Genomic DNA, 56420 nt, shown 5'->3' on the forward strand with positions numbered 1-56420 from the left:
ATGTTGTCCTGGATCGACGCGGCCAGGATGACGCCCTGGCTGCGGCGTTCCTCAGGAACGAGGGCGACACCCGCCTCCAGCGCTCGACCGACACCCGGCGAGTGCGGCAGCGTTGTCCCGCCCACGACGATCTCACCACCGGTGTGCTTCTGCGCCCCCGACAGGATGCGCAACAGCTCGCTGCGCCCCGAACCGGCAAGACCGCCGATACCGAGCACTTCACCCTTGTGCGCGACCAGCGAGACGTCCTTGACGCGTCGCCCATCCAGATGGCGGACCTCGATCGCGACCTCATCGGTGGCTGTACCCCGCTCCGGGAAGAGCTCGCTCGCGTTACGGCCCACCATGAGGGAGATCACCTCGTCGATGTGGGAGTCGGCGACGTCCTTGGTCACGATATGGGTGCCATTGCGCATGATCGTGAGGCGATCGCACAGCTGGAACACCTCTTCGAGGCGGTGCGACACGTAGACGATCGCGACACCGCGATCCCGCAGCGCACGGAGCACCGCGAACAGCTCGACGATCTCGGTGTCGGTGAGCGACGCGGTCGGTTCATCCAGGATGAGGACCTTCGCGTCGGTCGCGAGTGCGCGCGCAAAGGCGACCATCGTCTGCTGCACCGGTGACAGGTCGCCGGCCAACGCGTTCAGCGGGATCTTGCGCTGGTTGATGCTCTCCAGCTGCGCCTTCGCGCGCTTGCGCATCTGACCCCACTGCACGATGCCGCCCCGGCTGGGGGTCTGCTCCCCGAGGAGGATGTTCTCGGCGACGCTGATCGTCGGGATGATCGACAGCTCCTGGTAGAGCGCCACTACTCCAGCGGCGTTCGCGACGCGCACGTTGGCGAACTCGACCTTTTCACCGGACCGGTAGATGGTTCCGCTGTCGGGTGAGTAGACGCCGGTCAGGATCTTGATGAGCGTCGACTTGCCCGCGCCGTTCTCACCGAGAAGCGCGTGGATTTCGCCGGGCAACACCGAGAACTGTGCGCGCTCGAGCGCGTGCACGCCGTCGAACCGCTTGATGATGTCGCGGGCGGCCAACGCCGGCACGTCGACGGGGCGCACCTCGGGGCGCTCCTCCAGAAGGGTCATGCGGACTCCTCGATGCGGTTGCAGCGGATGACGACCTTCGGGTGCTCACCGCTGACGTGCACGGCGAAGGCCTCGGACGCGTCATCCAGATCGAAGACCGCTGCCGTGAGCTCGTCGACATCCAGATGCGGCAGGATCTGCAGCGCCCTCGGGAAAGCGTAGGGCGAGACGAACACGCCCGTGAGCGTCAGCTCCTTCAGGTACAGGTAGTCGGACAGGTTCAGCGGCATCTCGAAGTCCGCGGGATACATCGCGCCGTAGACGACGGTGCCCCCCTTGGCGGCGATGTCGAGGATGCCCTTGACCGCACGGGTGGAGCCGGAGGCATCGATGACGACGTCGTAGCCTCGACCCTCCGTGATCTCATCCGTGCGCGCGAACTGGTCCTCGGCCACCGGATCGATGACGAACTCCGCGCCGTGACGCGCCGCCATCTCGCGGCGCGCGGCGATCGGCTCGATCATCGTGAGCGACGTCGCACCGTACATCCGCATGACCTGCAGCGCGAGCTGCCCGATCGGTCCGCCGCCGACGATCGCGACGCGATCACCGACGCGCACACGCGTCTTGTCGGCGATACGCACGGCCACCGACGTCGGCTCGAGGAGGCATCCCTTCAGGAGCGAGACGGAGTCGGGCAGCTTGAAGACCTGAGACTCGTGCCAGGTGATCGTCTCGGCCATGCCGGGACGGTTGTACTCCTGGATGTGCTCGCAGAACTGCTGCTTGCCCTCTTGGCAAGGGCGGCAGGTGCCGCAGAACCGAAGGAAGTTGCCCGCAACGCGGTCGCCGACCTTCAGCCCGTTCCGGTGTGCCCGCTCGCCGAGCGCTTCAACGACTCCCGACAGCTCGTGCCCGAGTCCGATCGGAACGTCCGTGCCGAAGTAGCCCTCTGCCAGATGCGGGTCCGAGCCGCAGATGGCGGCATAGGCGACCCGCACCCGGACGTCTTCCGGACCGAGCGGCTGCTCGGGGAAGTCCACCACCTCGACGCGGCCGCGCGTGCTCTCGTCGGGGTCGCGCAGACTCCCGATGCGAGTGACGGCTACGGTCTTCATGTGTCTCTCCGATAAGTCATGACCAGTAGGGGGGAACGCGATGGCTCAGCGAGCTGCGAGCGCGCGGCGCAGAGCCGACACGGTCGCCGAGAGACCGTAACCGTGCTTGTCACGCAGCTGCTCGTCTTCGCCGAAGCCGGCATAGACCTGCGGGATCCCGAGACGCTCGAACGAGGTGAGATGAATCCCGCGGTCGGCGATCACATCCGCGATGCGCGACGCGAGACCGCCGTACGCGAGGTGATCCTCGAGGACGACGAACCGGCCGCCGGTCTCTTCGGCACACTGCGCGATGAGCTCCTCGTCGATCGGCTTGAGCGTGAACATGTCCACGACGCGCACGGAGGCGCCTTCGCGCTCGAGCTCGTCCGCCGCATCCAGCGCCTGGGCCACCGTGGTGCCGTGGGTGAACAGCGTGACATCCGTGCCCTGACGGGCGACGATGCCCTTGCCGATCCGCACGTCGTGTTCGCCGGGCTCGTAGAGCACCTTGTCCTTCTTGCCGACGGCGAGGCGGATGTAGAGCGGTCCCTGCATCGTCATGGACTGACGGAGAATCTCGCCGACCATCAGCGGGTCGCCGATCGAGGTGACCGTCATGTTGGTCAGCGCGCACATGAGCGCGAGGTCCTCGACCGCGTAGTGAGTGGAGCCGCCGTTACCGACAAGTCCACCGTGCGTCCCGATGATCTTCACGGGGAGGTTGGGGTAGCAGACATCCGTCCGGATCTGCTCCAGCGCCCGCATGCTGAGGAACGGGAGCATGCCCGAGACGACCGGGATGTTGCCGTCATAGGCGAGTCCGGCGGCGATACCGACGCTTGCCTGCTCTGCGAGTCCCACATCGAGGAATCGCTCGGGGAACTTGTCGCGGAACTCCACGAGGGTCGCACCGATGTCCGGCGTGATCACCCAAAGGTTCTCGTGGGTGTCGCCGAGTTCGGCGAGGGTGGATCCGATGACGGACCGCGCCCCGAGGAACTCACCGAATGTGAAGGTGACAGGCATCAGGCGTTCTCCTTCTTGCGTGAGGATTCGAGCGCTGCCAGTGCGCGCTCGAGGTCTGCGGCGCCGAGCGAGCCGGCATGCCAGGCGAGGTTGCGCTCCATGAAGTCGACGCCCTTGCCCTTGATCGTGTCGGCGATGATCACCGTCGGACGGTTGCTGTCGGTCGGCGGCAGAGCATCGATCGCCGACACGAGCTGCTGCATGTCGTGACCGTCGATCTCGACCACGTTCCACCCGAAAGCGCGCCACTTGTCGGGGTACGGCTCGAACACGACGCGCTCCTCGGCCATGCTCGTCATGAGCTGGCGGTTGCGGTCGATGAAGGCGACCAGGTTTCCGAGCTCGTTGCTACGCGCCGCCATGGCGGCCTCCCAGACCGAGCCCTCACCGGTCTCTCCGTCGCCCAGAAGGCACACGACACGGTGGTCTGCGCCGCGGCCGCGGGCACCGAGTGCCATGCCGACCGCGAGCGGCAAGCCGTGGCCGAGGGACCCGGTGGACGCTTCGACTCCGGGCAGCTGCACCTTGCACGGGTGCATGCCGTACGCGCTGTCGAGTTGACCGTAGGTGTCGACGATGCCTTCGTAGGAGAAGAATCCGCGCATCGCCATGGCGATGTACATGCAGACGGCGGCGTGCCCCTTGCTCAGCACGAAGCGGTCGCGCTCGGGGTTGGCGATGTCACTGGGATCGACGTTCAGGCCGTAGTGGAACAGCGCCGTGAAGATGTCCGCCGACGACAGGTCGCCGCCGATGTGGACGGCGCCCTCGTAGGTTCCGCACAGCTGCAGCAGCTTCTGGCGCAGCTCGAACGCGAGATCCTCAAGCTCCGCGACACTCGGACGCTCCAGCGCTGCCAAGGTCGTTCGACCCATCACATGCCTCCTCATCGATGACATGAGAGCGAGTGGACGAAGGGGTCCTCATCGACTCTCGATCGTTGTACGCACCCCGTTCGGGTGGCGACGGAGTGAACGTAGCACGAAGTCATTTACAAGTAAACAGGAATGCACCTAAACTCGTTAGCGAGTCATCGGAGCTCCTTCCGGCGTGGAAACACCCCGGGGTGGCGACGGACGCCGCGGTCTGGGATCGAACGACATAGGTGCCGAACGGGACGCAGCGCACGACAATAGACTCACGCCGCCTGGCGTGAGGGATGCATCCGCATCCGTTCAACAGAAACAGGCAAGACAACACAGAGAGGTGCAGGATGTCTGACACGTTGACGCAGGCCGGTGTACGTACCGGACTGTTCATCGGTGGAGCCGAGCGGTTCACCGACGAGACGCTCAAGATCGCCGACCCCGCCAAGCCCGGCGTGGTCGTGGGCGAGGCCGCGTCGGCTTCGACACAGGATGTCGCGGACGCTGTCGCCGCGGCCAAGGAGGCGTTCCCGGCATGGGCGGCTCTGGGCGCGAAAGAACGCGCGCGCCTGATGGCAGAGGCGATCGCAGGCATCGCTGACGACCGCGACGAGGACGCCGCCATCCTCTCGCAGGAGAACGGCAAGGTCCGCTTCGAGGCATGGGTGGACGCGCTCGTGTTCGAGATCCGCTGGAACCTCGCGCTCATGTTGGCCGACGAGGTCGACACCGACCACACGCTCCCGGCCGTTCCGGGTGCGATCCCGGTCGACACCAAGGTCTCGTACCAGCCGCTGGGTGTCACGACGATCATCGTGCCGTTCAACTGGCCGATCGCGATCCTCGGCGCAGCTTTGCCCCACGCACTCCTCGCCGGAAACACGGCGATCGTCAAGCCCCCGCTGACGGCGCCGCTCGCGACCGCGAAGCTCGTGCAGCGTGTGGCCGAGAAGCTGCCGCCGGGCGTGCTCAACATCGTCACCGGCAAGGACGAGAACATGTCGGGGCTGATCCAGAACACCGACATCGCCAAGGTCTGCTTCACCGGATCGGTGGGCGGTGGCAAGCGGATGATGGAGATGGCCTCCAAGACGCTCACCCGCGTCACCCTCGAGCTCGGCGGTAACGACGCGGCGATCTTCCTCGAGGATGCCGTCATCGACGACACCCACCTGGACCGCCTGTACGCGGCGATCTACGACACGACAGGCCAGATCTGCATGAACGCCAAGCGCGTCTACGTGCACCGGTCCCGCATGGATGAGCTCGTCGCCGGCCTCTCGGCGCGCCTGGAGAAGGTCGTCATCGGCTACGGACTGGACGAAGGGACCACGATGGGCCCGCTGCACTCGTCGGCGCAGAAGGCGTTCGTCGAGGAGCTCATCCAGGAGGCCAAGGATGCCGGCGCGGACGTGCGCGAGTTCGGCGAGCTTCCCGGCGGCGAGCTGGCGGGCGGCAACTTCCTGCGCCCCGCGATCGTCGTCGACCCCGACCCGAACCTCCGCGTGGTGACCATGGAGCAGTTCGGTCCGGTCATCCCGATTCTTCCGTTCGACACGGAAGAGGAGGCGATCCGTCTTGCCAACGACACGTGGGCCGGTCTGTGCGGTTCGGTGTGGACGGCAAGCCCTGAGGCGGCACAGCGCGTGGGCGGCGCCCTCGAGTGCGGCTACGTCTGGGTCAACGACCACGGCGCGACCCGCCTCGACCTGCGCGCACCGTTCGGTGGCATGAAGCAGTCGGGAATCGGGCGCGAGCAGGGCATCGAGGGCATCCGTGCCTTCCAGGACACCCGCTCCATCGCGACCATCGACCCCGAGGCTCTCGCGGCGATGGCCCACTGAGAACACACCATCCGTACGGGGTTCGGTCCGCGCAGGACCGAACCCCGTACGCTGGGCACATCCTTCGCCGAGGTGCCCGACAACACCGAGAGGAAGCCACGTGACGAATGCGAGCCGACGATTCGGGCGTTTCCATGAAGACGACGTCGTCACGGAACCTCTCAACGACACGATCGACCCCGAGAACTTCACTCCGCGTCTGCTCGCGCTGCTCTCCAACGCCCTCGTGTGGCGGGAGTCGCAGGAGATGCTGCGGCGCTTCGATCTGGGCACCAACGACTGGCGCGTGCTCTCGGCGCTCGGGCTGCGGCCGGGTGCCTCGGCTACCGAGGTGTCAGACTTCCTCGGGGTGAACAAGGCTGTCGTCTCCAAATCCGTCAATCGGCTCGTCGGGCGTCACCTGATCGTCTTGATCGACGGCCCCCGCGGGTCCCGGCCGATGTTCCTCACTCGTGAGGGTGCGCAGATGCACGGGGAGATGCTTCCCGTCTCCCTCGGCGGGCACGAGATCATCACCTCGGACATGTCCGACGCCGAGGTGGACCAGCTCAACGAACTTCTGCGCACGATGCTGTGGCGACTCCGGACGTCGCAGCTTCTGGATGCCGAACTCGCGCTCGACGCGGAGGCCTCCGCCTCCTGACAGCCCGTCAGCTCCGCCATCACCGCCGCCGCGCTCGCGAACGGGGAGTGACCGGTGCGATTGACGCGGGTGCGGTGGGTGCGGCCCTCCCCCGTCGCGCGAGCACGAGGGAAGAGGTGACTGCTCATCACCTCTCCCGTCGTCGTCATGGTGTTCCGCCGCGGCGCGTGTCTCTCGCGCGGCCACTGCGTTGTCGCCACCTCTGGACATTGCCTATGTCCATAGGTAAAATCGCGGCATACTGCAATGACGCACTCTTGGCAGCGGAAAGGACCACTCGCCATGGCTCACGCCACATCGACTCCGACGGAGTCGGCCAAACAGCTCGTTGAGGGCTACTCCCTGGAGATCACGGGAAAAGAGAAGGACGTGGTCGGCCTCACCGAGGCCGCCTCGCTCATCCCGCAGGGCACCAAGGTCAACGTCACCTTCCTGGGCAATGAAGACCTGCAGATGCGCGTCGCCGCAGCCAAGGCCGTCAAGGGCCTCGGATTCGTGCCCGTCCCCCACATCTCTGCGCGCCGTCTGGCCTCTCAGGCTCAGCTTGAGGAGTTCCTGGACGCGCTCGCCGAGATCGGTGCGACCGAGCACGTGTTCGCCGTCGGCGGAGACCCGGCTACGCCCGAGGGACCGTACCCCGACGCCCTCACGATGATCCGCTCCGGCGTCCTGCAGCAGTACGGCGTCAAGGAGGTGTCGATCGCCGGATACCCCGAGGGTCACCCCGACATCGCCACCGACGTCCTCTGGCAGCACCTCGAGGACAAGTCCGCGGCGCTCAAGGAGCAGGGACTGGATGCCGTCATCCTGACGCAGTTCAGCTTCGACACCGACCCGGTGATGAGCTGGATCAAGGGTGTGCGCGACCGCGGCATCGACACACAGATCCGTCTGGGCACTCCCGGCCCCGCAGGCATCAAGCGGCTCATCTCCTTCGCCTCCCGCTTCGGAGTCGGGGCGAACGCGATGATCGTGAAGAAGTACGGCTTCTCCCTGACCAACCTGATGGGCTCGGCCGGGCCTGACACCTTCGTGTCCGACCTGGCGGCGCTGTTCGACGCAGACCCGAGCGTGGGTGCCGTCAAGCTGCACATGTACACGTTCGGCGGCCTCGAGGCTACCGCGACATGGGCTCGCGACTTCATCGCGAAGTGAACGGAGGACCTGACGCCATGACGGTACACAACGAAGCGCTGCGCGATCACGCGTGCCTCATCGTCCACGGACCCGACCAGCCTGGCCTCGTCGCGGCGGTCACCGGTCTGATCACGCGCCACAAGGCGAACATCGTGAGCCTCGATCAGTACTCCGACAACCCCGAGGGTGGGGCGTTCTTCCAGCGCGTGGTGTTCCATCGCCCCGATCTGACCGCCCGGTTCCACGAGATCGAGAGCGATCTTGCCGAGACCCTCGAACCGTACGGCATGACCTGGCGCCTGACCGACCAGTCGATTCCGAAGCGGATGGCGGTTCTCGCGTCCACCTCGGACCACTGCCTCCTCGACCTGCTGTGGCGCCACCGCCGCGGTGAGCTGCCAGTGACGATCCCGATGGTCATCTCCAACCACACCCGCATGGCGGAGGACGTCCGCAGCTTCAGCATCCCGTTCTTCCATGTGCCCTCGCAGGGACCGGACAAGTCGGCCGCGGAAGCCGAGATCCTCAAGCTCCTCGCGGGCAACGTGGATTTCGTGGTCCTCGCCCGGTACATGCAGATCCTCTCCGAGGACTTCATCGAGAAGGTCGCGGTGCCGGTGATCAACATCCACCACTCGTTCCTTCCCGCCTTCATCGGCGCAGGCCCCTACCGCAAGGCCAAGGAACGCGGCGTCAAGCTCATCGGCGCGACGAGCCACTACGTCACCAAGGACCTCGACGAGGGACCCATCATCGAGCAGGACGTCGTGCGCGTCACCCACGCCGACACGGCCGCCGACCTCCAGCGCCGCGGGGCGGATGTCGAGCGCGCCGTGCTCTCGCGGGCAGTGCTCTGGCACGCGCAAGACCGCGTCATCCGTCACGGCAACCACACCGTCGTCTTCTGACCCCGACCATCACCACACGAAAGAAAGGTTCATCGTGGCACCTAAGAATCTGCAGGAAGTCATCGACGCGGCGGGCTCGCCGGTCGAACTGCTGCGCAACTCCCAGATCGGCTCGTACATCTACCCCGTCGTGCCGGCCGACTTCACCAACTGGATCAAGGAGCAGAAGGCATGGCGCGACACCGCCGTGCTCTACGACCAGTCTCACCACATGGACAACGTGTTCCTGAAGGGCTCTGACGCGATCAAGCTCATCTCGGACACCGCGATCAACTCGGTGGCGAACTTCGCCGTCAACAAGGCCAAGCAGTACGTGCCGACCACCGCCTCTGGTCACGTCATCGGTGACGGCATCCTGTTCCGCGAGGCCGAGGACGAGTACGTCTACGTCGGCCGCGCGCCCGCCTCGAACTGGCTGATGTTCCACGGCGAGACCGGCGGCTACCAGAACCTGGAGATCGAGGTCGACCGCCGCTCGAACTCGCGCCCCTACGGTGACGCCGTCTCCCGCAAGTACTACCGCTTCCAGATCCAGGGCCCCAACGCCTGGGCCGTCATCGAGAAGCTCAACGGCGGACCGCTCGAGAAGCTCGGCTTCTTCAACATGTCGCAGATGAAGATCGGCGGCATGAACGTGCGCACCCTGCGCCACGGCATGGCCGGCGCCCCCGGGCTCGAGATCTGGGGTCCCTACGCCGACCACCACAAGATCCGCGACCTCATCGTCGAAGCGGGTGCGGAATTCGGCCTGCTCCCCGTGGGTTCGCGCGCATACCCGTCGAACACGCTCGAGTCGGGCTGGATCCCCTCGCCGCTTCCCGCGATCTACACGGGCGCCGAGGAGCAGGCCTACCGTGACTGGCTGCCCGCGAACTCCTACGAGGCAACCGGGACGCTCGCCGGATCGTTCGTCTCCGAGAACATCGAGGACTACTACCTGACGCCGTGGGAGCTCGGCTACGGCTCGTTCGTGAAGTTCGACCACGACTTCATCGGTCGCGACGCGCTCGAGAAGATGGACCCCGCCGCCCAACGCAAGAAGGTCACGCTCGCCTGGAACGCGGAGGACCTCGGCAAGGTGTGGACGTCGCTGCTGAACGTCGACGGCCCGAACTACAAGTTCTTCGACCTGCCGCTCGCGAACTACGGCTCGGCCAACTACGACGCCGTCGTCGATGCCGACGGCACCGTCGTCGGGTACTCGATGTTCACGGGCTACTCCTCCAACGAGCGTCGCGGTCTGTCGCTGGCCACCGTGGACCCGAACGTTCCCGAGGGAACCGAGCTGCGCGTGGTCTGGGGTGAGCCGAACGGCGGCTCGAAGAAGGCATCCGTCGAGCCGCACGAGCAGACCGAGGTGCGCGTCGTCGTGAGCCCCGTCCCCTACTCGACCGTCGCTCGTCAGACCTACCAGGGCGGCTGGCGCACCGGCTACAAGAACGACTAACCCCCGAACCCGCGAGACTGCACCCTGCCCGCGAGACAGCACCCGCAACACGCTGTCTCGCGGCGCAGGTGCAGTCTCGCGGCGTCTCGGTAGCATCACGGGAGCGGAATCGACAGAAGGGAGCACGCTCGTGAGCCTTCGCTATGCGTTGTTGGCGCTCCTTCGCGTCGGTCCCCTCTCGGGGTACGAACTGGCCAAGCAGTTCACGCAGTCGGTCGGGCACGTATGGCACGCGCCCGACTCGCAGATCTACCCCGAGCTCAGGAAGATGGAGGCCGCCGGTCTCGTCGAGGCCGAGGAGCAGACCCGCGGCGAGCGCGGTACGCGCCGGATGTACCACGTCACGGATGCCGGAGACCGCGCCTTCCTCGACTGGATGGCGTCACCGCTGGAGTATCAGCGAGTACGAGACCCCGCGCACCTGCGCGCCGCGTACCTGGAGTCTGCCTCGCCGGAGGCGGCACGCGCGTTCCTTCGTCACCACATCGAGCAGTGGGAGGGCGAGCTCGAGCAGTGGGAGGGCGAACTGCGCAAGATCGACCACGTCGATCCTCCCAACCCCATGCTCGAGCGACGACTGAAAGCCACGCCCGTCGAGGATCACGAGCGCATCGTCGCGTTCAAACACTTCGCCTACGAGGGCCTGGTAGACCGCGCGAAGGGCGAGATCGCATGGGCTCAGCGGGGCCTTGCGCTCCTCGACCGGCTCGACGCAGGACACTGAGCCGCGGAGCGGCGCGAGGGGCGTCAGTACACCGCCTCCATGAGGTCTGCACCCAGCACGCGGAACGCGTCGTGCACGCGGAGCCGGTCCAACGGCGTCTCCTCCGTGAACTGCACGATCATGGCGTACGCGACACCGGTGCGCGACCCGGCGAGCACCCCGGCCTCAGCACGGATGCCGTGGTCGCGCCCGGTCTTGTTCACCAGCAGGAGCTGATCAGCCGCACCCCCGTGCGCAAGGGGGTCGGCGCCCGTGGCGGCGGCGGCAAGGCCGAGGTCCGCGTTCAGCCCCAGCCATCCGATGACTTGAGCGCTGACCGAGGCAGAGACCGCGCGGCCATTGGCGAGTGCCGAGAACAGTGTCGTCAGATCGCGGGTCGTGGACAGCGCGAGGTGGGGGGCATCATCGGGCCCGCGGTTCTCACGGACGCGATCGAGTAGCGCCGTGCGGGTGAGACCGAGCTGATCGATGCGCTCACGCACCGGGTCGAGTCCCACGAGGTCGATGAGCGCATTGGTCGCGAGCGGATCCCCGAGAGCCGCCGTCAGCACCGCGAGATCGCACACGGCGAGCTCGGAGGTGGCGAAGTGACGCCACACCCCTGCGGAGATGTGCTGCTCCGCGGGGGGCCGCTTCACGGATCCGGTGGCCTCCAGCCTGCCCGCCTCCATGGCTGCCGACGTCTCGATCAGCAACGGCACCACGCCGAGCTGCGCGATCGGCAACGTGACGAACGCGTCACCCATCACCAGGTCGGAGCCTCGATCGAGATCGGTGACACAGACCGACACGCGGCCGCCGGTGCTCGCGATCTCCTCGAGCGCGTGCATCGTGGCGGCGAAGGTCGGAGCGCGGCCCCCGGCGTGACGAGAACGCCGAGAATCCGCGCGATGCGCAGCGCGCGACGTGCTGGGTGGTGTGCCCACCGGCGGGTCCTTCCCGTGTTCGGGTGGGGGGATTCTAGGCGATGAGATTCACCAGATGGTGACGCGCTCGGCGGGGTCGAGCCACAGGTCATCCGTCTCGGTCACGCCGAACGCGTCGTAGAAGGCGTCGACGTTGCGCACAATCTGGTTGCAGCGGAACTCGTTCGGCGAGTGCGGGTCGATCGTGAGCAGCCGGATGGTCTCGGCATCCCGTCCCTTCTGTTGCCAGATGGCGGCCCAGCTCAGCAGCAGACGCTGGATGCCGGTGTACCCGTCGATGACGGGAGCGGGCTCGTCGCCCAGCGAGATCGCGTACGCCTTCAAGGCGATGCCGAGCCCCCCGAGGTCGCCGATGTTCTCCCCGATCGTGAGAGCACCGTTGACGTGGTGCTGGCCGTCCAACCCCCTCGGCGTGAGGGCGTCGTACTGGGCGATGAGGCTCTTCGTGCGTTCCTCGAAGGCGGCGCGGTCGGCATCCGTCCACCAGTCCCGCAGAGATCCGTCGCCGTCATAGCGACTTCCCTGGTCGTCGAAGCCGTGCCCGATCTCGTGCCCGATGACCGCGCCGATGCCGCCGTAGTTGGCCGCATCGTCCCGATCGACATCGAAGAACGGGTACTGCAGGATTGCCGCGGGGAAGACGATCTCGTTCATGAGCGGGTTGTAGTACGCGTTGACCGTCTGCGGGGTCATGAACCACTCATCGCGATCGATCGGCTGGCCGACCTTGGCCAGCTGACGATCGTGTTCGACGATGTGGGCGCGCCGCGCGTTACCGACGAGGTCGGTCGCGTCGATCTCGAGCGCGGAGTAGTCCTTCCAGCGCACCGGGTACCCGACCTTCGGGGTGAATGCGTCGAGTTTCGCCAGCGCGCGATCCCGCGTCTCGGGCGTCATCCACTCGAGCGAACGGATGCTGCGCCGATACGCCTCGATGAGGTTGGCGACCAGTTCGTCCATCGCCTCCTTGGCAGCAGGCGGGAAATGCCGCTCCACATAGACGCGGCCGACGGCCTCGCCCATCGCGCTCTCGACGAGGCTCACACCCCGCTTCCAGCGCTCGCGAAGCGTCGGGACGCCGGTGAGCTGCGTGCCGTAGAACGCGAAGTTCTCGGCCACGAACTCGTCCGACAGCAGGGGCGCCGCGCCGCGCACGATCGCGAAGCGCAGCCATGCCTTCCACTGGTCGAGCCGGTCGGGCACCAGCAGCGCGCCGAGCGATTCGACGAAGCTCGGCTGGTAGACGACGACCTCATCGAACGCCGTCTCCTTCCCCGGCGCGAGGGCGGCGAGCCATGGCGTGAGATCGACGCCGGCTAGCTGGAGGAACTCCGTCCACGTGCGCAGGTTGTAGGTGGCCACCGCATCGCGGCTGCGGACGTTGTCCCAGTGGTGAGAGGCGAGCTCGGTCTCGAGGGCGACGACCCGGTCGGCCTCCGCGGCGGCATCCGGAACGCCGGCGAGGGTCAGCATCCGTTCGACGTGCCCCCGGAACTCGCGACGGGTGTCGGCGAAGTTCTCGAGCCGGTAGTAGCTCTCGTCGGGAAGCGACAGCCCGCTCTGGACCACGAACGGGACGTAGCGCTGGGGGTTTCCCGGATCGGGCTCGACGTACAGGCCGAACAGCCCCGAGACGCCATCGCGCTCGAGGGCGCCGAGAGTGCGCAGCAACCCGTCGACGGTGTCGATGCCGTCGACGGCGGCGAGCTGGCCGGCGATAGGAGCTGCCCCGAGCGCCGCGATGCGCTCGGTGTCCATGAAGCTCGTGTACAGGTCGCCGATCTTGCGGGTCTCGCTCCCCGGCTCTGCCGCGACCGCCTCCTCGATGATGACCCGCACGTCCTTCTCCGCCTGCTCGGCGAGGAGGTGGAAGGACCCCCACCGCGCCTTGTCATCCGGAATCTCAGTGCGCTCGATCCACGCGCCGTTGACGTGGCGGAACAGGTCGTCTTGGGGGCGGATGTCGGGCGAGAGGTCCTCGAGGGGAAGCCCCGAGACGAGCGCGTCGGTCATGCCTCCCAGGATAAGCACGTCGGCTATGCGGTTCCCCGGAGTCGAGGGAACGCGGCACGAACAGCGGGTGGATGGAGCATCCGCTCGCGAAGATCCTCGTAGATCGGCCGGGTGCGCAAGAGAGCGGCGACGAGGATGGCGCAGACGGCGGCGGCCAGCATCGGCGCCAGGACTGTCGCGACGGCGGTCATCTCGACCACGACGGCGATCCCGGTCAGGGGCGCCCGGATGGTCGCGGCGAACATCGAGGTCATCCCCACGAGCACGAAGACCACGATCGTGGTGTCGGCGATCTCAGGGACCAGGCGCTGAGCGAAGGTTCCGCAGAGGGCGCCCCAGAGCCCTCCGATTGCAAGCAGCGGGGCGAACAGTCCGCCGGGGGTTCCCGCGGCGTACGACAGCGGACCCGCAAGGAACCGGATGGCGAGCGTCGAGACGAGGACGATCAGGACCAGCGAATCCCCGCGGAGCAAGCCCTGGGAGACGGGATCCCCGCCGCCGGCGCCGAGCGGATCGAGGAAGAGAAGAAGCCCGACCGCGCCGCCGATGATCGCCGCCTGCGCGACCGGGGGCACACGGTGAGCCGCTTGAGCGAGCGTCAGAAATCCGAGAATCAGTCGGTTGTACGCGGCACCGAGCACGCCCGTGAGGAGGCCGAACACCGCGAACACCCCGACCTGAGCCAGGTCGGGTGGGGGGACCGGCTGCACCTCGAAGATGGGCGCGTTGCCGACGACGATCCACGCCGTGGCCACCGCGACTGCAACACCCGTGAGGGTGGGCAGAACGATACGGGCCCGCACGGACTGCGCGACCTCCTCGATGACGAACAGCGATCCCCCGAGGGGCGCGTTGAAGGCGACGGCAAGGCCCGCACCCGACATCGCCGAGTGGAGGGTCCGGGCGTCCGCCACGGGCCGACGGCTGCGGCGGGCCGCCTCCGCCCCGAGCACGGCACCGATGTGCACTGTCGGCCCTTCGCGGCCGAGTACCATCCCTGATCCGATCGAGAGCACTCCGCCGACGAACTTCGCCACCAGCACACCCAGGGCACTCGGCGGCTCCTGCCCCCGCTCCACCGCCTCGACGTACTGGATGCCGCTGCCCGCAGCCTGCGGAACCCACTTCACCAGCAGCGCCGCGAGTGTCGCACCGGTAGCGGTGACGGCCATCCCGATGAGCCACCCCCAGCCGGGCTGCTCGTGCGCAAAGGCGAAGACCTCGATGCGCACGCGCTCTGCCTGTTCAATGCACCAACGGAACGCGCCGCCGATGAGCCCGACGGCGAGTCCCGCGATGGCCGCGAGCAGCATGAGAATGGCGATCTCCCGTGCGGCACCACTGTCCGCACCCGGACGCTTCGCCGACGACGAGGCACTACCGGTCACCTGAACCTCTGCTCCGGCGCCGGGCGGCGCCTCACTCGCACCCATCGTGGCATCCCGCAGCATCCGTCTCCACCGTCATGTTCGCTTGCCTCGAACCGCTCCTGTCGAATGCCGCATACGGCGGGTTGCGGCAAGCCAACCGACGACCGGCACAGCCCCCGACGGTTCGGTTGCCGCAAGACGCGGGCGACGGATGCCGCACACGGCGTGTTGCGGCAAGCGAACTCCGGACAGACAGCGCGGCGCGCGTCATCCGGCTCGGCGGCACGGAACCCTAGGCTCGGGTCGTGCCTTCTCGACCCGACAGCGACGCACCGTCGACGCTGAACCGCGACATCCTGCGGCTCGCGGTGCCGGCGCTGGGCGCGCTCATGGCGGAACCGCTGTTCCTGATCGTCGATTCGGCCCTCGTCGGGCACCTGGGCACCGTGCCGCTTGCCGCCCTCGGGATCGCCTCGGCAATTCTGCAGACGATCGTCGGGCTCATGGTCTTCCTCGCCTACTCGACGACCCCGGCCGTCGCACGGCGGTTCGGCGCCGGCGACGCCCGCTCGGCGGTCTCGGTCGGTATCGACGGCCTCTGGCTTGCGCTGGGGCTCGGCGCGATCCTGGCCCTTGCCGGATCACTCGCGACACCACCCCTCGTCTCGCTCTTCGGGGCTACCGAGGCGGTAGCCGCCGACGCGGTGACCTACCTGCAGATCTCGATGTGGGGGCTTCCCGCGATGCTCATCGTGTTCGCGGCGACCGGGCTGCTGCGCGGGATGCAGGACACCGTCACGCCGCTGTGGATCGCGGCGGCCGGCTTCGGCGCGAATGCCGCACTGAACGCGATCTTCATCTACGGCCTCGGGTGGGGGATCGCCGGCTCCGCGGTCGGGACCGTGCTCGCCCAGTGGGGCATGGTCGTCGCGTACATCGGTGTCATCGGCCGACTGGCGCACCGGCACTCGGCGCAGGTCCGCCCGTCGGCCCGCGGGGTGCGCGGCTCTGCCCGTACCGGCGGCTGGCTGTTCCTGCGGACGGTGTCGCTGCGGATCGCGCTGCTGACCACCGTCGCCGTGGCCACAGGGCTCGGCACCGATGAGCTCGCAGGCTGGCAGGTCGCGTACACGGTCTTCTCGGCAGCGGCGTTCGCGCTCGACGCCCTCGCGATCGCCGCTCAAGCACTCATCGGAAAGTCCCTCGGCGAGGAAGACCATGCTCGCGTACGCAAAGTCCTCCAACGCACGAGCGCCTGGGGCCTGTGGTTCGGCATCCTCGTCGGGGCGGGGGTCGCGGCGGCATCCGGAGTCATCGGGCTGCTCTTCACCGGCGACCCGGAGCTTGCCGCGATCGTGCAACCCGCTCTTCTCGTGCTTGCCGTCGCCCAGCCGCTGTGCGGTCTCGTCTTCGTCTGGGACGGCGTCCTGATCGGCGCCGGCGACGCCCGATACCTCGCTGTGGCAGGCGTGCTCAACCTCGTACCGTTCCTGCCTGCGCTGGCCCTCGTCGCTGTCTTCCACCCGGGCGGCGCCGCCGGCCTCGCGTGGCTGTCGGTCGCATTCTTCGGTGTCTACATGCTCGCTCGGGCCGCGACGCTCGGCTGGCGATTGCGGGGCCAGGCGTGGCTCAGCCCTACCCTCAACGTATGAGTTCAGACAGTCCAGCATCGCCCTCGCTTCAGGTGCGACGCAAACCCCAGCGCCAGAACACGGATGCCGAGATGCTGCGCGAGATCCTCACCGAAGGCCTCGTCGCCCATGTGGGTTTCGTCCGCGACGGGATGCCGATCGTGCTGCCCTACCTCTACGGGGTCGGCGACCTCGGCGACGGCCCCGTGCTGCTCCTGCACGGGTCGACCGGCGGCGGGCTGTTCCTGGATGCCGCACGAGAGGGTGTCCCAGTGTCGGTGACCGTGACGCACGTCGACGGACTCGTCTTCGCGGCATCCACCTTCGAAAGCTCGGCGAACTACCGCAGCGCCGTCGTGTTCGGAAATGCCAGAGTCGTCCCCGAGGACCTGCGTGATCGGGCGCTCTGGCAGGTCTCGGACCACCTGATGCCAGGCCGACGCGCCGAGGTGCGCGAGATGACGCGCAAAGAGGTGCGTGCAACGCAGGTGCTGCAGGTACCGCTCGATCAGGCGAGCGTCAAGGTCCGCTTCGACGGGGTCGGCGACACCGCCGATGACGGCGAGGACCACACGGTCTGGGCGGGGGTCGTTCCCCTGGCGGTGCGCCCCGGGACACCGATCGGCTCGGCAGTCACACGCGCCGCGGGCGCGACGGATGCCGCATCCGTCGCCGCCTTCACCCGGCGACTGGATGACCTCGCCGACGAGCGCGAGGCTCGACTGCGCGAGATCATGCAACCCTGAGACGGCGGCGGAGCTACACCCCGTCGCGGACGCTGCGCGCGAACTCTGCGACGTTCGCACGCAGAGCCTCGATACGACGATCGCGCGCCGCCTCGCGGTCGAACCCGAGGTAGGCAGAGGGCGGGAGCTTTCGCACGTTGACGGAGCACTCGAAGTTCTCGCACACGAGGATGCCGACGCTGTCGCCGCGACGGCCCGCCTCTCCCGTGCGTCTGGCGGCGAACATCACGACATCGTTGGGAAGCTGAACGTCGTTGCACCACGAGCACTGGGGCCGGCTCAGCGGTCGGGCATCCGTCTGCCGCAACAGGATGCCGACCGGCTCGTCATCGAGGTCGATGACGACGTAGGCGATCCGCGCGAGCTTGGGATCGCGGAAGCCGAGATAGTCGAGTCGATCCCACTGGGTGTCGACGATGTCGGTCGGGAGGGTGAGGTTCTTGCGCTCGCTGCGCGAGGCGTTGAGAAGGGATGCCCGAATCTGGGCATCGGTGAGGGGACGCATGCGCGTGCCTTTCCGGGGAGCGACGGCTCGGGGGCGCGTCGAGACGAACGATGAGGGGGGCTGCGGGGCAGCCGCGCCGGGTCGAGCCCGGCGACAGGGTCAGCGGCCTCAGGCCGTCATGCCCGCCGACGCAGAGCGCGTCGACAACCTCCAGTCGCCCGCAGGCGTCATCCGTCCGTTCACGCCCGGAAGTCTACGCCGCCGAGGCTGAGCGCGCGTCGAAGGCATCCGCCTGCCTCAGGCCCAGCGGCGGCACCACTCGTACATGACGACGGCTGCCGCCGCGGCGGCGTTGATCGAGCGAGTCGAGCCGTACTGCGCGATCTCGATGGTGCCGGATGCCGCGGCGAGCGCTTCGGCCGACAGGCCCGGCCCTTCCTGCCCGAACAGCAGGACGCACTGCCGGGGCAGATCCGCCGCAGGCAGTGGCTGCGAGCCCTCGACGTTATCGATCGCGAGGATCGGCAACCCTTCGCCCGAGGCCCAGGTCGCGAAGGCGGCGATGTCGTCGTGGTGGCGGACGTGCTGATAGCGGTCGGTCACCATGGCGCCGCGCTTGTTCCAGCGACGGCGGCCGATGATGTGGACCTCGGCGGCAAGGAACGCGTTGGCGCTGCGCACGATCGAACCGATGTTGAGATCATGCTGCCAGTTCTCGATCGCGACGTGGAACGGATGCCGCCTCTGGTCGAGGTCGGCAACGATCGCCTCCATCCGCCAGTAGCGGTATCGGTCGACGACGTTGCGTCGGTCCCCGTGCGCGAGCAGATCTCGGTCTAGGCGCGGGTCATCCGGCCACTCCGAGGCGCCGCCGGGCCACGGCCCCACACCGTGGGGGAGCTCGGGCTCGGTCTCGTCTGGCACGTCGAGCAATCTATCCGACGGCGACCGCCGGCCCGCGACCGGGTCCCGCTGACCAACGGCTTTTCGGCACGCCGAAATATCGCTAGGGTTTCGGTATGCCGAAGACGACACCGACCCCCGCGCTCTCGACCGTCGGCGCTGCCCGGGTGCGCTCGCCCCGACTGTTCTGGCTTCTCGGGCCCGCGATGGTGGCCGGTGTCGCCTACCTCGATCCGGGAAACGTCGCGAGCAACATGACCGCCGGCGCCCGGTACGGGTATCTCCTGGTGTGGGTCGTCGTCGTCGCGAACGTCATGGCGTGGCTCATCCAGTACCTGTCGGCCAAGCTCGGAGTGGTCACCGGCGAGAGCCTTCCTCAGGCGCTCGGCAGCCGGATCCGCAGTTCCTGGGGCCGGCGACTGTACTGGCTTCAGGCGGAGCTGGTCGCGATGGCCACGGACGTGGCAGAGGTCATCGGCGGCGCTGTCGCGCTGAACCTGCTGTTCGGCATCCCGCTGCTGTGGGGAGGCGTCATCACCGGCGTCGTCTCCCTCGGCCTCCTGGTGGTGCAGTCGCGGCGCGGCGCGCGCCCCTTCGAAGTGATCATCGTCGGACTGGTGGTCCTGATCGCGGTCGGCTTCACCGCCGGGGTGTTCATCGCCCCGCCCGATCCGGCAGGCATCGTCGGGGGCATGGTCCCCCGATTCGACGGCGCCGACTCGGTGCTGCTTGCGGCATCCATTCTCGGCGCGACCGTCATGCCGCACGCCATCTATGCGCACTCGGCCCTCAGCCGCGATCGGTTCGCCCCCGCGGCCACCCCCACGCCGTTCACACCGGGTTCGGCCGCGGCGGACCTGGAAGCGGGACGGGGCGTGTCGACGCGGCGGCTTCTCACCGCGACGCGCTGGGACGTCACGATCGCCATGGTGGTCGCGGGAACAGTGAACCTGTGCATCCTGCTGCTGGCAGCCGCCAACCTCGCCGGCGTGCCGGGCACCGACTCGCTCGAGGGCGCGTACGCCGCGCTGCGCGACGGACTCGGTCCGATCATCGCGACACTGTTCGCCGTCGGGCTGCTCGCGAGCGGGCTCGCCTCCACCGCCGTCGGCGCCTACGCCGGGGCGGAGATCATGAGCGGATTGCTCCGTGTTCGGGTTCCGCTCGTTGCGCGCCGTCTGATCACGCTGATCCCCGCGCTGCTGATCCTGGGAGTCGGGGTCGACCCCACGTTTGCGCTGGTCCTCAGCCAGGTCGTGCTGTCGTTCGGCATCCCGTTCGCGCTCATTCCCCTCGTATGGCTGACCGCACGCCGGGGCGTGCTCGGCGCCTTCCGCAACAGGCCCGCGACGACCGTGCTCGGGATCGTCTCGGCCGGGCTGCTCATCACCCTCAATCTCGTTCTGCTGTGGCTGGTGTTCACCGGAGCGTGATCGGGGGCGACCGGCGTCCCCGGTAGGGTTTCGGCATGCCCTCCGCGGCCATCGACGACTACCTCAAGACGATCTACCACCACACCGAGTGGCAGACCGAGCGGATCTCCCCGTCTCAGCTTGCGACCGAGCTCGGTCTTGCCCCATCGAGCGTGACCGAGATGGTGCGCAAGCTCGCCGCTCAGGGCCTCGTGACCCATCGCCCCTACGGGCCGATTTCGCTGACCCCGGCCGGTGAGCGCCGCGCCGCCGCCGTCATCCGTCGTCACCGCCTCATCGAGACCTGGCTGGTCCGCGAGTTCGGCTACACCTGGGCCGAGGTGCACGAGGAAGCCGAAGTGCTCGAGCACGCGATCAGCGATCGACTCCTGGCGGGGATCGACCAACGGCTCGGCTACCCCCGGTTCGATCCCCACGGCGATGCCATTCCGGATGCCGACGGCACCGTCACGCGGGAGGCCTTCGTGCGTTTGGCTGACGCTCCGCTCGGACACTGCGGACGCGTGCTCCGGGTCTCGGATCGCGTCCCGGGGCTGCTCGAGGCGCTCGACGCCGCATCCGTCGACGTGGGAGGTATCGTGTGCGTCCGCGGCGACCTGACCATCGACGTGGACGGCCGCGAAGTGACGCTGCCGCCGACGGCATCCGAGGCGATCTGGCTCAGCGCCTGATCGCGCCCGGCGCGGAGACGGCGCGGCTTTCGACCGGTCAGCGGGCGACGGATGCCGCCGTGAACGGCCACCGGGTGCGCGTCGCGGCTTCGCACGCCTCCCAGATGCGCGAAACGCGCTCGGGGTCGCGCACGATCCGTGGAAGGTGCGCCCGCCGGGGTTCGCCCTTCACGATGTATTGCGGGCCCCAGAACTGCCCACCGGAGATCATGGGGTCGATCAACGCCCGAACAAGAGGCCACGCGCCGTGCTCCTTGGACTGGGTGATCGGCGTCTGCAGATTGTCGATGAAGCGAGTGATCTTGCTGGGCTGATTCACTCCGTGAAGACCCGGCGTGCGACCGCTCGTCGAGTATCCCGGGTGGACGACGACACTGTCGACGGGAACGCCGTGCTCCCGCAGTCGCCGATCGGCTTCCAGACCGAGGGCGGTCGTGACGACCTTGGACTGCACGTACGCGCGCCACGCGGAGTAACCCTCGGTCAGCTGCAGATCGGCGGGGTCGTACGGCGTCAGGGAGATCGACATGCTGCCCAGCCACACCATCCGACCGCCGGATCGTGCCAGCGGCACAAGGAGCTCCCCCGCGAGCGCGAAGTGGCCCAGGGCGTTGGTCGCGAGCACGATCTCGTTGCCGTCCGGGGTCGTCTCTCGACGCCGGGGCGGATGCACGATCCCGGCGTTCAACAGGACGCCGTCCAGCGGCCCGCGAGTGCGCAGGGAAGCCGCGGCAGAACGGATCGACCCGGGCTTTGCCGTATCGATGATCAGCGACTCGATGTCAGCGCCAGGAACCCGACCGGCAAGTGTGGCCCGTGCGGCCGAGAGGCGCTTCGGGTTTCGGCCGGACATGATGACGCGGGCCCCGGCCCTCGCGAGTTGCTCGCTGGCGAAGTACCCGAGCCCGGCGTTCGAGCCCGTGACGAGGTAGGACTGCCCGGACAGATCGGGCAGCGACTCGGGGTCCCACCGCGTACGCGCCACGAGATCGACACTAGACCTCCGCGGGCGGGATACGCTGTGGCCATGCGGACCCGGGCAGACGTGGAATGCTGGCTCACCGACATGGACGGCGTGCTCGTCCATGAGAACATCCCCGTTCCCGGCGCCGCGGAGGTGATCGAGCGGTGGCGCGAGCAGGGAGTGCCCTTCCTGGTGCTCACGAACAACTCGATCTTCACGCCGCGCGATCTGAGCGCGCGACTGCGGGCATCCGGCCTGGTCGTCCCCGAAGAGGCGATCTGGACATCCGCCCTGGCGACGGCTGACTTCTTGCGCGGGCAGGCACCCGGGGCATCCGCGTTCGTCATCGGCGAGGCGGGGCTGACCACCGCACTTCACGAGGCGGGGTTCATCATGACCGAGAACGACCCCGACTACGTCGTCGTCGGCGAAACCCGCAACTACTCGTTCGAGGCGATCACGAAGGCGATCCGTGCGATCGCGAACGGCGCCCGCTTCATCGCCACCAACCCCGATGCCACCGGTCCCTCCGCGGAGGGACTGCTGCCGGCCACCGGCGCGATCACCGCGCTCATCACGAAAGCCACCGGCAAAGAGCCCTACGTCGTCGGCAAGCCCAACCCGATGATGTTCCGTTCCGCTCTCAACCGCATCGGTGCGCACTCGGAATCGACAGGGATGATCGGCGACCGAATGGACACCGACATCGTCGCGGGCATCGAGGCGGGTCTTCACACGGTGCTCGTCCTCACCGGTATCAGCGACCCGGCCGAGGTGGAGCGATTCCCCTTCCGACCGGACGAGATCCTGGAGTCGATCGCCGAACTGCTTCCCGCGGGCCCGGAGGAGACCGAGTTTCCCGAGGGGCTGTGATGGGTGCTCTCGACGAGGGCGAGCGGGTCGAAGCGACGGATGCCGCGGCGTGGCGCGCCTGGCTCGCGGCACACCACCAGTCCTCGACAGGCGCCTGGCTCGTGCGCGCCCGCCCCGGTTCCGGCCTCTCGTTCGTCGAGTACGAAGACGCGATCCGGCACGCGCTCTGTTTCGGGTGGATCGACGGCCCCGTCCGGGTGTTCGACGAGGAGCGCAGCGGGTTGTGGTTCGCTCCTCGGCGTCCCGGGAGCGGGTGGGCCGCGACGAACAAGGCCAGGATCGAGATCCTCGAGGCCGAAGGAATCATGGCCGAGGCCGGCATCCGTGCGGTCGAGGCCGCGAAGGCCAACGGCACCTGGAGCGTGCTCGACGAGGCTGAGGCCGGCATCGATCCGGATGATCTCGTGGCTGCGCTGGATGCGAATCCTCGGGCTCGCGCGAACTGGGATGCCTTCCCGCTGTCTGCCCGGAAGTACGGGCTCCAGCAGATCGCGCTCGCCAAGCGTCCGCAGACCCGCGCGGCGCGCATTGCGAAGATCGTCGCCGGCGCGGCAGAGGGGAGGCGTCCGTGAACGAGTTCGAACAGTCATTGCTGCTGTGGACGTCGCTGATCATCATCAGCGGCGCGCTCGTCGTTGCGGTGTGGCAGTGGTGGCGCAGCCGCGGCGGCTCCGGCTCCGACGACTAACCCCGGCTACTGCGGCTGGAGGCCGAGATCGTCGAGGTCGATGGCGGCGAGCCAGGTGAGTCCGGCATCCTCGATCGCCTGCTGTGCGCCGGTCTTGCGGTCGACGATCACCGCGACGGCGACCGGCTCCGCACCCTCGCGCCGCAACGCCTCGACCGCCTTGAGCGCGGACTGTCCCGTCGTCGAGGTGTCCTCGAGCACGACCACGCGCTTGCCGACGACATCTGCCCCCTCGACCTGGCGGCCCCGGCCGTGGTCCTTGGGTTCCTTGCGCACCACGAACGCGTCGAGCGGATGGTCCGTTCCGACGGATGCGTGCATGACGGCGTTCGCGATCGGATCGGCGCCGAGAGTGAGACCGCCGACTGCCACGACGGTGTCGGCATCCGAACCCAGTCCGGTGCGCACGAGATCGAGCATGATCCGGCCGATCGCGGGTGCCGCCCGGTGATCGAGCGTGAGCTTGCGCATGTCGACGTAGTAGGACGCCTTCTTGCCGCTCGAGAGCGTGAAGTCCCCGTGGAAGACGGCTTCGGCGCCGATCAGGGCGATGAGCGCTTGACGATCGGCTTCGAGTTCGGGCGTGGAAGAGGCGGTCACAGCCTGAGTCTAGGAAAGAACGGGCGATATTTCCGAGACGGATGCCGACAGAGTGCGGCGCCGGATCCCTAGATTGGTGTCACTCGGATCCGGCCTCATCGCCGAGGACCATGGTCCCGGCTCCGCGCGGAGCCCGCCGATAGAGTCGGCCCCGCGCGGAGCCCGCCTCGGACCCGCGCGGCGCCTGCCCCAGGAGAGAGCCGCGAAGCCCGCCCGCAGAAGCAAGGGAGTGCGTACATGACCCGCATCGGCATCGTCGCGGAGCGCGACGGCGAGACCCGCGTCGCCCTCACTCCACCCACCGTTTCGCGCCTGCTCGCCCTCGGCTACGACGTCGTCGTCGAAGCGGGCGCGGGCGCGGCTTCCGCCTTCCCCGACACCGCCTACACGGATGCCGGAGCCGACGTGACAGACCGTGCCGGCGCCTGGGGCGCCGACGTGGTCGTGACCGTGACGGCGCCGGGCCCCGACGAGGTCGCCCTCCTGCGAGACGGGGCGACGGTGATCGGGATGCTCGCACCCGCCTTCCGGCCCGAGATCCGCGAGTCGCTGGCCACGCGCGGCATCACGGCGCTGTCCCTGGATGCCGTCCCGCGCATCTCCCGCGCCCAGTCGATGGACGTGCTCAGCTCGATGGCGAACATCTCGGGCTACCGCGCCGTCGTCGAGGCCGCCAACGAGTTCGGCCGCTTCTTCACCGGGCAGGTGACGGCAGCCGGAAAGGTGCCGCCCGCGAAGGTGCTCGTCGCGGGCGCGGGCGTCGCGGGGCTCGCCGCGATCGGCACCGCCGCGAGCCTGGGCGCGATCGTGCGCGCGACCGACCCGCGCCCCGAGGTCGCCGATCAGGTGAAGTCGGTCGGCGGCGAGTACCTCCCTGTCGAGGTCGACGAGGTCATGGAGTCCTCGGACGGCTATGCCAAGGCCACGAGCGAGGCCTACGACAGGCGCGCGGCAGAGATCTACACCGAACAGGCCGCGGATGTCGACATCATCATCACGACGGCGCTCATCCCGGGGCGAGCGGCGCCGCGACTGATCACGGCATCCGACGTCGCACGGATGAAGCCGGGCAGCGTCATCGTCGACATGGCCGCCGCGCAGGGCGGCAACGTCGAAGGCTCGATCGCCGGCGAGCGGGTCGTGACCGACAACGGCGTCGTGATCCTCGGGTACACCGATCTGGCCGGACGGCTGCCCGCGCAGGCGTCGCAGCTGTACTCGACGAACCTCTACAACCTCATCGCTCTGCTCACTCCCGGCAAGGACGGGGTCCTCACGATCGACGTCGACGATGTCGTGCAGCGCGGCGTGATGATCGTGCGAGACGGGGAGTCGACGTGGCCGCCACCGCCGGTGCAGGTCTCGGCAGCGCCGAAGCCCGTGGCCGCGGCGCCGGTCGAGCCTCCCGCGCCCAAGACGGCTCCGGCCTGGCGGACCCCGGTGCTGCTCGGCGCTGCCGCCGTGCTGCTGTTCGTCGTGACCGCGGTCGCGCCCGCACCGATCCCGCAGCACTTCACGGTGCTGGTGCTGTCGATCATCATCGGCTTCTTCGTGATCGGAAAGGTCCACCACGCCTTGCACACCCCGCTCATGAGCGTCACGAACGCGATCTCGGGCATCATCGTCGTCGGCGCGATGCTGCAGCTCGCGTCGGGGGTGCTCGTCGTGCAGATCCTCGCCGCGGTCGCCGTTCTTCTGGCGAGCATCAACATCTTCGGAGGCTTCGCCGTGACCCGACGCATGCTCGCGATGTTCTCGAAAGGTGAGACCCGATGACCGGGTCGGTTGCGGCATCCGTCGCCGGCGCCGCGTACCTCGTCGCCGCGCTGCTGTTCATTCTCAGCCTCCACGGCCTGAGCAAGCACGAGACCGCCCGCCGCGGCGTCGCCTTCGGGATCGGCGGCATGGTCATCGCGATCGCCGCGACCGTGTGGCTGACGGTCGAACAGCTGTGGGGCCAGCCGCAGGCGACGATGGGGCTCGTTCTGCTGGTGGTCGCCGTCCTCGTCGGCGGGTCGATCGGCCTGTGGCGCGCACGCGTGGTCGAGATGACGGGGATGCCCGAGCTCATCGCTCTGCTGCACAGCTTCGTGGGCCTCGCCGCCGTCATCGTCGGCTGGAACGGCGCTCTGGACCCCGGGCACATCGGCGGCGCCCTGCTCGGCATCCATCACGCCGAAGTGTTCATCGGGGTCTTCATCGGTGCCGTCACCTTCACGGGATCGATCGTCGCGTTCCTCAAGCTCTCGGCGCGGATCTCGTCCACGCCGCTCATGCTCCCGGGCAAGAACGTCCTCAACCTCGGCGCGCTGGTCGCGTTCGTCGGCCTGACGGTCTGGTACGTCATCACCCCCGAGCTGTGGCTGCTGATCGTCGTGACGATCCTCGCCCTGCTGCTGGGCTGGCACCTCGTGGCCTCGATCGGCGGCGGCGACATGCCCGTCGTCGTCTCGATGCTCAACAGCTACTCGGGCTGGGCGGCTGCCGCAGCGGGCTTCATCCTGAGCAACGACCTGCTGATCGTCACCGGCGCGCTCGTCGGGTCCTCGGGCGCCTACCTGTCGTACATCATGTGCCGCGCGATGAACCGCTCGTTCATCTCCGTCATCGCCGGCGGGTTCGGTATCGAAGCTCCCCGGGCGACGGATGCCGAGACCGGCGAACACCGCGAGATCGACGTCACCGGAGCCGCGGAGCTGCTCGCCGACGCCGACCGCGTCATCATCACCCCCGGCTACGGGATGGCGGTCGCGCAGGCGCAGTACCCCGTCGCCGAGCTCACGTCGCGGCTGCGTGAGCGGGGCGTGGACGTGCGCTTCGGCATCCATCCGGTCGCCGGGCGCCTCCCGGGCCACATGAACGTGCTGCTGGCAGAGGCCAAGGTTCCCTACGACATCGTGTTCGAGATGGACGAGATCAACGACGACTTCGCCGAGACGGCCGTCGTCCTGGTCATCGGCGCGAACGACACCGTCAACCCCGCCGCCGCCGAAGATCCCGGCAGCCCCATCGCCGGGATGCCGGTGCTGCGGGTGTGGGAGGCCGACAACGTCATCGTGTTCAAGCGGTCGATGGCCTCGGGCTACGCCGGGGTGCAGAACCCGCTGTTCTTCCGCGAGAACGCGCAGATGCTCTTCGGCGACGCCAAGGAGAGGGTCGAGCAGATCCTGCGCGAGCTCTAGGCGCAGCATCCGCCGCCCCGGCACGGCCGCACCTGCCCAGCCCCAGCCGCACAACGACAGGGATCTGAACAACAACGGATGCCTCGCGCGAATGCATCCGCGGTTGTGCGGATCTCCGGGGTACGGCGCCGCCCGGCCCGCACGCACCACAGCGGGACCCAGCCCGGCCCAGCCGGCACCACAGCAGGGATCTGCACAACCACAGATGCTCCGCCCACATCTGCCCGTGGTTGTGCAGATCGCCGCGGCTGTGTGCCTCCCGACCCGGCGCGTGGCGCGTCGGCGGGCGACCCTAGGCTGGGATCATGCGTGTTGCCACCTGGAACGTGAACTCGGTCCGCGCCCGTGTCGACCGGATCGTCGACTTCGCCGTGCGCGAGGACATCGACGTGCTCGCAATGCAAGAGATCAAGTGCAAGGTGGAGCAATTCCCCTTCGAGCAGTTCGAACAGGCCGGGTTCCACGTCGAAGCACACGGGTTCTCCCAGTGGAACGGGGTCGCGATCGCCAGCCGCTCGCGACCCACCGAGGTGGAGACGTCCTTTCCCGCGATGCCGGGGTTCGCTAAGGGTCACGAGGGTCCGGATGCGCCGCAGGAGGCCCGGGCGATCGGAGCGACGATCGACGGCGTCCGGGTATGGAGCCTGTACGTGCCCAACGGCCGCGCCCTCGAGGACCCCCACTACGTCTACAAGCTCCACTGGCTCGACGCCCTCCGCGAATACGCGGCGCGCACGCTCTCCGCTGAACCGGATCTGCCCCTTGCCCTGGTGGGCGACTTCAACATCGCCCCGACGGATGCCGACAACGGCGATCCCGCGGTCATCGAAGGGTTCTCGACCCACGTCTCGGGGCCGGAGCGTGACGCGTTCGCTGCGCTCGAGAACGCCGGACTCACCGACGTCGTGCGGCCACTCGTGCCGACGGGGTTCACGTACTGGGATTACAAGCAGCTGCGGTTCCCGCGCAACGAAGGCATGCGCATCGACTTCATCCTCGGTTCGCGCGCGTTCGCGGATGCCGTCACGGATGCCGCGATTCACCGCAACGAGCGCAAGGGCGAAGCCCCGAGCGACCACGTGCCCGTCGTCGTGGACCTCGACCGATCACGACTGGGACTGAGCGCCCCCGAGGACGACGACCGCCCGATGATCTTCGGCTGACCCGGCCCTCGAGGGGCACCCGGAGCCTAGGGTGAGTGCATGGGAGTCCAGCTCATCGGCATCGGCACGGCGGTGCCGGAATTCGCGCTCTCCCAGACCCAGGTGCGGGATCTCTTCCTTGCCCAACCGGATGTCGCGCCGCTGACGGCCCGGATCATCCGCGCTGCCTACGACGGGTCGGCCATCGACCGGCGTCACACGGTCATCGATGATCTCGCCGGCGGCGACGGGATCTTCATCGACGCGGAGCATGGCGCGGTCCGCAGCCCGGGGACCGCCGCACGCAACGAGCGGTACGCGCGGGAAGCGCCGCGGCTTTCCGAGACCGCCGCCCGGCGCGCACTGCGCAGCGCGGGAGTGGAACCGAGCGAGATCACGCACGTCGTCACGGCCAGCTGCACGGGCTTCTACGCACCCGGACCGGAGTACCGACTGGTGCGCGACCTCGCGCTCGATCCGACCGTGGAGCGCGAGCACATCGGGTTCATGGGGTGCGCTGCGGCGATTCCCGCGCTGCGATCGGCGTGGCGCATCTGTACCGCAGACCCCACCGCAACCGTGCTCGTCGCCTGCGCCGAAGTGTGTTCCATCCACATCCGCTCCTCACCCGACCCGGACCAGATCGTGGCCTCCGCGGTCTTCGCGGACGGCGCGGCGGCGGCGGTCGTCACCGCGCGCGAGGCCCGGTTCGACGGCGGCGAGGGTGCTGGGCCGTCGCCGGACCGTCCGTCCTGGGCTCTCGAACTGACCGGCTTCACCACCGCGCTGACCACCGACGGTGAGCAGGACATGGCATGGATCATCGGGGACCACGGCTTCGAGATGACGCTCACCGGCAACGTACCCCGCATCGTCGGACGAGAGGTGCAGGCCGCGCTCGCACCCGTGCTCGAGCGCGTGGGGACCGTCGACCAGTGGGTGGTCCACCCGGGAGGCCGGAGCATCCTCGATCGGTTCGAGCAGGCTATGCAGCTCGACGAGGGCGCCCTGCAGCGGTCCCGACGGATTCTGCGCGACTACGGCAACATGTCCTCGGCCACCGTGCTCTTCATCCTCGCGGATCTCCTGCGCGACCCGACCGCGGCTCACGACGAGCGGGTACTTGTCACCGCCTTCGGCCCCGGCCTGGCGGTCGAGACGGCAACGGCGCGCGTCGTCCCGCGTCGGTCTGCGGACGCTGCGGTCGCCTCGCGCGAGAGGCAGGCTCCCGGTGCGGGTTCGTGATGAGGCTCTGCGGGAGCTGATGGACGATCCCGCCTGCGACGAGGACAGGCTGCGACGCACGGTACGTCGCTTCGGGCTCGTGAACCGCGCGGTCTCGGGCTGGGGAAGGATCTACGCCACGCACCTGCGTCCCTTCCTCCGCGCCCGGAGCGCCAGCCCGCGCCCGCGGCCGACCCGCCTCGTCGATGTCGGCTGCGGAGGCGGCGACGTCGCGCTCGGGATTGCCCGACGCGCTCGTCGAGACGGCTTCGCCGTGGAGGTCGTGGGAATCGATCCCGACCCGCGGTGCCTCGCCATCGCGCTGTCGCGTCCCCGTGAACCCGGGGTGAGCTTTCGCAGCGCGTACGCAGCCGACCTCGTCGACGCGGGCGAGCGGTTCGACGTGGTCGTCTCCAACCATGTGCTTCATCACCTCAGCGCGGAGCAGCTGACCGAGCTGTTCCGGCATTCGGAGGCGCTGGGCGCCGATCTGGCGTTGCACAACGACATCGCACGAAGCCGCATGGCGTGGAGCCTCTACGCGGTGGGGTCACTGCCACTGACGCCCGGGACGTTTCTCCTCACCGACGGGCTCCGCTCGATCCGCCGTTCCTACACCGTCGGCGAGTTGCAGCACGAGGTTCCGCCGGGCTGGACCGTCACGGCTCCCGCGCCGTTCCGTGTCCTCGCCACCCGCCGGATCGAGACGCCGACCATCCGGTGACCATGCGCGTCGTGATCGTCGGGGCCGGGCCGGTGGGCTCGCTTCTGGCCGCCGAACTCGCCCGGCTCGGGGTCGAGCACCTCACCCTCGAAGCGCGAGCCACCCCCGGCGCAGGCACTCGCGCGATCGGCATCCATTCGGCCGCGCTGCGCGCGATGTCCCCGTCCGGCGCGACGGACCGCATTCTCGACCGGGCCCTGCGCGTGAGCGAGGGTGAGGCACGGATCGACGGCAGAACCATCGCGACCATCCGCTTCGACCGCGCCCGCACGGGGTCGCTCGCGTCCTTTCCCTTCGTTGCGACCCTGCCGCAGGAGGCCACAGAAGCGGCGATCGCGGCAACGGCAGCCTCCCACGGCGCCGTCGAGCCGCAGCGCGGATGCCGGGTCACGCGGGTGATCGACGACGGACCGTCATGCCGGGTGGTCACCGACCGGGGCGATGTGCGCGGCGATGTTGTCGTGATCGCGGCGGGATCGCGGTCCCGCAGCATCAGCGACCTCACCCACGACGGACGGCGCCGCGCCTATCCGGACCGCTACGTGATGGCCGACGTGCGAGACGACACCGGCGAGGGACCCCGTGCGATCGTCCACCTGCACCGGGACGGCGTGCTCGAGTCCTTTCCCCTCCCGGGCGGGCTTCGTCGATTCGTCGCCTGGCACCGTCCACGACCGCCCGAGTCCTCGCTGGAGGACGCCGATGCCCTGCGAGCCGCGCTGACCGTCCGCGCGGGCGTGGCCGCCGACGGGGTTGCGACCGCGACGGGCTTCGGTGTCGGACGTTTCACGGCCCGCCGGATGCACCGCGGTCGGGTGTTCGCGATCGGCGACGCCGCCCATGAAGTGAGCCCCATCGGCGGTCAGGGACTGAACCTGGGCCTCATCGACGCCGCGACGCTCGCGCCCCTCCTGGCGGACTGGGGCAGAACCGGACAGCCGCCGCCGCAGCTGTCCGCGTGGGAGCGACGGAGGCGAGACGCCGCCCGGACCGCATCCCGAATCGCTGCGCTCAACACCGTCGCGGGACGTGGGCACGGCAGCCTCGGCGCGGCGGCGCGACATGCAGGCATCCGTCTCGCGCCGGCGCGGCTCCTCGCGCACGCGTACGGGATGGGTTTCGATCCGGATGCCAGGGAAGGCAGTCTTACGCCGCAAACGCGGTGACGACCAACTGCGCGGCAAGAATCAGCCCTGCCACCATCACCAGGCGAAAGACCATGCGGTCGGGTGTGCGGAGTGCCCGAATCAGCCCCGCGATCGCGCACGCCACAACGCTTACCGACGCGACGAGGGCCACGACGATCGGCGTCGTCCCGACCGAGCCTACGAAGACGACGACGGTCCCTCCCACGACGGCAGCGAAGGCCGCGACTGCGCTCGGGGTGGCACCCAGCCGGTGGCCGAGCCCGCGCACCCCCGTCGCCTCATCGTCGGCAAGATCCGGGAGGACATTGGTCAGGTGAACGGCGATGCCCAGGAGCGCTCCGGCCGCACTCTGCCACCAGGGAGCCATCATGGGCACGGGCCCTGCCAGTGTCGCGAGCGAGGGCAGGATGCCGAAACTCACGGCGAACGGGATCACCGATGCCGCCGTGAACTTCAGCCACGCGTTGTAGGCCCACGCCGATGCCAGGGCGATGACGTGCGCGACACAGAACTGCCATCCGATGACGGCCGAGACAACCACCGCGAGAGACAGCGCCACACCGGCCGCTGCGGCGACCACTCTGCGCGAAATCGCGCCCGCCGCGATCGGCTTGTCACGGCGCCCGATGGCGATATCGCGCTCGGCATCGATGGCGTCGTTGGACCACCCGACCGACAGTTGCCCGAGAAGCACAGCCGCGACCGTCAGAGCGACCCGGTCGACCCCGATACCTGCGGCGATGGCGAGCAACCCGGCAAGGACGGTGACAACGACCGTGGGACCCGGATGGGAACACGCCACCAGCGCACGAATCCGGCTCGTGACAAGTACGGCATCCGCGGGAGTCTGCCGGCGCGCCATGACCTCACCCTACGCGCCAGACCGCGGCATCCCGTGACCCGATGCATCCAGCGAAGCAGCCAGCGAAGCAGCCATATTTCGCCGATGCAGCCGGCAGCGCGGGCTGGTTCAGCGAGCGCGGGCTGGTTCGGCGAAGGGCGCGCGAGGCGCGCGGCAGGCTCCGCCGCGAGACGGATGTGCTGTGGCGCAGGGCGACGTAGCGTGGATGGGTGGGTGAACCTGTGCGCGCGACCCCCTGGTGGGTTCCGATCCGAGGAGATGTGTGGCTGGCTGCCGCGCTGTTCGTCACGGCGGTGCTCAGCACGGCACTGGGGGCGGTCGCGGGGATCTACAACTCGCAAGAGGTCGACCTTCGCGTCGCCCTGCTGTACGCGTTCGGCCTGACGGCTCCCCTGGCGTGGCGCAGGCGCCTGCCCGGCACCACCGCCGTCGTCGTATCGCTCGCGCTCTTCCTGGGCATGACGGCCCGCGTTCCCGAGCTCTACGTGGGAAACGTCGCCGTCTTCATCGGCTTCTACACCGTCGGAGCCTGGGTCGACGATCGAAAGCGCGCGTTTCTCGTGCGCGCCGCGATCATCGTCGGCATGTTCACCTGGCTGACGGTGTCGATGTTCATCGACGCCACAGCCCCCACCGACGAAGGCCTGTCGCGCGCGGGGCTGTTCTCGCCCTACGTCGCGTTCATGCTCATCCAGTTCTTGATCAATGTCGCCTTCTTCGGCGGCGCGTACTACTTCGGCGATCGCACCTACGAATCTCGTCGACAGCGCGACATGCTCGCCGAGCGCACCGTCGAGCTCGAACGGGAGCGCGAGACCACCGCGGCGCAGGCAGTCGCGCTGGACCGGGTGCGCATCGCCCGGGAACTGCACGACGTGGTCGCCCACCACGTCTCGGCGATGGGGGTGCAGGCGGGCGCCGCGAGGACGGTGTGGGACACGAACCCGGATGCCGCGCGCCGCGCCCTCGGGGACATCGAGCAGGCCGCACGGGAAGCACTGAGTGAGCTGCGTCAGCTGCTCGAGACCCTTCGTACACCGGTCGACGACGACCCGAGCGATGCATCGACGGTGGGCCTGGACGCCCTGCCGGGTCTGGTCGCGCATGCCTGCGAGAACGGACTGCCGACGACCCTGACGATCGTGGGCGAACCCGTCACGGTGTCTCCGACCGTGCAGGTCAACGCGTTTCGGATCGCACAGGAGGCGCTCACGAACGCGAGGCGCCATGGCGGCCCGGATGCCGAGGCTGATGTGCGCGTGCGGTATCTGCCCGACGCGCTGGAGGTGGAGATCGTGAACTCGGGTCGATCCGCACTGACCCACCAGGGGGGCCTGGGGCTCATCGGCATGCGCGAGCGGGCCGCCGCGTCCGGCGGGTCGATCGAGATCTCACCCCGCCGGGAGGGCGGCTTCCTCGTGCGTCTCACCGTGCCGCGACACGAGCGGGCCCGCGCATGAGCGTACGAGTGCTGCTGGCCGACGACCACGCCCTGATGCGAGCCGGGTTCCGCCTCATCCTGGACAGCGCGGCCGACATCGAGGTCATCGGCGAAGCCGCCACCGGAGAAGAGGCCGTGCGGTTGGCGCATGAACGTGCACCGGATGTCATCTGCATGGACGTGCAGATGCCAGGCGGCGGCGGGCTGGCGGCGACACGGGAGATCGTCGCCGACCCCGCGCTGCAGTGCGCTGTCGTGATCGTCACGACCTTCGACCGCGACGATTACCTGTTCGAGGCGCTCGAGGCCGGTGCGAGCGGCTTCCTGCTCAAGAACGCCGCTCCGGAGGACCTCCAGTCCGCGGTGCGGGTCGCCGCCGCAGGAGACGCGCTCCTGGCACCCGAGGTCACTCGCCGAGTCATCGCCCGGTTCGCCGCGGCCCCGGCCCCGCAGCCCGCTCCGACCACCGACCTCACCGACCGCGAGTCCGAGGTGCTGCGGCTCATGGCGCAGGCCATGAGCAACGCCGAGATCGCCGCGCACCTGGTCATCGGGGAGGCGACAGTCAAGACGCACGTTTCGAACGTGCTACTCAAGCTCGGCGTGAGAGACCGCGTCGCCGCCGTGGTCTACGCCTACCGCCACGGGCTCGCGTGAGCGCGGGCACGCTCCCCCTCACGGCGGATGCGGCGTCCCCGTCCCACGGGGGATGTGGGAGCTGTCGAGCTTTTCTAGCCTGAAGAGACCGAGTGAGAGGAGCAGCATGCTCGAGTTGTCGCACGTGACCAAGAGCTATGGCGCGCACCGTGTCCTGAACGATCTGTCGTTCACCGTCAGTCCCGGCCGGTTGACCGGCTTCGTTGGGGGGAACGGGGCGGGGAAGACCACGACGATGCGCATCATCCTGGGGGTGCTTGCCAAGGATGAGGGCTCCGTGACCATCGACGGAGCGGAGCTGACACCGGCCGACCGCCGCCGATTCGGGTACATGCCTGAGGAGCGCGGCCTGTATCCCAAGATGAAGGTCGGCGAACACATCACCTACCTCGCTCGGCTCCACGGGTTCGACAAGAGCGACGCTCAGGCCCGGGCAACCGACCTGCTCGAGCAGCTGGGGCTGGGCGAGCGATTGAACGATACCGTCGAGAAGCTCTCGCTCGGAAACCAGCAGCGAGCGCAGATCGCCGCCGCTCTCGTGCACGAACCCGACGTCCTCATTCTCGATGAACCGTTCTCGGGCCTCGATCCGCTCGCCGTGGATGTGGTCGCCGACGTCCTGCACCGGCGCGCCGCGTCCGGTGTCTCCGTGCTGTTCTCGTCCCACCAGCTCGATGTCGTCGAGCGCCTCTGCGATGACATCGTCATCATCGCCGGTGGCGAGATCCGCGCCGCCGGGAGCAGCGAGCGTCTGCGCCACGAACACTCCGGGCACCGCTACGAACTGCGCAGCGCGGGCGACCTCGGCTGGCTGCGGGCGGAGCCGGGAGTCACGGTCGTCGAGTTCGAGGGCGGAAACGCCCTGTTCGATGCGAGGGAGGATGCGGACGCACAGCGGGTGCTGCAGCGCGCCGTCGCCGAGGCGCGCGTCGACCGATTCGCCCCCGTCCGCCCGACGCTCGCGCAGATCTTCAAGGAGGTCATCCAGTGAACACCGCCACACCGACATCCGCGCCCCGCGGATTCCAGAGCGTCTGGCTCGTCGCCGAGCGGGAGGTCGGGTCCAAACTCCGCAGCCGCGCCTTCGTGATCTCCACCGTGATCACACTGCTCATCGCCCTCGCCGCCGTGATCTGGGGCGGCTTTTCCGCGGGCAACCCTTCGGCGACGCAGGTCGCGGTGACCTCGGCGACGGCATCCGCCGTTGAACAGGTACCCGGCGTCGAGGTCACCCAGGTTGCGGACCGTGAGGCCGCCGAGGCACTCGTGCGCAGCGGTGAGGTCAGCGCCGCCGTCGTCGAAGACACGTCGACACCGGTCGGGATGCTGATCATTGCCGCGGACTCCGCGCCGACCATGCTGGTGATGGGACTGTCGGTGTCCCCGCCCGTCGAGCTGCTCGAACCGGCAACGGTCGACTTCGCGCTACGGTACTTCGTCTCGATCGGGTTCGGGATCGTGTTCCTGCTGGCGGCGTCGCTGTTCGGTGGGACGATCGCCCAGAGCGTCGTCGAAGAGAAGCAGACCCGTGTCGTCGAGTTGCTCCTCTCGGCCGTGCCGGCCCGTGCCCTGCTCGCGGGCAAGATCATCGGCAACACGATCCTCGCGATGGCTCAGATCCTGCTCCTGGCGGCGATCGCCGTCGTGGGCTTGATCGTGACCGGACAAAGCGCCGTGCTCCAGGGGCTCGGTGCCCCGATCGCCTGGTTCGCGATCTTCTTCCTGTTCGGGTTCGTGCTCCTGGCCGCGCTCTTCGCGGCGGCAGGCTCGCTCGTGTCCCGGATGGAGGACATCGGCTCGACGACCGCCCCGCTGACGATGCTCATCATGGCGCCGTACTTCCTGGTGATCTTCTTCAACGACAACCCCGTCGTTCTCACTGTGATGTCGTACGTGCCGTTCTCGGCGCCCGTCGGCATGCCGCTGCGCCTCTACCTGGGCGAAGCCCAGTGGTGGGAGCCGATCCTGTCTCTCGTGATCCTGATCGCCACGTGCGTCGGGGCGATCATGCTGGCCGCCAAGATCTACGAGCGCTCGATCCTGCGGATGGGCGCGCGGGTCTCCTGGCGCGACGCCCTCAAGGCTGCGTGATCACCCGCCGGTCCCGCTCCGCTATCGGGGCGGGACCGGCGCCGGTAGCGTGTGAGTCACGAAGATCCGACGGATGGAGTCCTCATGACACGCGCCACCGGAATCGTCCTCATCGTGCTCGGCGCGTTCGCCGTGCTCCTGGCAGCGGCAGGAGGCACCTTCATCGTCTTGATGCGCCGACGCGATAGGCGCTTCATCCGCCGCCTCACGCGACTGCAGCGCGATGTCGTGAACCCGAGCGTGCTCAAGACAGCGGGCACGAGCGGGCAGCGCACAGCCGTGATCGAGACCGTCGGTCGGCGCTCGGGCACACGGTACGAGACGCCGATCTCGCCGGTCGAGGATGGCGACGGCTGGTGCGTCGCGCTGGTGTATGGCCCCGAGACGTCCTGGGCCAAGAACGCCGTCGCCGCCGGGGAAGCTGTCCTTCGCATCGACGGCCACCGCCACCGCGTGGACCGGCTCGAGATCGTTCCGATCGGTCAGACGACGCTGGGGACCGAGCAGCCGGGCCTCATGTCGCTGTTTCGGGTCGAGCAGGCGATGCGGATGCGGGATGCCGGCGTCATCGACGCGGAGCGGGCCACGGCAGACTGAGGCCGCGGCGCCGCCCGCTACTGCCGGTCGGCGGCGCGGCCGTGGTGACCCGCGAGGGCGTCCGCCGCTCGGACCAGCGCGAGGTGTGACAGCGCCTGCGGCGTGTTGCCCGCCTGCCGCCCACCCTGCACGTCGTACTCCTCTGAGAGCAACCCGACATCGTTCGCGAAGCCGCACAGGCGCGTCATGAGGGCCATCGCGTCATCGACGCGGCCGCTGTTGGCGTACTGCTCGACGAGCCAGAACGAGCAGGCCAGGAACGGATGCTCCGTGCCGGCCAGTCCGTCGACGCCGCTCGAGGTGCGGTACCGGTGCAGCAGGCCGTCGACCATGAGCGTGCGCTCCATCTCGGCGACAGTCCCCAGCATGCGCGGATCATCGTGGGCGACGTAGCCCACCTGCGCGAGAAGCAGCAGCGACGCATCCACCTCGGTCGAGCCGTAGTGCTGCACGAAGTGGCCGCGCTGAGCGTCGTACCCGTGGGCATCGATCTCCTCCCGCATCCGGTCGCGCAGCGCCGCCCACTTCTCCGCGTCGCCGGGCAGGCCGAAGTCGCGCACCGCGCGGACCCCGCGGTCGAAGGCGGCCCAGATCATGACGCGCGAGTGAGTGAACTTCTGCGGCTCCCCGCGGATCTCCCAGATCCCGTTGTCGGGTTTGTCGAGGTGGCGTTCGGCGAACGCGAGCATCGCCTTCTGCAGCGCCCACGAGAAGTCGGTCTCCTCCACCCCCGCGACCCGGGCAGCCTCCAGCGCGACCATCACCTCGCCGATGACATCGCCCTGGTACTGGTGCGACGCGCCGTTGCCGATCCGGACCGGTGCTGCACCCTGGTATCCCGGCAGCGAGGTCAGTTCGCGCTCGGCGAGGTCGCGTTCGCCGGCCAGCCCGTACATGATCTGCAGGTCCTTGGGGTCCCCGGCGATGGCCCGCAGCAGCCACTGCCGCCACCGGGCCGTCACCCGAAGGAATCCGTGGGAGATGAGCGCCTCGATCGTCAGCGCCGCATCGCGCAGCCACACGTACCGGTAATCCCAATTGCGCACACCCCCGAAGTCCTCGGGCAGCGAGGTCGTGGCTGCCGCGACGATCCCGCCGGTGTCCTCGTGGGTCAGCGCGCGCAGCACCATGAGCGAGCGCACGACCTCGTCCTCGAACGGTCCGTCGTGGTCGACGCGACCGGCCCAGTCCCGCCACCACGAGCGCGTGTGCTCCAGCATCCGATCGACGTCCGCCGGTTCGGGCGTCTCGAGGTGCGAGGGGAACCAGTTCAGAGTGAGGTCGGCGCCGCCGCCCTCCTCGACCGTGAGCGTGCCGCGGTGCGCGTGATCGGCGGCGTTCATCTCCACGCCGCGCACGAGCACGGCATCGGGACCGGCGATCGCCAGCAGCGCGGGGGTCACGTGACTGCCCACCTGCCGGACCCACGGCAGCGCGCGGGCGTAGTCGAACCGCATCCGCAGCTCGCTGGTGAACTCCACGCGACCCGAGATCCCCTCGATGCGGCGGACCAGCTCGACCCGGCCGCCGTCGATCGGCATGAACTCCCGCACCTCTGCGACACCGGTCGAGGTCTCCCAGCGGTTCACGAGCACGAAGGTGTCGTCCTCGTAGAACCTGGTCACCGTTGCGTCGGGGTCGGAGGCCCGCACCGTCCAGTGGCCGTGCTTCTGTTCGCCGAGCAGAGCGCCGAAGATCGACGGCGAGTCGTACCTCGGCAGGCACAGCCAGTCGATGCTCCCCTCCCGGGAGACGAGTGCCGCCGTGCGGCAGTTGCTCAGTATCGCGTAGTCCTCGATCGGGGCAGCCATGCCCCTGATTCTGTCAGGCAGGGATGCTGCTGCCGCCGTGGCAGCGAACATTCGGGCTCTCTCGGAGCGAGGATTCACCAGATCCTGGTCCGCGATTCATCCGGCGTCGATAGGGTGGCGGCATGGCCGACCAGACGACGACCCTCCTGATCCTCGGCGCCTCGGGCGATCTGACCTCTCGCCTCTTGCTCCCCGCGCTCGGGCAGCTCCTGACCCGCCAGCCACACCGCAGGGTGCGCCTTCGCGGTGCCGGCATGGATGACTGGACCGACGCGCACTGGCAGCAAGTCGTGCGCGAGGCGTTCGCGTCCAGCGACTCCGACGAGGCTTTCGCGAAGGTCGCCGAGACGACCTACACGAAAGCCGACATCACGGCGCCCGAAGACCTCACCTCGTTGCTCCGCGAAACGGAAGGACGCATCGCGCTCTACTTCGCGGTGCCACCGGCGATCGCCGCCAAGGCGTGCGAGTCGCTGTCGGCCGTGGAGCTTCCGCCGGGCCTCATCCTCGCGCTCGAGAAGCCGTTCGGCAGCGACGCGGCCAGCGCGCATGTCCTCAATGAGAAGCTCGCCGCCCTCGTGCCGGAGAGCCAGGTGTTCCGCGTCGACCACTTCCTCGGACGCTCGATGTCGCTCAACATCATCGGTGCGCGGTTCGCGAACCGCATCCTCGAGCCGGTGTGGTCGGCCGAGCACATCGAGTCGATCGACATCACCTACGACGAGAAGCTGGGACTGGAGGGCCGGGCAGGCTACTACGACAGGGCCGGCGCGCTGCGGGACATGATCCAAAGTCACCTCCTGCAGCTCATGGCGCTCGTGACGATGGAGCCTCCTGCGACACTGGGCGAGCAGGATCTGCGCGGCGCGACCACCTCTGCGCTTCTTGCCACCCGGATCTGGGGCGACGATCCCGTCGCGTCGTCCCGGCGGGGCCGGTACACCGCGGGGACGATCGATGGCCGCGAGCTTCCGAATTACGTGGACGAGCCGGGGGTCGTGCCCGACCGCAACACCGAGACGCTCGCCGAGGTCGTGCTCGAAGTCCGCAACGCCCGGTGGGCCGGGGTTCCCATCACGATGCGTTCAGGCAAGGCCATCGGTGATCCGGTGAAGGAGATCCTCATCCGGTTCCGCCCTGTCAGGCACCTGCCCGACGGATTCACCGGTGCCACGAGGGGCTCTCGGCTGCGCTTCACGCTGGGGCCGGACCGGATGTCGATCGGACTCAACGTCAATGGCGCCGACGACCCGTTCGCGCTCACGTGGGCCAAGCTCAGTGCGGACCTCGGGGAGGGCGCGCTGCTGGCGTACGCCGAAGTGCTCTCCGAGATCCTCGACGGCGATCCGACGCTGTCGGTGCGGGGAGATGCGGCGGAGCAGTGCTGGCGCATCGTGCAGCCGGTGCTCGATGCCTGGGCCGCAGGCGAGGTCCCGCTGCAGGACTATGCTGCAGGGTCGCACGGGCCGGAGGGCTGGCCCGACCACGACTACTGAGTCGCGGTCCTCACCGTTCCACGAGGATGCCGTCGACGTCGGCGTACACGTGCTTACCGGGGGTGAACACGACACCGCCGATCTCGACGGGAACGTCGACCGCGCCGGCACCGTCCTTCGCGCTCTTGCGCGGGTTGGATCCGAGAGCCTTGAGCCCGATCGGCAGCGTCCCGATCGCGGCGCGGTCCCGGATCGCCCCGTACACGATGATCCCGGCCCACCCGTTGTCGACCGCGGATGCGGCGATGAGATCACCGACCAGCGCCGACTCCAGCGATCCCCCACCGTCGATCACGAGGACGGCACCGTCACCCGGAGTCGCCAGGGTAGCCTTCACGAGCGCGTTGTCGCGGTGGCACTGCACCGTGCGGATCGGACCGTCGAAGGCGTCGGTGCCGCCGATGTCCTGGAATTGGATGCCGAGCGAGTCCAACTGGTCCCCGCGTTCGTCATAGAGATCCGCCGTGGCGATGGTCATGCCTTGACGCTACTCGCGCCGCCCGAGCCGCGACGCGACGCCTCGTGTGAACATCCCGCGGAGTTCCGGGATGAGCAAGTCTGAGCCCCCGCGCCGGGCACGGACGATACTCGAGGGATGACGACTCATCCCGCAGACCATCGGCCCGTCCGCGTCGGTGTGCAGCTGGCGCCCCAGCACGCCCCCTACACCCGGATACGTGATGCCATCCTTCGCGCCGAGGACATGGGGGTCGACGCGATCTTCAATTGGGACCACTTCTTCCCTCTTACGGAACCGCTGGAAGCCGAACACTTCGAGGCCTGGACGATGCTCGCCTCGATCGCCGAACTCACTGAGCGCGTCGAGTTCGGCCCCCTCGTCAACTGCAGCTCGTATCGAAATCCCGACCTGCAGGCCGACATGGCCCGCACCATCGACCACATCAGCGCGAAGGGCGGAACCGGCAGGTTCATCTTCGGCACCGGGTCGGGGTGGGCCGAGAAGGACTACGTCGAATACGGATACGAGTTCGGCACGGTCGGGTCACGCCTTGACGATCTCCGACACGACCTCTCCCGCATCCGTCGCCGATGGGACCTGCTGGACCCCGCGCCCACGCGGGAGATTCCCGTCCTCATCGGCGGCCAGGGAGAACGCAAGACCCTGCGCCTGGTCGCCGAGCACGCCGCCATCTGGCACACCTTCACGCCGATCGAGAAGATCCCTCACAAGATCGAGGTGCTTCATGCCTGGTGCGCGCGGGTGGGCCGCGATCCCGCGGAGATCGAGATCGCGACCGGGTTCACGCCGCGCGGATTCGGCCCGCTCCTCGAAGAGGACAGCCTCGAACGCCTGCACCCGCTGGGGGTGCGGTTCATCATCCCGTCGATCGACGGGCCCGACTATGACCTGTCATCGCTGGGTCCACTGCTGGAGTGGCGAGACCGCATGAACGGGGCCTAGGCGTCAGTCGTCCATGAGCTCGGCCTCGATCACGTCGTCGTCCTCGCCCGGACGCGGCGCGGGAGCCGCCGCCGGTCCCTGACTGGTCAGGACGAGGGCGTCGCCATCGACGGCGACGTCAACGCGAACGATGTCGCCATCGCGCACCTTGCCGGACAGGAGTGCCATCGCGAGGCGGTCCTGGATCTCGGATTGGATGAGACGTCGCAGCGGGCGGGCACCGAACACGGGGTCGTAACCGCGCTCCGCGAGCCACCCCCGGGCATCCGGAGTGACCGCAAGCGTGAGACGCCGCTCGTGCAGTCGGCGCTGCAGATGATCGACCGTGAGCTCAACGATCTGGGCGAGATCGTCCTGCGTGAGCGCCTGGAAGATCACGATGTCATCGAGCCGATTCACGAACTCGGGCTTGAAGGCCTGGCGAACCAGCGCCAGCACCTGCGCGCGCTTCTGGTCGAGCGGGATCGTGGGATCGATGAGAATCGGCGACCCCAGATTGGACGTCAGGATCAGGATCACGTTCGTGAAGTCGACAGTCCGGCCCTGACCGTCGGTGAGCCGACCGTCGTCCATCACCTGGAGCAGGATGTCGAAGACCTCCGGGTGCGCCTTTTCGACCTCGTCGAGCAGGACGACACTGTACGGACGGCGCCGGACCGCCTCGGTGAGCTGCCCTCCCTGTTCGTAGCCGATGTATCCGGGAGGGGCACCGACCAGACGCGCGACCGAGTGCTTCTCGCCGTACTCCGACATGTCGATACGCACCATGGCGTGTTCGTCGTCGAAGAGGAACGCGGCGAGCGCCTTCGCGAGTTCCGTCTTGCCCACGCCTGTGGGTCCGAGGAACAGGAACGAGCCGGTCGGGCGGTTCGGGTCGCTGATACCGGCGCGGGATCGGCGCACGGCATCCGCGACGGCCTTCACCGCCTCCTTCTGCCCGATGAGGCGCTTTCCGAGCTCTGCCTCGAGGTGAACGAGCTTCTCGCTCTCCCCCTGCAGCAAACGGCCGACCGGGATGCCGGTCCAGCCGGCGATGACGGCGGCGATGTCCTCCTCGGTGACCTGCTCGTTCACCATCCGCTCGTCGCTGGGCTCCATGCTCTCGGCCTCGATGATCCCGCGCTCGAGTGCGGGGATCTCGGCGTACAACAGTCGCGAGGCCCGCTCGAGGTCACCCTCGCGCTGCGCGCGCTCCGCCTCGATGCGCGCCGCATCCAGCCGCGTCTTGAGTTCACCGACCCGGTTGAGGATCGACCGTTCCGTCTCCCACTTGGCCTGCAACTCAGAGAGCTTCTCCTGCTCCTGCGCCAAGTCCGCGCGCAGCTTCTCGAGGCGCTCCTGCGAGGCTGCGTCCTTCTCCTTCTTCAGCGCGAGCTCCTCGAGCTTCAGGCGGTCGACGTGTCGGCGCAGTTCGTCGATCTCCAGGGGCGCCGAGTCGATCTCCATCCGGAGTCGGGACGCCGCTTCGTCGATGAGGTCGATGGCTTTGTCGGGCAGCTGCCTGCTCGGGATGTAGCGGTGCGAGAGAGCGGCTGCGGCGATCAGCGCGCTGTCCGAGATCGCGACCTTGTGGTGGGCTTCGTAGCGTTCCTTGAGTCCGCGCAGGATCGCGACCGTGTCCTCGACGTTGGGCTCGCCCACGTACACCTGTTGGAAGCGGCGCTCGAGGGCGGCATCCTTCTCGATGAACTCGCGGTACTCGTTGAGAGTCGTCGCACCGATCATGTGCAGCTCGCCGCGCGCGAGCATCGGCTTGAGCATGTTGGATGCGGCGACCGAACCTTCGCCGCCGCCGGCACCCATCAGCACGTGCAGCTCGTCGATGAACGTGATGATCTGACCCTCGGAGTCGGTGATCTCTTTGAGAACCTTCTTGAGGCGATCCTCGAACTGACCCCGGTACATCGCGCCTGCCACGAGGGCCGAGATGTCCAGCGCGATGAGCTCCTTGCCGCGCAGGCTCTCGGCGACGTCACCGGCGACGATGCGCTGCGCGAGCCCCTCGACGACGGCCGTCTTGCCGACGCCGGGCTCGCCGATGAGCACGGGGTTGTTCTTGGTGCGACGCGTCAGTACCTGACTGATGCGTCGGATCTCGGCGTCCCGCCCGATGACGGGGTCGAGCTTGCCCTGGCGGGCACGGTCGGTGAGGTTGATGCCGAACTGCTCGAGCGCGGTCTGCTGCTCTTCCTGTTCGGCCATCGGCGTGGTCTGCATGATGCCTCCTGTGCGGCGATATCCATGTCGTGCGTGGCGGCGGTCATCCCACCGAAACTCATGTCGACTCAAACTTGAGCCTGTGTGACTCAAGTTTATCACCGCGCACGAGGTTCCGGAAGTGCTCCATAGGTGCAGAGGACGGGATAACGTGGGGACCCATGCGGAGCCCCCGATGACGCACGTACGCGTATTCCTCGCACAGATGACACGTGCGGTGTGGTTCCGAGCCTCGCTGTTCAGCGTCGCCGCGGTCCTCCTGGCTCTGGCGGCGGGGTTCCTCGAGCCGGTCCTGCCGGGTCTCGCCGTGGATCTGGGCCAGGGCTCGGTGGGCGACATCCTGCAAATCCTCGCGAGTTCGATGCTCGCGGTGACGACGTTCTCTCTGACCGCGATGGTCACCGCCTACAGCTCGGCATCGCGCGTGGCGACACCACGCGCCACGCAGCTGCTCGTCGCCGATCCCACATCGCAGAATGTCCTGTCGACCTTCATCGGGGCCTTCGTCTTCTCCATGGTGGGGATCATCGCGCTCTCGACCGAGTACTACGGTGAACAGGGACGCACGATCCTGTTCGCCGGCACGCTCGTGGTCATCGTGATCGTCGTCGTCGTCCTGCTGCGGTGGATCTCCCATCTCGGCTCTTTCGGACGGATGGCCGATGTCATCGACCGGGTCGAATCCGCGGCTCAACGCACGACGGCGCAGTATGCGCATCGCCCGAGCCTCGGCGCACGCACGCAGGACCCCCGAGCGGTGAGGGGTGCGTCGGTCCGCCCTGGTCGCGCCGGCTACGTGACCCACATCGACCTCGGCCGCCTGGAAGCGCTGGCCAAGGCCCGCGAGCTGACGATCCACGTGCGCGCCCTCCCGGGAACGATGGTCGACACGGCCACTCCCCTCGCGCTCGTGGCCGGCACGCTCGATGAGAACGTGCGCTCCAAGGTCGCCAGCGCATTTCACATCGAAGCCCACCGCAGCTACGACCAGGACCCGCGGCTCGGGGTGATCGCGCTCTCCGAGATCGCCAGCCGCGCGCTTTCCCCCGCCACCAATGACCCGGGCACCGCGATCGACGTGCTCGGCGCTCTCGGCCGAGTTTTCGAGAACATGCTGCGGACGGACGCGGACGAGCACACGCCCTATCCTCATGTCACCGTCGAGCCCGTGAGTCTTCGCGACCTCGTCGAGGATGCATTCCGCCCCATCGCGCGTGACGGCGCCGGGGTGATCGAGGTCGGCATCCGGCTGCAGAAGACACTCGCCTCGCTCGCCGATATCGCGGGCCCGCCCCGAGGACGAGCGTTCACGGATGCCGCGGTTGACGCACGTTCCCGAGCGCAGCGCTTGCTGTCGCGAGCGGACGCGGTGTCGCTACGCCGGGCCGCAGCCTCCGCACCCCGGCGCTGAGTCGCACCCTCCGGCGGCGGCTCGCGCCGCGCCGAGCGCCGTTCAGTCGCCGAGGCTCGGGTACAGCGCGCGCAGATGATCGAGAACGTCCGTGGTGATCTCGGTCTGCGACCCGGTCGTTCCCGAGCCGGTCACGGTCACCCAGAGGGGGGAAGCGAACGCGTACACGGTGGTGACGGTGCCGAGGGCGTCGTCACGCTCCCAGGTGTAGGCGGGAGACGTCCCGATCAGCGAGCCGGTGAAGGTGCTCGAACCGAGGGCCGTCGTGAGTGTGTCCCGCGATGCCTGGGGAAGGGCGGCGACGACGACCGTGAAGGCGCCATCACTCTGCGGGATCCCCCAGATGCAGCCGATCCGCTGGGTGGCCTCCGTCAGCGCGGTCTCCGCGACGGGCCCCGCCATGATCCCGGTGAACTCTCCGGGTCCGAGTTCCGCGATGAACTGAGCGTCCGCACCGAAGTTGGACTGGGCTATCGCGAGGTCCAGCAGGTCGGTGCACGCAAGCGCCTCGAGATCGATTTCCGCTGCGGGCGGCTCGGTCATCGGCGGCCCATCCGAGGTCGCGTCGGGCGATGGCGAGGACGTGGCGGATGCTGATGCGGACGGCGTCGGATCCGACTCACCCGCCGGTGTGCACCCGAGGAGAGCAGCACTCAACACGGCGACCGGCGCCCACAGCAGAAATCGCGACGCAGCCATGTGCCCCCCACCGCTCGACATGGCCAGAGTGTATCGGAGGGGGATTCTCGGCAGAGGTCTCGTTGCGCGATCGTTGCCTCTTGCGCAAATTCAACGTGCGTTGAATTATGTACTCATGCGCGCTGTGATGCTCAAGGAGTTCCAGGAACTGGGACGCGACCGACGTACGCTGGCCCTTCTCATCGGGATGCCCCTCCTGCTGCTGGTCATCTTCGGATACGCGGCGAACTTCACCGTCGAGACGTTGCGCGTCACGATCGTCGGGGCGGATGCTGATCAGATTCAGACCCTCATCGAGGAGAACGACGACCTCAGCGATCACCTCGAGGTCGTCTCGACAGACACCGCGGAGGACGAGGCAGACGCACAGGCCGCACTCGTTGACCGCGACGCAGACGTCGCCATCTACGCGGACGGCGGCGATACGGTCACGGTCTTCATCGACGGCTCGAATCTGTTCGCCGCACAGTCCGCTCAGCTGCTGTTCGCACAGGTCGCCCAGCAGCTCAGCGCGCAGGCGCCCGTCGAGACCGGGCAGGGTCAGCAGGCATCCGCGCCGACGATTGAGACGGAGGTCTTGTTCAACCCCGACCTGAAGACCTCGTGGGTGATGGTGCCGGCCATCATCGGCCTCATCCTGACCTTCATCGGAACCATCATCACGAGCATCGGACTGGTCCGGGAACGGGAGGCGGGCACCCTGGATCAACTCGCTGTCATGCCTCTGAAAGCCAGCGGGGTCGTGTTGGGCAAGATCACGCCGTACTTCCTGCTCGCGAGCTTCGACATGGCAGTGATCACCGCGCTCGGGATGTGGCTCTTCGGGGTCCCCTTCGTCGGCAACCCTGTGATCTTCATCGTCGGGGCGGGGCTCTTCCTGTTCGTCGTGCTGGGGCTGGGAGTGCTCATCTCCTCGGTCTCGCAGACCTCCGGCCAGGCGATCCAGCTGGCGATGATGACGCTGCTCCCCCAGATTCTGCTGTCGGGCATGATCTTTCCGCTCGACGCGATGGCAGCCGGTGTGCGGTGGATCGGCTACCTGCTTCCCCTCACCTACTTCACGATCATCTCGCAGGGAGTGATGCTGCGCGGCGCCGGCTGGGAAGCGCTCTGGGTACCGCTCCTGATCCTGGCCGTGATGGCGGTGGCCATCTTCGGACTTGCCGTCATGCGCCTGCACGCGAGCATCGCACCCGCCAGACCCCGGCGCCGCGACCGGGCGGGTGCGCGATGAGCGCAGCGTCGGGCTCCCCCGCCGGCCCCCCGACACGACTGTCGCCCCGCGAGGGTTCATTGGGGCTGGATGCCGTGACTGTGCGCTTCGGCGAGCTCGCGGCGCTCGATGGCGTCACTCTCGAGGTGCCACGAGGTGAGGTGACAGCGGTCGTCGGCGGCGACGGCGCCGGGAAGTCGACGCTGCTGCGGGTACTGGCGCACCGTGTCGTGCCGCTGAGCGGGACGGTCCGATCGGTTCCGGATCGCGACCTCGGCTATCAACCGTCGACATCCGGGGTTCGCGCGGGCCTCACGGTGGACGAGAACATCGCGTTCGTCGGGCGCTCCTACGGACTGAGCCGCGCCCAGATTCGGGAACGGTCGGAGGAGCTGCTGCACCGAGCTGGGCTGGAACAGGCCCGACACCGTCTCGGCGGAAACCTGTCGGGAGGGATGCGGCAGAAGCTGGGATTCCTCCTGGCGATCCTGCACCGACCCGCGTTGGTGCTCCTCGACGAGCCGAGCACGGGCGTCGATCCGGTCAGTCGGGTCGAGCTGTGGCGCCTGATCTCCGAGACCGCGGCCGACCGCGCTGCGGTGCTCATGGCGACGACCTACCTCGATGAGGCCCAGCGCGCCACGGGCGTCGTCGCGCTCGACGCCGGCCACGTGATCGCCGAGGGGACCCCGGAGCAGATCATCGCGGCGGTACCGGGGTCGGTTCAGCTCGTCGATGATGCCGCGCCACCATCGTCACGCTCCTGGCGCCGTGGTCGGGCTCGACACGAGTGGACGCCCACCCCACCGCCCTCGAGCGGACGCCTCGTAGAGTGCGACCTCGAGGACGCCCTCATCGCCGACACGCTGGCACGCCACGCGGAAAGTGGCGGGGCAGAAGGGTCCGGATCCGAGACGGCCGCCGCTGCCGCCTCCGTGGTCGCAGCGGTCCGGCGGGAGCCAGGTGAGGTGATCGCTCGGGCCGAGAGCGTCACGCGCCGCTTCGGCGGCCACCGCGCCGTCGACGAGGTGTCGATCGAGGTGCGCGCGGGCGAGATCGTGGGCCTCATCGGCGCGAACGGCGCGGGCAAGACGACGCTCATCCGCACGCTGATCGGACTCGACAGGCCCGACGAAGGCCGGGTCGAGTTGTTCGGCGCAGCGCCGTCGGCACGTTCGCGCCCCCGCCTCGGCTACGTCCCGCAGGGCCTCGGCCTGTATCGGTCGCTCAGCGTCGACCAGAACGTCGCTTTCACCTCCCGCGTCTATCGGTCGCCCCGAGCCGACCTCCCGACCTCACTCGCGGCAGTCCGTCGCGACACTGTTTCGCAGATCGGCCTCGGCCGCCAGCGGCAACTCGCGTTCACGCTCGCGCTCAGCCACGATCCCGAGCTTCTGGTGCTCGACGAGCCCACCTCCGGAGTCGACCCGCTGGCGCGCGCCCGATTGTGGGACATCATCCACGACCAGGCGGCGTCGGGCCGAGGCATCCTCGTGACCACGCACTACCTGCAGGAGGCCGAGCAGTGCACCCGGCTGGTCCTGCTCTCACGGGGACGGCTGCTCGGCAGCGGCTCCGTCGAGGACCTGACGGCGCAGACTCCCGCTGTCGTGGTGCGGTGCGAAAACTGGCAGCGGGCCTTCGCCGCTCTCGGTGACGCCGGCTTGCCCGTCATGCTCTCCGGGCGCGACATCCGCGTCGCAGGACACGCCGTCAGCGAGATCCGCGCTGCGCTCGGCGGTCTGGATGCGACGGTCCAGACGGTGCCGCCGACGCTCGAGGAGACGATGATCCTGCTCGATCGCGCCCGGTAGCGCAGGGTGTCACCCGGTCGATGGGAGATCCGCCGCCACCGACCGGAACCGGGCCCGGTAGGCGGTGGGCGTGATCCCGAGAACCCGGGCGAAGTTCTGGCGCAGCACCGCCGCCGAACCGAAACCGCTCTCCCACGCGATGCGGTCCAGACCCAGGTCAGTCCGCTCCAGAAGCCGCTGAGCGTGGATGATCCGCTGCCGGGCCAGCCAGGCGGCCGGGGTTGCACCGAGGTCTGCCTTGAACCGGCGCGCGAAGGTGCGCGGCGACATGTGTGCCCGCGCAGCGAGTTGCTCCACGGAGAGGTCGGCACGCAGGTTCTCGAGCATCCAGTCGGTGACGGGCGCAAGCGAGTGGGACGCCGCGACCGGGAGCGGCTTGTCGATGAACTGGGCCTGCCCACCGTCGCGTTGCGGAGGGACGACCATCCTTCGGGCGATGCGATTGGTCGCCTCGGCGCCGAGCTCTTGGCGCAGCAGATGCAGGCACGCATCGAGCCCCGCGGCGGTTCCGGCGCTCGTGATGATCCGGCCGTCCTGCACGTAGAGGACGTCGGGGTCGACGGCGATCTGCGGGTACATCCGCGCCATGGCGTCGGCGTACATCCAGTGGGTCGTCGCTCGCCGCCCGTCCAGCACGCCCGCGGCTGCCAGCACGAACGAGCCGCTGCACACGCTGAGAAGCCATGCGCCGCGCGCTGCAGCCCGCCGGATCACCCCCGACACACGCTCGTCCGGCTCGTCCCACTTGGCTCGCGGGACCGGTGTCACGACGACGAGGTCGGCCGACTCGGCAAACGTGAGGTCCTCGTCGACAGTGATCGAGAATCCCAGGTTGCTCGGCACGAGGCCGGGCTCGGCCGCCACGATGCGGAAGTCGAACCCCCGGATGCCGTCGTTGGAACGATCGAGCCCGAAGGCCTCGCAGGCCAGCCCGAACTCGAAGGGCGCGAAGCCCGGTTGCACGATGGTGGCGACGGTACGGATCACTGATCCCCGATTCTCGACGACCCCGCCGTCGATGGCATGAATCCTACGAATGAGGCGCATTCCGCCACTGGTGGCGCGAATAACACGATCATAGCGTTTCTGACATGCTGATTCTGCTTCTCCTGTCGGGACTCGCACTCTGGGGCCTGCTCGCCACCATCCGCGCCGTGCACACAGACGGCGCCCGTCGCCAGCCCACCGACCCCCGGCGCCTCCCGTGACCGCGCTGCAGACGCCGTCAGGTCGCGTCGTGTCGCGCGCGCGCCGCCTCGTACACCTCGAGCATCGCCGCGGTCCGCGACGACTGCCGGAACCGCTCGGCGATAGACGGGTCGGGCACCGGAGCCGTTCCCGCGCGGACGTCGGCGACGGCGGCACGCAGGACGGCAGCGAGCGCGGAGGTCGAGGCATCCGGAACCGGCCACGCACCCGATCCGAGCTCGGCGACCAGATCCGGGTCGCAGACGATCGACGGCGTCCCGAGCGTGGCAGCCTCGAAGATCGTCATTCCCTGCGTCTCGAAACCGATCGAGGTCTGCACCAGCGCATCCGCGGAGCGGACGCGACGCAGTGTCTCGCGGTAGGGCAGTGAGCCGAGGAAGAACACTGACGCGCGAGCGCGTTCTGCCACCCGCTGCGCGGCCGCACGCTGTGCACCGTTGCCGATCACCTCGATGTCGGCCTCGATGCCCGACGCCACGACCGCCTCGAGGAAGGGGATGAGCCGCTTCTCTGGACTCATCCGGCCGACCCACACCAGACGGGGAAGCCGGGAGTCCGGTCGCGCACGCGGCGCGGCGAGCGCAGCCGCCAGCTCGTCGTCATCGATACCGTTCCAGACGACCTCGACGTGCGGGGCGACGCGGTTGGTCTCGAGCCGCCGCGCGAAATGGGCGGACGGTGCAGTGACGGCATCCGCCAATGAGGCGAGCATCCGCAGGTACGACCAGCCGTCCGACCGCGATCCCGCCGGCTCCGATAGGACGCGACGTCCCCAGCGGTTCAGCACCCGCAGCACGATGTCCGGAAACGGGGCGACGGCACGGATGCCGACATCGACGCGGTTGTGGAACGTGAACACCACCGGGAGATCGTGACGACGGGCGTATCGAAGGCCCAGGAAGGCCCCCCAGAAATCGCCCTGCACATGGACGATGTCAACCGGCGGACGCCCAGCCAGGACGCGGTCCACGGCGCGGTCGGCTCGCGCGCCGGGCCAGGTCATCGCGTACTCCCGGTCCAGCGTGACCGGGATCGAGGGCAGATCGGCGTACCCCGGGTCGTCGGCATTCCTGTGAGAACGGGGTCCGTGACGTCGCGGCGCGACGATCGTGACGGTGTGGCCGGCTTTCTCGAGGAACCGACGCTGCAGGCGCATCGAGACCTGTGCGCCGCCGAGCGTTTCGGCGTGCTGGTCGCCGAACATCACGACATGCATCGCTACTCCGGGATCGGCTCGCCGCGGTACAGGGCCTCGAAGGTGTCGAGGGTGCGCCCGATATCGTGGATCGCCACCGCCTTGAGCGATGCCTGCTGCATCCGTTGCCGCTCTTCCGGCGCAGCCGTGAGCACGTCGGTAAGGCGCGCTGCGAGCTGATCGACGTCTCCGGGTGTGAACAGGTATCCGTTCTCGCCGTCCTGCACCAGGTGGGGCAGGGCCACGGCATTTGCCGCAACGATCGGCAGCCCCGACGCCATGGCTTCCATCGTCGCAATCGACTGGAGCTCGGCGATGGAGGCGATCGCGAAGACGCTCGCTCGTGTGTAGAGCTCCCGCAGCTCCTGCTCGGACGCGTGCCCGTGGAACGTGACGCGCTCAGCCAGACCGAGGTCTGCGGCCAGCTGCTCGAGGTTCTTGCGCTGATCGCCGCCGCCCACGATGTCCAGGGTCGCGTCCAGCGCCGGGTCGAGCCTGGTCATCGCCCGAAGCAGCACGTCGATCTGCTTCTCGTTGGTCAGTCGCCCGACGAACAGTACCCGGTTGGCCTGCCGCGGGGTCAGATCGGGCGTGTAGTTGTGCATGTCGATGCCGCAGGAGATGGGAATGACTCCGGTGATCCCGGTCGCTCGCTCGAGGTAGTCGGCGGCGCGACGCGTCGGGGTCGTGATGACGCGGGCCAGCTGGAAGGTGCGATTGGCATCGGCCCACGCCCAGCGAATGATGGTGTTGTTCCATGACTTCGGCATTGCCGAATAGTCGAGGATGTTCTCGGGCATCACGTGATTGGTCGCGATGACGGGGATCCCGCGCTGGCGCGCGATCCGCGTCAGCCCGCGCCCGATCACGATGTGGGATTGGATGTGGACGACATCCGGCTTGACCTGATCCAGCACGATACGGGCGTAGTGCTTGGCCCGCCACGGCCACACGAACCGCAGCCAGTCGTGCGGATACCACCGGTACGAGTGGATGCGATGGACGGTCATCTCCTGACCCTCGATCACCTCGCGGAATACCCCGTGCTGTGCCCACGTCTTGCTCGGTGCCATCACGTGCACCTCATGCCCACGAGCCACCAGCCCGGCGGCCAGGCGTTCGGCGAACCGCGCCGCACCGTTCACGTCCGGGAAGAACGTGTCGGCGCCGATGAGCACGGTGAGGCGGCCGGCGCCACCGGCATGGTCTCCGGTCGGCGAACCGTCGGACGCGTCGAGGGAAGTCACAGAAGGGCTGCCTTTGCTGAGCGGCGTTCGCACCGCGGATGCGGCGTCACAACTGTACCTGAGGCGCGCGAGAGCGCCCCGGAGGCGCTCGGTCGATCAGGAGCGAGGCGTGGGGGATGATGGACGCGGAGCAGCCGACGAGAGGACCGGTATGGGTAACGCGGTAGGCGCGGTGCTTCCCCTCGCGGTCGGCATCGCCCTCAGCCCGGTGCCGATCATCGCGACGATTCTTCTGCTGCTCTCGCCCCGGGCGCGCACCGCGGGGATCGGGTTCGCAGCCGGCTGGGTACTCGGCATCCTGACCACCGTCGTGATCTTCCTCGTCCTCTCGGCTGTCATACCCACACCGGCTGTCGGTGGCATCCGTCCCCTACCGGGCACGATCCATCTCATGCTGGGGATCGCCCTCATGGGGTTGTCGGTGCGGCAGTTTCGGTCTCGCGCACGCGGCGAGGCTCAGGCGGCGACGCTTCCCTCCTGGATGCGGGCGATCGATCGGTTCGGGTTCTGGGACGCGCTCGGCATGGGCGTCCTCCTCGCCGCGGTGAACCCGAAGAATCTCTTGCTCGGCGCGGCCGCGGGGGCAGCCCTCGGCATCTCGGCCGTGGCCGTCGGCGATGCCGTCATCGCCCTCACGGTGTACCTGCTCGTGGCGGCATCGACGATTCTGCTGCCGGTGGTCGGCTTCGTGGTCGCCGCCGACCGACTGGAGCGACCACTGACCCGCCTCCGCATCTGGCTGGAACGCGAGAACGCCGTCATCATGGGGATGGTGCTGCTGGTTCTCGGTGTCGTGGTCCTCGCCAGGGGCATCGCCTACTTCTGACCTCTTCCGCCCCTCTTATCACCCACCCGAAAGGATCACACCCATGGCTGAGTTCCGCTACGGACCGGTCGAGCTCTACCTCGTCGGCTTCGAGGGCGATCGCCCGAGCCCTGACACCATCGACGCTCTCGCGGAGCTCCTGGAAGGCGGTCTGGTCCGCCTTCTCGACTTCGTCATCGTGTCCAAGTCGGAGTCAGGCGATGTCGAAGTCATCGAGATCGAGGATCAGACCGGGGAGTACGGTTTCGGCAGCATCGAGCTCGCCGAGATCGGCATCACCGGTGAAGAAGACATCGCCGAGCTCGTCGAACTCGTCGAGCCCGGCTCGTCGGCCGCGATCGTCGCGCTCGAACTCGTCTACGCCCGCCGCCTCGCTGACCGGCTCGCGTCATCCGGCGGTGTCGTCCTGAGCGCCGAGCGCATCCCCGCCCCCATCGTCAACGCCATCATGGACATGGCCGAAGAGGCCTGAGAAGAAGGAGATCCGACATGATCCGACGAGTCGGCCGTCCCGGCCTCATCGGCCTCGCCGCCCGCACCGCCGTCGTCGCGGGCACCGCCAGCGCGGTGTCAGGAGCGATGTCGAACAACCAGCAGAAGAAGGCTCAGGCGCAGTACGAGCAGGAGCAGTATCAGGCGGCACAACAGCAGGCCGCGATGCAGCAGGCCGCGCAACAGGCTGTTGCTTCGCAGATGGCGGCGGCCCCGGCGCCCGCAACCCCCGCAGCGCCCGCCGTCGACATCGTCGCCGAGATCCAGAAGCTCGCCGCGCTCAAAGATGCGGGCGTTCTCTCCGACGAGGAGTTCGCTGCGGCGAAGGCAAAACTCCTCTCCTGAGCGCCTCCAGCCCACCGACCCCGCGGGATCCGGTCCGAAGCCCGGTTCCGAGCGTCAGTCCCGCGGGGGCGGTGGGAGGGGAGGTGGCGTCTCGGGTGCGGCAGATGCGTCTGGCGTCGTCGTCGGGGCAGGGGCATCGGACGGGTCCGAGTCGGGCGCCACAGGAGCGTCGGGCGCCGCGGCTGCCACGGGGGGAGGCTCAGCGGTGGGGGCTGCGTCCCGGTCCCCGCTCAGCCAGCGCAGCACACGGGCATCCGGGTCGGCCTCGAGGATCAACGCGCGCACGAGCAGGGTCAGCGGAATCGACAGGATCGCGCCGAGCGGACCGATGATGAAGGTCCAGAAGATCACCGAGAAGAAGCTCAGCGTGAGACTCAGGCTCACCGCATCAGCCACGAACTTCGGCTGGATGAGCACCTGCAGGACGACGTTCACGACGCTATAGATCGCGATCACGGCAAGAAACAGCGGCCAGCCGCCCACGACCAGCGCGAGGATCGCCGGCGGGATAAGGCCGAGCACGAAGCCGATGTTCGGGATGAAGTTCGTGACGAATGCGAGGATCGCCCACACCACGGGCGCCGGAACGCCGATGGCCGCGAGCGCGATGCCATCGATGATGGCCACGACGGCGCCGAAGATGGCGTTGACGATGTAATACCGCCGGGTGCCGACGTTGAAGGTACGGATGCGCGCCAGGGTGGCATCGACGGAGTGACCAAAGACAGCGCGAAGCCGACCGTAGCGTGCCGCATCCGCAGCCATGAAGATGACGTAGGCCAGCACGAAGAACAGCCCGACGGCGACGGCCACGACCATGCCCGACACCGAGGTGGCAAGGCTCAGCAGCCGTGAGGGCTCCAGAAGGGACGCGATCGTGTCCGCCGCCTGCCCATCCCAGCCCATCGCGGCGAGCCATTCTTCGATTCCGTCGACCGTTGCCTGCAGCTGCCCGAGATAGTCCACGACCAGGCGTGCGAACTGCGTTCCCGCGAACCACAGGAGCAACGCCATCGCCGTGAGGATGATGTACGCGAGCAGGACGACAGCGGTCGTGGCCGTCCAGGCGGGCCATCCCCGACGGCGCAGCAGGCCGTGCAGCGGATGGCAGATGATCACGATGACGGCCGCGAGTGCGAGCGGGCCGACGATCTCACGCGCCCACGAGAGCCCGACCAACACGACGACGGCGGCCGCAAGACCAAGCAGAACCCGCAGCATCGGCGACAGTCCTGACGACGCGGGCGACGGCTGAGCGGAACTCACCGCGCCAGGCTACCGCGGCCGCCAGTGCACCGGCCGGTCAGGACGATGCCGGAGGCGGGTCGGCCCGCGTCTGGCGCGGGGACGACTCGTCGGCGCCCTTCGGCAGACCCTTGACGGCAGCCTCGAGTTGACGCGAGAGCTCACGAACCTGCCCGCGAGTGGCGGCCTCCTGGTCGTCGTTACCCGAGAGGGTGGCCGCCCGCTCCACGAACCAGGATGCCGTCGTTGCCGTCACCACGCCCACGACACCGATCCCGACGGACATCAGCACGACGGCGACGATCCGCCCCCACGCCGTAATGGGGTAGAGATCCCCGTAACCGACCGTCGTCACCGTGACAAACGCCCACCAAATCGCGTCGCCGAAGTTGAGGATGTTTGCGCCGGGTGCCGGCCGCTCGGCCTCCAGCACCGCGAGGGAACAGATCCAGATCAGGATGGCGACCGTGCCGCCCGCCAGGACGGCAGCCTGGGTTCGTAGCTGGTCGCCCCGCGACATCTTCTGGATCTCGGTGATCGCGCGAATCAGCCGCAGGGGCTTGAGTACCGGCAGGACGACGACGGCGAGATCGAAGAGGTGCGCGCGAAACCATGCCCCCTTCTTCGGCGTAAGGCCGAGCCGGACCAGATAGTCAATCGCGAACATGACCCATGTCACCGCCATCACCAAGCGCATCGTGGCGTACTCGGGGC

Annotated in this window: 52 protein-coding genes (1 of these 52 running past the window's edge); 31 read left to right on the plus strand and 21 right to left on the minus strand. The window is 68.4% G+C overall.

The window, feature by feature from the left end; translation table 11 throughout:
• The 4 genes from AC3ENO_RS04485 to AC3ENO_RS04500 form a co-directional block, all read right to left on the minus strand.
• A partial coding sequence (locus tag AC3ENO_RS04485; protein ID WP_434969418.1) for a sugar ABC transporter ATP-binding protein occupies positions 1-1097 on the minus strand: 1097 nt, incomplete at its 3' end.
• Positions 1094-2155, minus strand: coding sequence for a zinc-dependent alcohol dehydrogenase (locus AC3ENO_RS04490; RefSeq protein WP_434969419.1), 1062 nt, complete (start codon positions 2153-2155; stop codon positions 1094-1096). The genes AC3ENO_RS04490 and AC3ENO_RS04485, both read right to left, overlap by 4 nt.
• Positions 2156-2200: 45 nt before the next feature.
• Complete coding sequence (locus AC3ENO_RS04495) at positions 2201-3163, minus strand: transketolase family protein (RefSeq protein ID WP_434969420.1); 963 nt, start codon at positions 3161-3163, stop codon at positions 2201-2203.
• Positions 3163-4038: a transketolase gene (locus AC3ENO_RS04500; protein ID WP_434969421.1), complete on the minus strand. Its 876-nt coding sequence runs from the start codon at positions 4036-4038 to the stop codon at positions 3163-3165. The genes AC3ENO_RS04495 and AC3ENO_RS04500 overlap by 1 nt, the downstream gene beginning before the upstream one ends.
• 338 nt (positions 4039-4376) lie before the next feature.
• Here AC3ENO_RS04500 and AC3ENO_RS04505 point away from each other — a divergent pair, with 338 nt between their 5' ends.
• The 6 genes from AC3ENO_RS04505 to AC3ENO_RS04530 all read left to right on the plus strand — a co-directional run bounded on the left by AC3ENO_RS04505 (position 4377) and on the right by AC3ENO_RS04530 (position 10732).
• Positions 4377-5873: an aldehyde dehydrogenase family protein gene (locus AC3ENO_RS04505; RefSeq protein WP_434969422.1), complete on the plus strand. Its 1497-nt coding sequence runs from the start codon at positions 4377-4379 to the stop codon at positions 5871-5873.
• A gap of 100 nt (positions 5874-5973) precedes the next feature.
• Complete coding sequence (locus tag AC3ENO_RS04510) at positions 5974-6516, plus strand: MarR family winged helix-turn-helix transcriptional regulator (protein ID WP_434969423.1); 543 nt, start codon at positions 5974-5976, stop codon at positions 6514-6516.
• 282 nt (positions 6517-6798) lie between these two features.
• Positions 6799-7671, plus strand: a complete 873-nt coding sequence (locus tag AC3ENO_RS04515; RefSeq protein ID WP_434969424.1) for a methylenetetrahydrofolate reductase — start codon at positions 6799-6801, stop codon at positions 7669-7671.
• A gap of 17 nt (positions 7672-7688) precedes the next feature.
• Complete coding sequence (purU, locus tag AC3ENO_RS04520) at positions 7689-8561, plus strand: formyltetrahydrofolate deformylase (RefSeq protein ID WP_434969425.1); 873 nt, start codon at positions 7689-7691, stop codon at positions 8559-8561.
• A gap of 34 nt (positions 8562-8595) precedes the next feature.
• Positions 8596-10008, plus strand: coding sequence for a vanillate/3-O-methylgallate O-demethylase (gene ligM, locus AC3ENO_RS04525; protein ID WP_434969426.1), 1413 nt, complete (start codon positions 8596-8598; stop codon positions 10006-10008).
• A gap of 130 nt (positions 10009-10138) precedes the next feature.
• Positions 10139-10732, plus strand: a complete 594-nt coding sequence (locus AC3ENO_RS04530; protein ID WP_434969427.1) for a helix-turn-helix transcriptional regulator — start codon at positions 10139-10141, stop codon at positions 10730-10732.
• A gap of 23 nt (positions 10733-10755) precedes the next feature.
• Here AC3ENO_RS04530 and AC3ENO_RS04535 read toward each other — a convergent pair whose 3' ends face one another.
• From AC3ENO_RS04535 to AC3ENO_RS04545, 3 genes are read right to left on the minus strand one after another with little or no spacing between them, the layout of a single operon-like run.
• A complete protein-coding gene (locus AC3ENO_RS04535) occupies positions 10756-11658 on the minus strand; it encodes a serine hydrolase (protein ID WP_434969428.1) in 903 nt (300 codons plus the stop codon).
• 48 nt (positions 11659-11706) lie between these two features.
• Positions 11707-13671, minus strand: coding sequence for a M13 family metallopeptidase (locus AC3ENO_RS04540; RefSeq protein WP_434969429.1), 1965 nt, complete (start codon positions 13669-13671; stop codon positions 11707-11709).
• Positions 13672-13694: 23 nt separating this feature from the next.
• A complete protein-coding gene (locus AC3ENO_RS04545) occupies positions 13695-15122 on the minus strand; it encodes a ClC family H(+)/Cl(-) exchange transporter (RefSeq protein ID WP_488185762.1) in 1428 nt (475 codons plus the stop codon).
• Positions 15123-15346: 224 nt separating this feature from the next.
• Between AC3ENO_RS04545 and AC3ENO_RS04550 the strand changes: the two genes are divergently transcribed.
• The gene (locus AC3ENO_RS04550; RefSeq protein ID WP_434969431.1) at positions 15347-16693 is read left to right on the plus strand and encodes an MATE family efflux transporter; all 1347 of its coding nucleotides are present in this window, start codon (positions 15347-15349) and stop codon (positions 16691-16693) included.
• The gene (locus tag AC3ENO_RS04555; RefSeq protein WP_434969432.1) at positions 16690-17418 is read left to right on the plus strand and encodes a pyridoxamine 5'-phosphate oxidase family protein; all 729 of its coding nucleotides are present in this window, start codon (positions 16690-16692) and stop codon (positions 17416-17418) included. Before AC3ENO_RS04550 ends, AC3ENO_RS04555 begins: the two co-directional genes overlap by 4 nt.
• A gap of 13 nt (positions 17419-17431) precedes the next feature.
• Here AC3ENO_RS04555 and AC3ENO_RS04560 read toward each other — a convergent pair whose 3' ends face one another.
• Together AC3ENO_RS04560 and AC3ENO_RS04565 are read right to left on the minus strand one after the other, a co-directional pair.
• Positions 17432-17923: an FBP domain-containing protein gene (locus AC3ENO_RS04560; protein WP_434969433.1), complete on the minus strand. Its 492-nt coding sequence runs from the start codon at positions 17921-17923 to the stop codon at positions 17432-17434.
• A gap of 237 nt (positions 17924-18160) precedes the next feature.
• Entirely contained in the window at positions 18161-18796 is a 636-nt protein-coding gene (locus tag AC3ENO_RS04565) for a TrmH family RNA methyltransferase (protein ID WP_434969434.1), read from the minus strand.
• 86 nt (positions 18797-18882) lie between these two features.
• Here AC3ENO_RS04565 and AC3ENO_RS04570 point away from each other — a divergent pair, with 86 nt between their 5' ends.
• Both AC3ENO_RS04570 and AC3ENO_RS04575 read left to right on the plus strand, forming a co-directional pair.
• Positions 18883-20199: an Nramp family divalent metal transporter gene (locus AC3ENO_RS04570; RefSeq protein WP_434969435.1), complete on the plus strand. Its 1317-nt coding sequence runs from the start codon at positions 18883-18885 to the stop codon at positions 20197-20199.
• 35 nt (positions 20200-20234) lie between these two features.
• Entirely contained in the window at positions 20235-20870 is a 636-nt protein-coding gene (locus tag AC3ENO_RS04575; RefSeq protein ID WP_434969436.1) for a metal-dependent transcriptional regulator, read from the plus strand.
• Between the two features lie 37 nt (positions 20871-20907).
• On the opposite strand, the gene AC3ENO_RS04580 is transcribed toward AC3ENO_RS04575, so the two are convergent.
• A complete protein-coding gene (locus AC3ENO_RS04580) occupies positions 20908-21855 on the minus strand; it encodes an SDR family NAD(P)-dependent oxidoreductase (protein ID WP_434969437.1) in 948 nt (315 codons plus the stop codon).
• Positions 21856-21897: 42 nt separating this feature from the next.
• Here AC3ENO_RS04580 and AC3ENO_RS04585 point away from each other — a divergent pair, with 42 nt between their 5' ends.
• Together AC3ENO_RS04585 and AC3ENO_RS04590 are read left to right on the plus strand one after the other, a co-directional pair.
• Positions 21898-22707 carry an HAD-IIA family hydrolase gene (locus AC3ENO_RS04585; protein WP_434969438.1) on the plus strand — a complete coding sequence of 270 codons (810 nt, stop codon included), beginning with the start codon at positions 21898-21900 and terminating at the stop codon, positions 22705-22707.
• The gene (locus tag AC3ENO_RS04590; RefSeq protein ID WP_434969439.1) at positions 22707-23279 is read left to right on the plus strand and encodes a YdeI/OmpD-associated family protein; all 573 of its coding nucleotides are present in this window, start codon (positions 22707-22709) and stop codon (positions 23277-23279) included. The genes AC3ENO_RS04585 and AC3ENO_RS04590 overlap by 1 nt, the downstream gene beginning before the upstream one ends.
• Positions 23280-23401: 122 nt before the next feature.
• On the opposite strand, the gene pyrE is transcribed toward AC3ENO_RS04590, so the two are convergent.
• On the minus strand, positions 23402-23995 hold the full coding sequence (pyrE, locus tag AC3ENO_RS04595) for an orotate phosphoribosyltransferase (protein ID WP_434969440.1): 594 nt from the start codon (positions 23993-23995) through the stop codon (positions 23402-23404).
• A 237-nt stretch (positions 23996-24232) separates the two neighbouring features.
• On the opposite strand from pyrE, the gene AC3ENO_RS04600 reads away from it, so the two are divergent.
• From AC3ENO_RS04600 to AC3ENO_RS04625, 6 genes are all read left to right on the plus strand, one after another.
• The gene (locus AC3ENO_RS04600; RefSeq protein ID WP_434969441.1) at positions 24233-25771 is read left to right on the plus strand and encodes a Re/Si-specific NAD(P)(+) transhydrogenase subunit alpha; all 1539 of its coding nucleotides are present in this window, start codon (positions 24233-24235) and stop codon (positions 25769-25771) included.
• Positions 25768-27177, plus strand: coding sequence for a Re/Si-specific NAD(P)(+) transhydrogenase subunit beta (pntB, locus tag AC3ENO_RS04605; RefSeq protein WP_434969442.1), 1410 nt, complete (start codon positions 25768-25770; stop codon positions 27175-27177). The genes AC3ENO_RS04600 and pntB overlap by 4 nt, the downstream gene beginning before the upstream one ends.
• Positions 27178-27482: 305 nt before the next feature.
• Positions 27483-28340, plus strand: a complete 858-nt coding sequence (locus AC3ENO_RS04610; RefSeq protein ID WP_434969444.1) for an exodeoxyribonuclease III — start codon at positions 27483-27485, stop codon at positions 28338-28340.
• A gap of 39 nt (positions 28341-28379) precedes the next feature.
• Positions 28380-29564 (plus strand): type III polyketide synthase, encoded by a 1185-nt coding sequence (locus AC3ENO_RS04615; RefSeq protein WP_434969446.1) that lies wholly within the window; start codon positions 28380-28382, stop codon positions 29562-29564.
• Complete coding sequence (locus tag AC3ENO_RS04620; protein WP_434969447.1) at positions 29551-30267, plus strand: methyltransferase domain-containing protein; 717 nt, start codon at positions 29551-29553, stop codon at positions 30265-30267. The genes AC3ENO_RS04615 and AC3ENO_RS04620 overlap by 14 nt, the downstream gene beginning before the upstream one ends.
• A gap of 2 nt (positions 30268-30269) precedes the next feature.
• On the plus strand, positions 30270-31433 hold the full coding sequence (locus tag AC3ENO_RS04625) for an FAD-dependent oxidoreductase (protein ID WP_434969629.1): 1164 nt from the start codon (positions 30270-30272) through the stop codon (positions 31431-31433).
• Here AC3ENO_RS04625 and AC3ENO_RS04630 read toward each other — a convergent pair.
• Positions 31414-32277, minus strand: coding sequence for a UbiA family prenyltransferase (locus AC3ENO_RS04630; RefSeq protein WP_434969448.1), 864 nt, complete (start codon positions 32275-32277; stop codon positions 31414-31416). The genes AC3ENO_RS04625 and AC3ENO_RS04630 overlap by 20 nt on opposite strands.
• A gap of 209 nt (positions 32278-32486) precedes the next feature.
• Between AC3ENO_RS04630 and AC3ENO_RS04635 the strand changes: the two genes are divergently transcribed.
• The 5 genes from AC3ENO_RS04635 (at position 32487) to AC3ENO_RS04655 (ending at position 37063) form a co-directional block, all read left to right on the plus strand.
• A complete protein-coding gene (locus AC3ENO_RS04635; protein ID WP_434969450.1) occupies positions 32487-33737 on the plus strand; it encodes a sensor histidine kinase in 1251 nt (416 codons plus the stop codon).
• Positions 33734-34375, plus strand: a complete 642-nt coding sequence (locus AC3ENO_RS04640; RefSeq protein ID WP_434969451.1) for a response regulator — start codon at positions 33734-33736, stop codon at positions 34373-34375. Before AC3ENO_RS04635 ends, AC3ENO_RS04640 begins: the two co-directional genes overlap by 4 nt.
• A 106-nt stretch (positions 34376-34481) precedes the next feature.
• Positions 34482-35366 (plus strand): ABC transporter ATP-binding protein, encoded by an 885-nt coding sequence (locus tag AC3ENO_RS04645; RefSeq protein ID WP_434969452.1) that lies wholly within the window; start codon positions 34482-34484, stop codon positions 35364-35366.
• Positions 35363-36466, plus strand: a complete 1104-nt coding sequence (locus tag AC3ENO_RS04650) for an ABC transporter permease (RefSeq protein ID WP_434969453.1) — start codon at positions 35363-35365, stop codon at positions 36464-36466. The genes AC3ENO_RS04645 and AC3ENO_RS04650 overlap by 4 nt, the downstream gene beginning before the upstream one ends.
• Before the next feature lie 84 nt (positions 36467-36550).
• The gene (locus AC3ENO_RS04655; protein WP_434969454.1) at positions 36551-37063 is read left to right on the plus strand and encodes a nitroreductase/quinone reductase family protein; all 513 of its coding nucleotides are present in this window, start codon (positions 36551-36553) and stop codon (positions 37061-37063) included.
• 17 nt (positions 37064-37080) lie between these two features.
• Here AC3ENO_RS04655 and AC3ENO_RS04660 read toward each other — a convergent pair whose 3' ends face one another.
• Positions 37081-38874, minus strand: coding sequence for a glycoside hydrolase family 15 protein (locus tag AC3ENO_RS04660; RefSeq protein ID WP_434969455.1), 1794 nt, complete (start codon positions 38872-38874; stop codon positions 37081-37083).
• Positions 38875-38996: 122 nt separating this feature from the next.
• Here AC3ENO_RS04660 and AC3ENO_RS04665 point away from each other — a divergent pair, with 122 nt between their 5' ends.
• Complete coding sequence (locus tag AC3ENO_RS04665) at positions 38997-40370, plus strand: glucose-6-phosphate dehydrogenase (RefSeq protein ID WP_434969456.1); 1374 nt, start codon at positions 38997-38999, stop codon at positions 40368-40370.
• A gap of 10 nt (positions 40371-40380) precedes the next feature.
• Here the strand turns inward: AC3ENO_RS04665 and rraA are convergent, their stop codons facing one another.
• Complete coding sequence (gene rraA / locus AC3ENO_RS04670) at positions 40381-40848, minus strand: ribonuclease E activity regulator RraA (protein ID WP_434969457.1); 468 nt, start codon at positions 40846-40848, stop codon at positions 40381-40383.
• Positions 40849-40965: 117 nt separating this feature from the next.
• On the opposite strand from rraA, the gene AC3ENO_RS04675 reads away from it, so the two are divergent.
• Positions 40966-41793 carry an LLM class F420-dependent oxidoreductase gene (locus AC3ENO_RS04675; protein WP_434969458.1) on the plus strand — a complete coding sequence of 276 codons (828 nt, stop codon included), beginning with the start codon at positions 40966-40968 and terminating at the stop codon, positions 41791-41793.
• Positions 41794-41796: 3 nt separating this feature from the next.
• On the opposite strand, the gene AC3ENO_RS04680 is transcribed toward AC3ENO_RS04675, so the two are convergent.
• Complete coding sequence (locus AC3ENO_RS04680) at positions 41797-44010, minus strand: ATP-dependent Clp protease ATP-binding subunit (RefSeq protein WP_434969459.1); 2214 nt, start codon at positions 44008-44010, stop codon at positions 41797-41799.
• 175 nt (positions 44011-44185) lie between these two features.
• Here AC3ENO_RS04680 and AC3ENO_RS04685 point away from each other — a divergent pair, with 175 nt between their 5' ends.
• Positions 44186-45421 carry a DUF2254 domain-containing protein gene (locus tag AC3ENO_RS04685; RefSeq protein ID WP_434969460.1) on the plus strand — a complete coding sequence of 412 codons (1236 nt, stop codon included), beginning with the start codon at positions 44186-44188 and terminating at the stop codon, positions 45419-45421.
• Positions 45422-45463: 42 nt separating this feature from the next.
• On the opposite strand, the gene AC3ENO_RS04690 is transcribed toward AC3ENO_RS04685, so the two are convergent.
• Entirely contained in the window at positions 45464-45964 is a 501-nt protein-coding gene (locus AC3ENO_RS04690) for a hypothetical protein (RefSeq protein WP_434969461.1), read from the minus strand.
• Between the two features lie 271 nt (positions 45965-46235).
• Here AC3ENO_RS04690 and AC3ENO_RS04695 point away from each other — a divergent pair, with 271 nt between their 5' ends.
• Both AC3ENO_RS04695 and AC3ENO_RS04700 read left to right on the plus strand, forming a co-directional pair.
• Positions 46236-47354, plus strand: coding sequence for an ABC transporter permease (locus AC3ENO_RS04695; RefSeq protein ID WP_434969462.1), 1119 nt, complete (start codon positions 46236-46238; stop codon positions 47352-47354).
• Positions 47351-49147 carry an ATP-binding cassette domain-containing protein gene (locus AC3ENO_RS04700; protein WP_434969463.1) on the plus strand — a complete coding sequence of 599 codons (1797 nt, stop codon included), beginning with the start codon at positions 47351-47353 and terminating at the stop codon, positions 49145-49147. Before AC3ENO_RS04695 ends, AC3ENO_RS04700 begins: the two co-directional genes overlap by 4 nt.
• 9 nt (positions 49148-49156) lie before the next feature.
• Here the strand turns inward: AC3ENO_RS04700 and AC3ENO_RS04705 are convergent, their stop codons facing one another.
• From AC3ENO_RS04705 to AC3ENO_RS04715, 3 genes are all read right to left on the minus strand, one after another.
• Positions 49157-50134 (minus strand): GlxA family transcriptional regulator, encoded by a 978-nt coding sequence (locus AC3ENO_RS04705; protein WP_434969464.1) that lies wholly within the window; start codon positions 50132-50134, stop codon positions 49157-49159.
• Positions 50135-50372: 238 nt separating this feature from the next.
• Positions 50373-51572, minus strand: coding sequence for a glycosyltransferase (locus AC3ENO_RS04710; RefSeq protein WP_434969465.1), 1200 nt, complete (start codon positions 51570-51572; stop codon positions 50373-50375).
• A gap of 2 nt (positions 51573-51574) precedes the next feature.
• Positions 51575-52798, minus strand: coding sequence for a glycosyltransferase (locus AC3ENO_RS04715; protein WP_434969467.1), 1224 nt, complete (start codon positions 52796-52798; stop codon positions 51575-51577).
• A gap of 151 nt (positions 52799-52949) precedes the next feature.
• On the opposite strand from AC3ENO_RS04715, the gene AC3ENO_RS04720 reads away from it, so the two are divergent.
• The 3 genes from AC3ENO_RS04720 to AC3ENO_RS04730 are packed head-to-tail and all read left to right on the plus strand — an operon-like array spanning position 52950 to position 54461.
• Positions 52950-53624 (plus strand): GAP family protein, encoded by a 675-nt coding sequence (locus tag AC3ENO_RS04720; protein WP_434969469.1) that lies wholly within the window; start codon positions 52950-52952, stop codon positions 53622-53624.
• Between the two features lie 43 nt (positions 53625-53667).
• Complete coding sequence (locus AC3ENO_RS04725; RefSeq protein ID WP_434969470.1) at positions 53668-54096, plus strand: DUF6325 family protein; 429 nt, start codon at positions 53668-53670, stop codon at positions 54094-54096.
• Positions 54097-54113: 17 nt separating this feature from the next.
• Complete coding sequence (locus AC3ENO_RS04730) at positions 54114-54461, plus strand: SHOCT domain-containing protein (RefSeq protein WP_434969471.1); 348 nt, start codon at positions 54114-54116, stop codon at positions 54459-54461.
• Positions 54462-54515: 54 nt separating this feature from the next.
• On the opposite strand, the gene AC3ENO_RS04735 is transcribed toward AC3ENO_RS04730, so the two are convergent.
• Together AC3ENO_RS04735 and AC3ENO_RS04740 are read right to left on the minus strand one after the other, a co-directional pair.
• Positions 54516-55727, minus strand: a complete 1212-nt coding sequence (locus AC3ENO_RS04735; RefSeq protein ID WP_434969472.1) for an AI-2E family transporter — start codon at positions 55725-55727, stop codon at positions 54516-54518.
• 37 nt (positions 55728-55764) lie between these two features.
• Positions 55765-56420, minus strand: the 3' portion of a protein-coding gene (locus AC3ENO_RS04740; protein ID WP_434969473.1) for a potassium channel family protein. It continues 103 nt past the right edge of the window; only the last 656 of its 759 coding nucleotides appear in the window; its start codon lies beyond the right edge, outside the window — the gene reads right to left on this strand; the stop codon is at positions 55765-55767.

Source organism: Microbacterium sp. bgisy207 (genome assembly GCF_057706855.1).

Coding starts and splice junctions, on each gene's coding strand:
- AC3ENO_RS04490 (WP_434969419.1), bottom strand. CDS start 2,155: ATGAAGACCGTAGCCGTCACTCGCATCGGGAGTCTGCGCGACCCCGAC.
- AC3ENO_RS04495 (WP_434969420.1), bottom strand. CDS start 3,163: ATGCCTGTCACCTTCACATTCGGTGAGTTCCTCGGGGCGCGGTCCGTC.
- AC3ENO_RS04500 (WP_434969421.1), bottom strand. CDS start 4,038: ATGGGTCGAACGACCTTGGCAGCGCTGGAGCGTCCGAGTGTCGCGGAG.
- AC3ENO_RS04505 (WP_434969422.1), top strand. CDS start 4,377: ATGTCTGACACGTTGACGCAGGCCGGTGTACGTACCGGACTGTTCATC.
- AC3ENO_RS04515 (WP_434969424.1), top strand. CDS start 6,799: ATGGCTCACGCCACATCGACTCCGACGGAGTCGGCCAAACAGCTCGTT.
- purU (WP_434969425.1), top strand. CDS start 7,689: ATGACGGTACACAACGAAGCGCTGCGCGATCACGCGTGCCTCATCGTC.
- AC3ENO_RS04540 (WP_434969429.1), bottom strand. CDS start 13,671: ATGACCGACGCGCTCGTCTCGGGGCTTCCCCTCGAGGACCTCTCGCCC.
- AC3ENO_RS04545 (WP_488185762.1), bottom strand. CDS start 15,122: ATGCTGCGGGATGCCACGATGGGTGCGAGTGAGGCGCCGCCCGGCGCC.
- AC3ENO_RS04555 (WP_434969432.1), top strand. CDS start 16,690: ATGAGTTCAGACAGTCCAGCATCGCCCTCGCTTCAGGTGCGACGCAAA.
- AC3ENO_RS04560 (WP_434969433.1), bottom strand. CDS start 17,923: ATGCGTCCCCTCACCGATGCCCAGATTCGGGCATCCCTTCTCAACGCC.
- AC3ENO_RS04570 (WP_434969435.1), top strand. CDS start 18,883: ATGCCGAAGACGACACCGACCCCCGCGCTCTCGACCGTCGGCGCTGCC.
- AC3ENO_RS04575 (WP_434969436.1), top strand. CDS start 20,235: ATGCCCTCCGCGGCCATCGACGACTACCTCAAGACGATCTACCACCAC.
- AC3ENO_RS04585 (WP_434969438.1), top strand. CDS start 21,898: ATGCGGACCCGGGCAGACGTGGAATGCTGGCTCACCGACATGGACGGC.
- AC3ENO_RS04590 (WP_434969439.1), top strand. CDS start 22,707: ATGGGTGCTCTCGACGAGGGCGAGCGGGTCGAAGCGACGGATGCCGCG.
- AC3ENO_RS04600 (WP_434969441.1), top strand. CDS start 24,233: ATGACCCGCATCGGCATCGTCGCGGAGCGCGACGGCGAGACCCGCGTC.
- pntB (WP_434969442.1), top strand. CDS start 25,768: ATGACCGGGTCGGTTGCGGCATCCGTCGCCGGCGCCGCGTACCTCGTC.
- AC3ENO_RS04610 (WP_434969444.1), top strand. CDS start 27,483: ATGCGTGTTGCCACCTGGAACGTGAACTCGGTCCGCGCCCGTGTCGAC.
- AC3ENO_RS04615 (WP_434969446.1), top strand. CDS start 28,380: ATGGGAGTCCAGCTCATCGGCATCGGCACGGCGGTGCCGGAATTCGCG.
- AC3ENO_RS04625 (WP_434969629.1), top strand. CDS start 30,270: ATGCGCGTCGTGATCGTCGGGGCCGGGCCGGTGGGCTCGCTTCTGGCC.
- AC3ENO_RS04630 (WP_434969448.1), bottom strand. CDS start 32,277: ATGGCGCGCCGGCAGACTCCCGCGGATGCCGTACTTGTCACGAGCCGG.
- AC3ENO_RS04640 (WP_434969451.1), top strand. CDS start 33,734: ATGAGCGTACGAGTGCTGCTGGCCGACGACCACGCCCTGATGCGAGCC.
- AC3ENO_RS04645 (WP_434969452.1), top strand. CDS start 34,482: ATGCTCGAGTTGTCGCACGTGACCAAGAGCTATGGCGCGCACCGTGTC.
- AC3ENO_RS04655 (WP_434969454.1), top strand. CDS start 36,551: ATGACACGCGCCACCGGAATCGTCCTCATCGTGCTCGGCGCGTTCGCC.
- AC3ENO_RS04660 (WP_434969455.1), bottom strand. CDS start 38,874: ATGGCTGCCCCGATCGAGGACTACGCGATACTGAGCAACTGCCGCACG.
- AC3ENO_RS04665 (WP_434969456.1), top strand. CDS start 38,997: ATGGCCGACCAGACGACGACCCTCCTGATCCTCGGCGCCTCGGGCGAT.
- rraA (WP_434969457.1), bottom strand. CDS start 40,848: ATGACCATCGCCACGGCGGATCTCTATGACGAACGCGGGGACCAGTTG.
- AC3ENO_RS04675 (WP_434969458.1), top strand. CDS start 40,966: ATGACGACTCATCCCGCAGACCATCGGCCCGTCCGCGTCGGTGTGCAG.
- AC3ENO_RS04680 (WP_434969459.1), bottom strand. CDS start 44,010: ATGCAGACCACGCCGATGGCCGAACAGGAAGAGCAGCAGACCGCGCTC.
- AC3ENO_RS04685 (WP_434969460.1), top strand. CDS start 44,186: ATGACGCACGTACGCGTATTCCTCGCACAGATGACACGTGCGGTGTGG.
- AC3ENO_RS04690 (WP_434969461.1), bottom strand. CDS start 45,964: ATGACCGAGCCGCCCGCAGCGGAAATCGATCTCGAGGCGCTTGCGTGC.
- AC3ENO_RS04695 (WP_434969462.1), top strand. CDS start 46,236: ATGCGCGCTGTGATGCTCAAGGAGTTCCAGGAACTGGGACGCGACCGA.
- AC3ENO_RS04700 (WP_434969463.1), top strand. CDS start 47,351: ATGAGCGCAGCGTCGGGCTCCCCCGCCGGCCCCCCGACACGACTGTCG.
- AC3ENO_RS04710 (WP_434969465.1), bottom strand. CDS start 51,572: ATGCATGTCGTGATGTTCGGCGACCAGCACGCCGAAACGCTCGGCGGC.
- AC3ENO_RS04720 (WP_434969469.1), top strand. CDS start 52,950: ATGGGTAACGCGGTAGGCGCGGTGCTTCCCCTCGCGGTCGGCATCGCC.
- AC3ENO_RS04725 (WP_434969470.1), top strand. CDS start 53,668: ATGGCTGAGTTCCGCTACGGACCGGTCGAGCTCTACCTCGTCGGCTTC.
- AC3ENO_RS04730 (WP_434969471.1), top strand. CDS start 54,114: ATGATCCGACGAGTCGGCCGTCCCGGCCTCATCGGCCTCGCCGCCCGC.